A 57,671-nucleotide genomic window follows, 5' to 3' on the forward strand; every position below is an offset into this window, starting at 1 on the left:
GGGCGGGACCGAGGCAGAACGGGGGTGGTCTGCTCGGGCAGCGCTTCGTCCGGGGCCTGGTCGTCGCCGGAGTCCGCACCTGCGTCGCGTGTCTGGTGGCCCTCGATCTCTTCGCGAAGGACGTCGAGTTCCACCGTCATGCTCACTGGGCCGGAGGGGTTCAGGTAGATGAGGTGTCCCTCGGGCACCAGGTCGAGAAGATCGGGCACCTTGAGCAACTCGAACGCCAAGCGGCCCGCGGTGTGCACATATACGGGTGAGGTGAACACCGGGACGACCGGGGTGCCGTCAGGGGTGGTTGCGGGCAGCGGGCCGCCGCCCGGCTTGACGAACACGGCGACCTCGTGGTGCGCCAGAGTCTTGACGACGTCCTCGCCTGGCCCATACCCGGTCGCGGCGAGATGAACGGCGGCGTCCACCTCGTCGGCCGGCTCGGGCCAGCCGAGAGCCCTTGGAGATGGCCGGTAGTCCTCGTTGTCCTGCCACTCCTCGATCTCGCCGTCGAGGCCGGAGCGCCACCGGCCGACCATGGCCCACTCGGGAGGGGCACCCTCGCCGTTCCAGGTCGGGTCAACCATGCCCAGCCAGTGGTCCGGGGCCAGCCTTCCAGCCTCGCGGATTTCCTCGGGGATCGGCGGCATGTTCTCACCCGCCCCGATGACGGGCTCGTCGACGTCAGGGCTCGTGCCGTCCAGTTCCTCTCCTGCGGCGGTGTCGGCGGCGGGCGTGGTGCCGTCGGGCTCCTGGCCCACGGTGGCGTCTGTCTCCGGGTCCGAGACGGTGTCCTTTGCGGGCTCGATCTCGACGGGCGAGATGTCACCGGGCTCGTCGTCCCCGGACGCACCAGGCTTGGCAGGGCTGTTCTTGCTCATATTTTTTTTCCTCATTCGACGTGGCAGAGACTGCGCACCGGAATGTCTACGCTGCGATGACAGCGGCACTTGATCTTCACGGAATCCTGGCCGCCCGCGATTCATGCACAGCTCACGGCATTTCTACAATTCACGGAAGGCAGGGCGGGAAGACCGAGAAACAGGCTGACCGAAAACGTGGACGGAATTCCCTAGATCCGACGAATTCCACCACACGCAGGCGCAAAAATTCACACCGGTTCGACACGGCGCGAAACGCCAACGTGGACGCACCCCCTGCGTCCGAACTCTTGGCACACCCGCACACGAATGCGCCCTCAACGACAGCCGCCCCCACACAAAGGGAGGAGCAACCACAGCAGCACATCGAAGGTCCCGAGGGTTGGTGCGCATCGGCTCCGGAGTGCCGTCCGCAGCCGAAATCCGTCGAGCAGGGTCCAGCGACCTTGCCGACGGCGAACCGCTGGACGTTGTCTGCCGCACAGGGATCGGGCCCACTCCGATACCCACTGCTGAGCAGCAGCGTAGCGGCCCCAACCGCCAACTGGTAAGTGGGATCCGCAACTCGCGGTGATTTTTTGCCACCTTCGCGGTCACAGGCTGACACCGGTAACCAGCCCGACGCGCGTCGTGCACCGTTGTGGCGGGCGCTCTCGGGCCAGTTCTGGTAGTACGGGTCGTCGCATCGACATGTCGCTTTCCGTCGGCGCTCACATATCTGGCGGCCGCCGCCTCGGCCGGGGTCTTGTCAGGGGTGCAGCAGGCCGCGGAGGTGCCGTCGGCTCCCATGCCAAGGACGTCGACGTCGGCTCTGACCGGTGTAGATCTCCTAGGGCTCGCTGCCGGGGCCGTGGACCCACACCTTGTCCTGCAGGGGTAGCAGCAGAAAGTGTCGTTCTCCTCAAAGGTGGCAAGTCTCGCCTGCTTCAACCGCTCAGTGGCCGCGACGGCTTCCTCGGTGGTGGCGACCACGACGCCCAGGCCGGGCCGGGGCCACGTCGGCACCGCGACAGTCCCGCCTGACCGGCTGACGTGGGCCTGGGGCAGTCTCTTCGAAGCGCAGCGCTCACCCCCTGGGACGGGGAGGCAGCAGCAACGGTGCTCACGAGGTCGACGGCGAAGACGACGGTCTCGGCCTCCGATCTGCGCAAGGCCATGGTGGTCGGTGACGTCGCACTCGTCACCTGCGGATGAGCCGCCAGGCCAGGGGCTACACCAATCACAGCGAACTTCCGTGGGCCTCGGCAAGTTCGCGAGGGGCACGGTCGCCGAGGTTCGCGGCAACGAGGCGGCGCATCGCGTCGGTGGCCGCCGGCTCGTCGAAACGGCGCATGGCGATCGTGAGCAAGGCAAGTCGGAGGTCGAGGTCGAAGGGGATGCGGTCGTCTGCGGCAACTCGCCGGATACCGCGGTCAACAGTGGCGCGCATGTCGTCCTGGCACACGTCGATGACATCGGACTGCAACAGACGCCCGAGATGTCGGTCGAACTGGACCAGGTCAGCGATGGCGATGAGGGCGCGGGCGCCTTCGATGCGCTGTTGGGCAGTGCCCCGCTCGTCGACCATGTCATCGGCTGGCGCCGACCGCATCCGCGAGCTGCCCGAAGGTGTCGTCCTGGCCGAAGAAGCGGTCGTAGGACTGCCTCCGCCACACCACGTCGTCCGGAGCGGCGGCGGCCGTGATCACCGCCCCGTAACCGGCCGGGTCGGCCCAACTGGTCAGTGCGACGCAAGCCCGCAGGCGCTCAGCCGGGTCGGCGCTGTCGTCCTGGAGAATCGCGATCAGCGCGGGAGTTCGTTCGACGTATCCGCCGTCGAGCGCGTCCGCGAACACGTCGTCCGGCTCGGCGGGTTCGCCGTAGAAATCGGTGAACAGCAGCGCGCGCGTCTCAGGGCTCGACTGCCAGCGCTCCTCCGGGGGCTCGGCCACGGTCATATCGTTCTTCCTACGATCCCGACGTGGGGAACGGTCCGGTGACGTACTCCTTGGGTACGACCCCGCTGATCAGCGCGGTTTTGACTTCTTGCTCGACATGACTCCGGCTGGATGTCGCGCGCCGGTAGCCAAGGACCGGCGCGTAGTGGTCCATCGCAGCGTGCAATTGCTGCACGAGCGGCAACGGTGAGGCACGTGGCTGGATCTTGGCCTGAACTGTCTCCGGCGTGCCCGGATCGTCGTTCTTGACCGCCTCGCCCCCGGCAGCCGAGTCCAAGTCGATTCCGAAATCGCCGGCGATCTTCTGCACCATCAATCGTCGCCGATGCTCGTGCTCGGTCAGGGGGATGGCGACGGACCGGCCGTCGTGCTGCACCGGCAGGAGGTGCAGGCGTGCAGCGTCCGCGCGTACTTCGTATTTCGCGTCGTCAGGGAGCTTGGCACGCAGTCCGTTCCAGTTTGCAACGCGACCGATCCAGCCGTTGTCGCCGCGGAGGATGAAACCTCGTTCGTGGAGGAAGTCGTCGCCGCAGCGGAGCCAGTGTCCGGTGATGGCGGCGCCGTCGGGGAGGAGGGTGCCGGCGTTGCCGACGCGGTAGGTGTAGGAGTGAGAGGAGTGGGGGGAGCGGGTGAAGTGATGAAAGGTTTCGGGGTCCTTGCCCTTGCCGTGTTTGGTGTAAATGACGTCGGTTGTGGGTTCGGGCAGGCCGCGGCGTTCCGCCATGAGAGTGATCTCATGGCCGAGTTGTCATCCCTGGGCGCGGGAGTCGACCCCGTAGCCGCGTGAGCCGCCGCTGAGTCCTGGGTGTGTTGCGTCCTTGATATGCGTGAGAGTGTCGAGCACCTTCTTGACAAGGTCGTCGGGCGTCTGGCCGGCGAGCGCCGCGGTGATCTTCTCGTATGCTTCTGCCGCCCAGGCGCGGTATTCGACGTTCCTGCCGGGGAGCGTGGCACGGTCGCCGATCTTGAACTGGTAGTCGTCCAGGATCTTGATGCGACGGTCCTTCAGTTCGTTCAGTTCCTTGAACACCTCGCGCAGTGGGCTCTTGAAGGCGTCGGTGACCAGATTACCGAGGGCCTCGTAGCCACGGCGGACCTTGAAGCGCTCTTCCAGCAGTTCGCTGTGATCCTGGCCGATGAGGCGCTCGGTGGTGCGGCGCTGTCCGCGCAGCGTGGGCGGGGCGTCCGTGAGGCGGTAGTCGACCGGGGTCGTGGTGGGGTTACTGTCGATGAGTTCCTCGAACTCGTGGTACAGGGCCTGGGCGATACGGGCGTGGTTGGCCCAGGGAGTGACGTAGTCGCGGACGAACCTGTCGACGGCGGCCCGCTTCTCCTTCTGCCCGTCGATGTTCTGCTTCAGGTGCTCGGGCGCGTGCTTGTCGAAGAACCTCCACACGTCACCCTGTGAAAGTGACTTGTCGCCGCGTTCGAGGAGCCGCGGGTTCTTCGCGTGGGCCGCGACGACTTCGCGCAGGGTACGCGCCGTGCTCTCGTACTTCGATGGCGCCATGAAGCCGGCGTCCTTGGTGAACACGGGGAAACCGGCGAGTACTTTGTCGGGGACGCCGAGGCGTTCGCGTAGTTGTGCAAGGGGCCGGACATCGCCCCAGGTGTCGGGCCTGCCTTGGACATCGCCGTCGGTGTAGGTGCGCAGGGAGCCAGGGAGCGCGGTCTGGCGCAGGAGTTCGAGTGATTCGGGCTTGCGTACGCCGAACTGGTTGGAGCCGAAGTGCTTGTCGACGTTGAGGTCGACGAGGAACGTGCTGGAGTTGTGCTCGGTGACCGAGTCCCGTGAGACCTCGTTCACGGTGCGCAGTGGCACGAGGAAGGAGCGGACCATCGGTTCGGACGCGCGGCGGGCGTAGTTCTCGATCCACTTGAGCTGCCGGAGCGGCTGGCCGAAGCTCAGCCAGATGGTTCCTTCGCTGCCGCCTGGGGCTCCGGTGTGTATCTGAATCACGCCGAAGTCGTCCTGCCCGATGTCCTTGTAGGCCGGCTCGTCGGAGCCGAGCGCGTCGCCGAAGACGGCCAAATACACCGGTACGTAGGCCTCGCCCTCGATGACGATGCTTTCGGGGATGTCTCGGTTGATGTATCCCTGGCCGGGTCCGTCGGTGACGTGGCTGGCGGACACGTAGTCGGCGCCCGGTATGGCCATGGTCGGACGGTTGAAGTCGTGGGTGTTGAGTGCCTCGTGGGCGGCGTTGACGGAGGAGTCAGTGAACTCACCCTCGGGGAGGGTGTCGATCAACTGCCGCGTTTGGTGGACCCAGGCTTCCCGGTGCTGGGGCGCGACACCGTTGAGGAAGTCACCGATCGTGTGCCTCAGGCGCTGGACCTGCTGGACTTGGTGATCGGGCCGTACCAAGATCCGCTTGAGCCGGTCGCGGAAGTCGTCGAACCGCGCCTGTTCCTGCGGATCCACCGTGGCCAGGGGCGGGATTCTGTGCTGGCTCGGGCGTCTGAGGGTGTCCGGTTCCTGGGCCCTCATGGCCCGGCTGCCGCGCTTCCTTGTGAGGGGCGTGTCGGGCTGGTCGTCTCCCGCTGTTGGGGGTGCGGCGGGCTGGTCCGTGTCCCTGTGCTGGGGGGCTGCCGGTCCCGCAGGGTGCAGCACGGCGAGGGGTTCCTCGCTGGCGCTAATTGGGGCCGGGTTTCCTTCTTCTGGTGTTTGTGGTGCTCCGCCTCGTAGGCCGGCCTGCCGACCGGTGAGGAGGATCTGCGCGATCGCCTCGCCGCGCTGGCGGAGCGTCCCCCTGAGGTGGGAGGGCAATTCGTCGTGTTGCTGTTCCACTGTCTCGGTGTCCACGGGGCCGTGGTCCGGGACCAGCCTTTGCAGTTCTCGGTGCACCTCCGTGCGGAGCATGGCGAGTTCGTTCTGGGAGAGTGCCGACTCCCGCCGGGCCCTTGCGGACGGTGTCGGGCTCGACGCGCCGTGACGTCCCACACCGTTCTCCACTTCGGCGGACGGTGTACCGCTGTGCGTGGCGTGCTGTGTGGCGTTTGCGACGGGTTCCATAACGATCCGCAGGGCCGTGCTCTCCAGCGCCGACCTGGCCGTGCCCGGGGCCGGCCGAGTACCGACCGTGCCGACACCGGCTGCACCGGTGGTGGCCGTGGGGCTGGGCGGGGTGACGGTGGTTCTCGTGGCGTCGCTGGTCGTGAGTGTCCGGGTGCCGGGCCGGCTGTCCGGCGTGGCGGTGCGGGAGGCCGGAGCCGACGAGGATGCGGACGGTGTCGGTGTCGGTGTCGGTGTCGGTGTGGAGGTGGTGCTGGTCGGGTCACCGGACGTGCTGACTTCCCTGGTCCCGGTCCCGGCTGCGGCCGGAGCCGGGCTGGAAGGAGCGCCCTGCCTAGGAGCGGCCAACTCGGCCTGCGACGGGGCCGCGGAGGTGGACGTGCTCTGGCCCGCAGCGGTCGGCAGACCTGGACTGGGAACTGTCGAGGCACCAGGGCCGACCAAGGTGGCGGGGGTGCCCGGGATAGGTGTGGACCCGGGCTCGGCCGTGACGGCGTCTTCCTGCCCCTGGAGCATGCCTGTGTCCACGGCCGTGTCCACGCCCCGGGCGTCGTGCCAGCCGTTCTCCCTCTCGCCGGCCTCTTGCGGGGCAGTTGGTTGCCGGTCCGTCTCAAGGTCTGTCGCTGGTGCCGGGCTACCGGCACCAGACGGCTGAACGGAACCGGCCGCGTCTGAGTGATGAGCAGAAGGGCTATACCAGTCCGCTGTCTGCACCGTGGGCCGGTAGCCGCCCTCTGCCAGTACGAGCAGCACGGGCGTTGCCGTCGCGTCGCCGAATTCCCTCACCGTCCCGTCACCAGGTCCGGCGAGCACCAGGCGTACTCCGAGCTCTCGGGCCGCTACGGGGGCCACGATCTCCGCGAGGGCGGCCTCGGGCAGTCCGCCCCTGGCCACGAGCAGCCGGTATCGCTGGATCGGCCCGACTTCCGCACCGGCCCTCGCCGCGCCGAGTGTCAGCGTGCTTCCCCCTCCCATGAGCACGTCTTCGGTGCGCAGTACGCGGCTCACCTCGTATCCGGCGGCTGCCAGGTCGTCCAGCGAGAAGCGTTCTTCATCCGCCGGGGTTGGCAGGTCTGCGGGGATGTCGCCGTCCGTGAGGCGCTGGTCGAGCCAGGTGCGCAGGGTGCGTGCCGCCGTGGCGGGCGGCGCCGGGGAGTCGCCGGGTGCCTGGTTCTTTAGTCCCGGCACCGCCCGCAGAGCCTGCGGCGCGTCCAGGCTGAGTGCGTGGAGGAGGGTCGAAATGAAGCCGGGTTGGTCGCTCGTGGGCGACTGCAGGCGGAAGGTGCGTCCCTCGAACGACACCGTGTCCGGGCCCTCGTGCCGGAAGCGGGGAGCCTCGGGGGTCTGCGCAGCCTGTGGTGCGGCCTCCTCCGGCTCACGCGCGCCCGCGGGTTCCGTGGCACCGTCCGACCCGGTTGGCTGCGGCTCGTGGTGCCGTGCGGCCGGGTATTCCTGCGGCTCCTGATCTCCGGGGCGGAAGATCCGCCAGCGTGCTGGTCCGCCGTCCGGGGCCGGGGACAGCTCGATCCGCGCGGTTCCGTCGTCCGTTCCGGTCACCCGAAGCGCCCCGACGGGTTCGATGACGGTCAGCCCGGTTGCGGCTGCGATCCGACGGGCCACGGGGATGGCATGGCCAGCTCTTCTCTCGTCGTTCGTCGGCGAGTCCGCTTCCTCCACGCGTCCTGGGCCGTCCTTCAGCAGCACGATCACTGCGCCGAGTGGAACGGTCGCCAGGTCGCCGTACGCGCGAAGCAGGGCGGCGGTCTCGTGCTCGTCCACGTCCCGCGTCGCGCCGTCGGTCGTGGCGACTGTGACCCGGTGATCCGCACCGTGCATGGCCAGCCAGTACCGCTTCCGGCCAGCGAGCGGTAGGGGGCGGGTGACGCGCACGGGCTCGCCCTTCTCGCCGGGGCGCTGCTCGACGTACTCGGTCACCTCGTTCAGCCGCTGGTAGATGGCCTCGCGCCGCTGCCAGCCTGCCAGGGGGAATGACGCCGTGCCGATCCGCTTGCCCGCGTCGTCGAGGATGGGACGGACCAGAACGGTCGAGTGCCACGGGACCGCTGGGGCAGGCGCGAGGGCGAGCGCGTCCAGGTGGCCTCGAGGATCGCTCAGGGCCTCCGTCGTCACCAGCTTCAGCGCGGATTCCAGTGTCATCCGGACGACCACCCGCTTGGGCAGCCTGAGCTGTGTGTCCTCCGAGCCCTTGGAAACGCCGAGGGCTTGGCCGCTGCGCTTCAGCGTCGCGATGAGCCGCAGATCCACCTCGAATGACGCCAGGACGAACGGGCTCAGCCGGATCAGCCGTGGTTCGCTTCCGCCCGACGTCGAGGCGGACGAGCCCGTATCCCCGCTGCGGCTTATCCCGCCAGTGGCTGCGTGGTCGTGGACGTCGTCGTGGCGGTATCTGGACCAGCTGCCGCCTCCGGACCAGCCAACCCCCTCGGAGTCGCCTGAACCGCTGCTGTAGCCCACGGAGGCGAGGCGGGGCGTTCCAGACGCGAGCTCGTCGAAGTACTCCCAGTACAGGCGTTCGCCGGTGGTGAGGATCTCGCCCCCGGTGAGCTTGGCGTGCAGGGAGACCGTGAGCTCCTGCCCGCCGCGCGCGCCGAGCATGTACACGTCGGGCAGCCGGGCTCCCGTCTTCGTCAGCAGGGGCAGCGACGCCGTCAGCCACTCAGTATTCAGTGACTCGTCCCTGACGTAGGACTGGGCGGTACCGGTCGTCGTGAAACCCCGGTAAGCACCCATGTTCCGGGCCATGTCAGAGAGTGCGGCCCGGATCACCGGCGCGCCCTCCATGGGGAAGATCTGGGCCTCCGGCGGGAGGCTGACACCATGCCTCCGCCAGGTCTCCAGCGGCTCCCGCCGCTCCGCGAGCCGCCAACCCGGAGGGACGAGCGACCGCTCCCGAGCGAGAGCCGCCATAGCCCGAGCATCCGACTCCAGGACGCGGTAGAGGATATAGCGGTCGTCGTGGCCGGTCGTCGGTGCGTCAAGCGACACGGAAAGCAGGGGTTCGGCACCCGCGTCCACGTCGGCACCGGGCGCGTACAGGTCGAGCCTGGCGTCGGTCAGTGGGACACGGAACCGGAGGTAGTCGGCGTCCGCGGGCGTCACACTCACCGCGTATACCTGCCGGCTGCGGCTGTCACCATGTGTCGCCGTGTCGTGCGGGGCTAGGCCACCTGAGGCCTGCGGAGCCGTGGCCCCGGCCGTGTCGCCGAGCGGGGCCACCGGAAGGACGAATGCGTTGACACCCGAGCCCTTCATCGTGGATCGCGAAATGGCCTCGTCGAACGAAGCGCTGGTGACGAACGCCATTTCCTGGCCACCTGCCGGTCGGTCCTCGAACGTGCCCGTGCCCCGCCTGACGACGAACCGGGCGACATAGGCGTCCTGCGAGTTCGTGCGGAACAGCTCGACCGGGACGCCTCCGTCGAGGGCGCTGCCGAGCAGACCCGTGGCGCCGACCGGATCGAGTACGTCCGCGAGGCGCTGAGTGTTCCGCCAGGTGTCCCGCAATACCTGCTCGGGCAGCAGCTCCTTCGCCAGCTTCGTCCCGTGCACACGCTCCAGTTCCGCGCGGAGCCGGGGCAAGAGGACGCCGAAGTCAGGCAGCCTGTCGATACCTCCGGGGCCGAGCGGGGCGGTGCCAGGCAGTTTGAGGCCGGCTGCCCGATCGGCGGCGGGGGCGGCGTTCACGTCGACGGTCGGGGCGGCGACCGGGTCGGCGCCCCCCACGGCCTCCTGTGCCCCGTCGGCGGCTTCGGCGGTCGTCTGTGCCGGGTGGCCCTTCTCGATGCGGGCCTGCTCTGCCAGGCGCTGGTCGATATCCGGGCCGAGCCCGAGGGCGAGCGCCTGCTGTTCGGTGAGCCAGGCCGTGACGGACCTGTCGAATGCCATACCCTCCGATTCCACCTGAGGGTCACTCCCGCCGACGGACGCCTCGGCGACCATCAATACCTCGATGTCGCCCTGGACGAGCACGAGCCGGTCGCCGGCCGCACTGAACCCGACCCGCTCGATCGCGCCGGAATTGCCGATCCGCTGCGTGGCCGACCAGCTTGCGCTGTACGAGGCACCCGGCCCGCCAAGCAGCCAGACCGCGGGACTCTGTGCGCGAGCGTCTCCGGCCCCGAAGACGCTCGCGCCGGCGCCCGCAGCGACGGCACGCTTCTTGCCGCTGGCGGCGGAGTGCCCGCCACCTACGCCGGATTGGACCGAAGGAGCTCCGCCCACGTGGATCACGGTCGGGTTGACCACATTGGCACGGATGCCGACCGCGGCTGCGACTCCGTTCCACCGCCGGTCATAACGCAACCCATCCACTATCCACGCCCCCTTGAGGGCCCGCGGCAGCTCGGCCGCGATCGACTCCCGGCTCATCCGCCCCTCGAGCGTCAGCGCCGGGTCGAGGCCGGGGGTGGACAGAGCCGTGTCGCCTCTGGCGGCCCGCGCCAGCAATCTGCGGGCGAGATCCTGAATGTGCCCCGGATCTCCAGCCGCCTCCATCACCAGCCATTCGGTCAGCCGGCGCTGCCCGGCTTCCGGGGGTGCCCACTGCGGGTCGACGAGTGTGCCGATGCCCACCGCCGGCGGCACGGGCAGGGGACGCGGCGCGGCGGAGGCCTGCAGGTCCTTCCGCGGTGCGCGCGCCGTCATCGACGCGGGGGTGGTCAGGAGCACTGGTGTGGGCGGTATGACCAGCTGTCGGACTCCGTCGTTACCGCCTGGGTCGGTGCTGGCCAACGTGGTCACCTCGGGCACCTGCTGCCCAGGAAGCCCTGGTGTGGGCGGTATGACCAGCTGTCGGACTCCGTCGTTACCGCCTGGGTCGGTGCTGGCCAACGTGGTCACCTCGGGCACCTGCTGCCCGGGAAGCCCTGGTGTGGCCCAGCGCCGCCATGTGCGTGCCACTACCACGGAGGTGACGGTCACCTTGAAGCGAAGGCTGCCGTTGAACGCGCTGGCTGTCTGCGAGCCCTCGCTGAAGAAGCCTCGCGACGCGCTCGGACCCGCTTGAGCGTCGCGGGTGGTGTTCGTGGCGACCGTCAGGGCGCCGGCGAGGTACAGGTGCCCGGGGATCGGCTTGGCGGAGATCCCGAAGCGCGCCATCGCGCCTTGCCCGACCGCTCCCCCACTCTGGGCTCCCGTGCCGACCCCCAGTGCTGTCACCACCCCCCAGTCGTCGACGTCGCCCCGGTACGAGGTGGCGTCGTCGACGAGCGTGCCCTCGACACGGATGAGTACCGACTCGGTGACGTTCCAACGCTTTCGTCGCAGCCTGATGGGGATGCCGGTGGTGAGCAGCATGCCCTTGCGAGTGCGCAGGCCCCTTGGGGACAGCGCCTGAGTCAGCGCGCGGTGGTTGTTCCGCTGCCTGGCCAGGTCCTTCTCGGTCTCGAAGAAGCCGGGCGACACGGCGGCTTGCCCGTACCGTGGAAGGAACCCGTCCAGTCGTTCGTCAGTCGAGAAGAGCTCCTCGATCCGTTGGACCAGCGGATCGGTATCCACCCTGCCGAGGACGGTGCCCGCCCCCCGTGCACCGGCAGGCAGGTGCCGCTCGAAGCCCGGATTGCGGAACAGCGGGCTCGGCGTCAGGCCGGGCGGTAGCGGCAGGCCTAGCTCCGCGGCCTGGTCGAGTCGCAGACTCAGCCAGACGGTCAACTCGTGCTCGCCGGGCTGCGCGCCGGCCTTGGTGCGGGCGCTCAGAGGCACCGGGGCGGTGCCTTCTACGGTGATCCTCACGCGGGCCTCGTAGAGCACCTTCGCACCGCTGACCTCCGCGCCCTGAGCCACCTGCACCCCGGTGGACTGGGAGACCGCCCGGCTGCGCGCGGCCGTCAGACCGAGTTGGAGGAAGACCCGGGCTCTGGGGCCGCCAGCCATGAGGCCCACGCCGAACGCGGGACCGGCGGCGACCTCACCGCCGTAGGCCCTGCCGACCTGCACCCCGTCTTTCTGGCCGAACATCTGGTAGTTCTTCAACCTGGTATTGCCGACCGGGGACACCGGGGCGAGTGCGGTGATCCGCGCGCGCATCCGGTACCCGCCCCGGACGCTGTCGCCGCGGCCGGAGAGGTCGGGCGAGTCCGTCCAGCCCTCGAAGGCTGTCGCCAGGGTTCTCAGTACGCTGTCGGACGAGGTCTCCGCCATGGCCGTCGAGCGGCCGGATGACCCGGGTGCGGTGAGCGCGGGGTGCAGCACTGAGCTGACGGTGCGGTAGAGGCCGCTGGTCGGCTCGCTCGCGGGAGCGTGATCGTACGCGGCGATGAGCGACAGCGAATCTGCCAGCTCAATCCCGCGGGCCTTCTGGGCATCGATGGGTTCCGGCCGGCGCTCGGCAGGCCGCTCCCCGTCCTTGACCAGATGCTCGACGGGCACTCGAGCGATGGCCGAGCCGTCACCGTGGAACACCCGGCCCCGGGATACGCCGGCCTTCTGGGCCGTGACCACCCACTGCACCTGCCGGGGTACGTCCACGGTGCCCGAAAGGTGCACCGGCCTGCGGCTGTCGGTGAAGCCCTCGCTGCTCGTCGTCGTGACCGTTCGCTGGCCGAAGGCGACGTTCACGGCGGCGGTGGCTCCAGCGAGCAGGCCGGGCACGGGCGTGGGAGCAAGCGCGTAGGCCGCACCCCTGACGGCGAAGCCCTCCGAGACCGCGGCGGACCGCGAGCTTTCGACAGACGTGTTCTGAACGGGCATTTCCCCCGCCGAGATCTCTTCGGCGTTGGCGACGGAGGTGATGAGCGGCCGCCTCTCCTTGGGATGACGGACCATCGCGACCTTCACGTCGTACCAGCCGTCCCCGCCTCGCATATGGAAAGACTTGCCGGCACCCACGAAGCGTCCGGGCCACTGCTGTAGTTCCTCGGTGATCAGTTCGGGAGCGGCACGGCCAGTCATCGTGCGGATCGTCGCGTCGACCCAGTCCAGGCCCACCGGGCTGTGGAACTGGGCCGAGCCTGCGGCCCGCATCCGTTCCAGGTAGGCGGGCAGCCGCCAGCGCCCTTGCATCGTCGAGGGGTTCCGGCCGAGGCTGACGGGGAACGAAAGGTGTCCCGGCGTGACTGGGGCGTGGTCTTCACTGGTTCGATCCGCCGGCACGACTTCTTCGATGCGGGGGTCCGTGGCCCAGTCCGTGACCGTGATCTGTGGGAGCGGGGGGATGGTAGCGGTGTGCCGAGAGCGCTGTGCAGGCCCCTCGATCGCCAAGTGCCGCACGGGCTGCCAGACATCCCGGTCAGCTTCCGTGTCCCAGTCCGTGACCGTGATCTGTGGGAGCGGGGGGATGGTAGCGGTGTGCCGAGAGCGCTGTGCAGGCCCCTCGATCGCCAAGTGCCGCATGGGCTGCCAGACATCCCGGTCAGCGGTCTCTGAGTTCGCCGCGGTGGCGCTGGAGAACAGCTGCGGCATGCTCGTCTCCAGGTCGCCGGCGAGCTTCCCGTCCGCGTCGAGCGGAAGCATTGCGTAGAGTGCACGCTCCACCTTGACCCGTACAACTCCGCCCGCGCCCCTGACAACCAGGACCGAGTCGAAGCGGTAGTAGCGGAAGAAGCGGACGCCTTCCTTGTTGTGCTCATCGGTCTCGGCGACCTTGAAGGTGCGCTTCTCGCCCTCCTCGAGGCCGTAGAACTCGATGGGCGCCCGGTCTATGGCACGCCCCGCTTGCACGTCGCCGCCGCCTTCCGGCCCGAACGCGAGATACCAGCCGGAACCGCTGTGGTTCTCGGACGTGGGCGCGTAATCGCTCTGCTGGTAGCGGCGGGCCTTGTACCTCGCTTCCTCGCCGGGCAACAGTTGCTGTGCATGTGTCAGTTCCAGCCCCAAGGTGACCACGCCGTCACCGACAGGCACCGTGTAGTCATGCCGCAGCAACGCGCTGAGGTTCGGCCGCAGCATGCCTTCGCTGGTGTAATGGTCATAGAGAAGCCCCGCCATGGTGCTGGAATCCAAGCCCGGCACGCGCGCTACCGTCCGATTACCCAGGTCCGGGGCGGCGCCCTTCGGGAACCGCTTAGACGCGAGCGCGGACCAGTACTGAACGGCCGCCGCGGCAGGCATCGCCCATGGGTGAAGGTTGTCGATCAGCTCCTTCGGAGCGATGGAGTGGTGGCTGCTCTGGGGAGGCCTCCCGGCGTCGACGGCGTTCTCCCACCGCGCATAGGTTCCGATCGCGGCCGGCTGGCCCGGCGTCAGGGCGGCGACCGCGACCCCGGTCGTCAGATGCCGGGGTACGAGCAGGCGCACTTCACCGGCCAACTGGCTGCCCGAGTCTGCCGAGCTGTCCTCGTACCACGTCCAGCGGCGGTGGCTCTGCCAGAAATCGGCTACGGCGGCGGCGTCGAAGGGCAGGCTCATCGCGAGCAGCATCCTCTTGCCGAGCTTCGCAAGAGCATCGAGGAAGGCGGGCGGTTCGGTGCTCATCCCGATCTCGATCCGGAAGTCGAGCCCGTGTGTGAACTCGTGGGACGCCTCCTTGCTGGACACCCGGTAGATGTCCTTGACCTCACGAACGTCTTCCGATTCACGGCCCTTCCCGTACCCGTATCCGCCGCCGGCCTCCAGTCCGCCATGGCGGTGGCCGGAACCGGCGCGGACTCGGACGTCGAGGCCGCCGCGCAGTCTGTCGGAGACGGAGCGCGAGGCCGAGTCCTCGGTCACGCCCTCGTCCCGCAGCGTCAGCGAGACATCCGGACGCGGCCGGTCCGTGTGGGCGGTCCGGATGTCGGCGGTGACCCGCACCCACAGGTAACGGGTGGTCCCCAGCAGGCCCGGGATCGGCAGCCAGCGACGCACTCCGGACCCGCGCAGGGCCCGGAATTGGGACTCCAGACCGCTTGTCGCGTATGTCGCGGTGAGCGAGCGATGCAGCAGGTTGGGCCTGCGTTCGCCCTCCGGGCTCTCCCGAAGGACGCCGCGCTTCAGCAGCTGTCGCTCGATCTCGGGGAGCACCTGGTCGGCGCGCAGCCTTTCGGTGTGCGCGACGCCTTCCAATATCTCCGGGTGGACCAAGGCCCGGGAGGGCTCAGACTGGCTTGGCTGCTCATCAGGAAGGAGCCATGGAACCAGGTCTTCCATCCGGCGCTGCGGGATCAGCATCTCCAGGACATTCTCGAAGGTGAGGTATCGGGTCTCTTCGACCATCTCGTCGTCCCACCAGCGCAGGGCGGTGACCTGGAAGACGGCGTCGCTGCGCACGGTGTGGGCGTCCCACCGGTAAGTCGCCCTGCTGATCTGGATGTCGCCGTGTTTGCCGCTCTTGCCGGATTCCCAGTGGCGTTCACCACTCGCGAGGAGCAGGGCCGTCGCACGTCCCCCGATGCCGCCCTCGCTGCTGTCTCCGTGCGTGTTCGGCGCGCCGTGTGGCGCGCCGTCGTCTCCGTACTCGTCACTTGCGTTGGAGGCAGCCTCCGCGCCGAAACGAATCTGTGGGCCGCCTGCGGCCAGCGCACTGAGTACCTTGCGGGTGTTGTTGCCGGGCCGGTGGTGGCTGGTCGCCTGGAGGTAGTGCTCGATCTCCACGTCGCCGCCGACCGTGACCGACTTGACCGGATTGTGCGCGAACAGCCTTATTCGGACAGCCTGCTTGAATCCGTCGCGCACCGGCAGCTCGAACTCGTGGCCGTACGGCCCCACCAGGAGAGCGAACTGGTTCGCCAGTTCGGCGGGGGTGGTGGCGTGGCGGATCTCAGCGGGCCAGTTGAGTGGGTTGTCGGCCCACGCCTTCGCTTCTTGTGCGGGCACCCGATTGACCTGGGCGTGCAGCAGGGCGGCTAGGCGGCTCAGTTGGGACATGACGAGGAATACCGGGTAAACGCCGGACGATCCGCCGACGGCGAAGTCCACCGCGAGGCGCGCGGGCTCGGGCAGGCTCCTGGCCAGTCGCGAGAGGCGGCCCGCTGACCTGGCTTCGGGCGCAGTGACCGAGGTGGCGGGGACGTGCTCGTGCGGGACGGCGACGGCGGCGACGACCTCGTCCGGCTTGTCGATCCACCATGTGTCAGCCGGACCCTCTCGCTCAGGATCAGGGCGGATCGTCAGTTCGTACACGATGTTGTAAACGTGCTCGTCGACGCTTGTCGCTGTTTCGGTGCGCCGATACAGCTTTGCTCCGTTGGACAGTTCGTCCGCACGGGTCTTGCCATAGTCCCCGGATGCCTGGAAGGCGCCGGCTTGGAACTTGAACCACTTGCCGATCCCGAATCGTGCGGCGCCGCCGGCGCCGAGGCGTGCGTCCCAGCCTGTCTTTCGGTTCCCGGCCACGGTGGCTCCGGCGGCGGCACGGGCGTTGACGGTCATGTCATAGCTCTCTCCGGCGATCCGCTCCAGCAGGATGCCGCGCGCGTAAAGCTGGTAGGAGCGCCCGGCGAGCTTGACGGTGTGGGAGATCCCGGAAAGCAGGTGGGACAGGTCGGACTCCAGTGCGGGTCGGCCGAAGAACAGAGCCAGGTCGCGGTCGGTCGACGACCAGTCAGCCTTGGCCCCCGCGCTGCCGGCCTGCTCGGCGAGGGCGGCCCGCAACTGGTCGTGGACGAGCTCAGAGCCGGGGAGGTCGGTGAGCATGCCGAAGCCCTGGCCGCGGCGTGACGCGAGGGCCAGCGGCTCTCTCGGGTGCGGGACGGGCAGTTTGGCGTCCAGACGTGCGGGCCGAACAGTGTTCCGGACCAGGGCGGCTCCGGATTCGCGCAGCAGCGCCCGTACCCAGCGGCCCGACTCAACAGGGCCGGGCAGTTGCGGGCCGCGCGGCGGAACGGGCGCGACGCCGGGACCGGCCGCGGTCTCGGTCTCGATTACGGCGGTGTGGCGGGCGGCGGCGCCGAAGACGCGCTCCTCAAAGCCCGCAGCCTCCCGCACGGGCACGCCGATATCCGAATCCACGACGCTCTCCACAGCGGGGATGCGGTGTGTCGTGGACTCGGTGGCCACGGTCACCTTCAACCGAGCCCAGTATCTGGCTTGATCGGATCGCGCGTTGAGCACGGTGTGCACCAGGCCCTGCCGGTGCAGCGAGTGTCCGGAGGAGCGGCTGGTACCCACGGTCCCCCCCAGCAGCGGGTACATGGACATGACCGCACCGGGGTCCGCATGGGCGGCCAGGTTCAGCCCGAGGCCGAGGAACGCGCTGGTCCCGCCCGCCTTCTTCTCCTCATTGGACAGCCCCCCACCGAGATCGTCGCGGACTGCCACCTCCGGGGTGATGCCTACGTACTGGGCAGCCTCGATCTCCGCGCGGACCGAGAAGTGGCCCTGGAACCTCTTGGTGCGGATGAACCCCGAACGGATGGGGTTGGTGACGTCGCCGGACGTCAGCATCCACCGGCTGCGGGCGATCGCGGTCTTCTCGTTGACCGTGGCCTGCAATTCCTCGACGACCTCCAGGGCGGCGCGCGCGGGGAGGCCACCGGAGCGCAGCTCTCGCTGGACGCCGGCGACGACGGGGGTGATGTCCACGGCATTGAGCGTGAGCCTCGCCTTGGGTGTACGCATGGGCGAGCTGCTCTGCGGCGCGGCCGGAAGGCGCGGCTCCGGGTCGTGTGGGCGCGGCGCTCCGGGCGTGGTGTACACGGACGGCAGTTCGACGCCCAGCGCGCGGGGGGTGATCACGCCGTGTTCGCGCTCCACGCCGTCGATGAACACCCTGACCTTGACATCCGCTTCAAAAGCCGTGCTGTCGGCGATGAACAGCTTCCGTCCGGAGATGACGTTACGGTTCCATTTCCTGGCCCGCTTCTCGGAGGCGCTGCCGCCGAAGTGCGGTGCGCCGAGCAGGACCCACGACACGGCCCGCGAAGCCACCTCTATGGCAGTGAACAGGACAGACTGGAAAGCGCGAGAGACCTCGTGCCAGGTCTCGCCACCGGTGCTGGTCGCGGCGAAGGCCACGTTGTAGGAGCGTACGGCGTCGGGGGCCGTGTCCGTGGTGGGTCGGGGTCGGGTGCCGCGCAGCACGGGGCGCAGCCACACCAGCCGCCCCCCGGCGACCAACATTCGGCCCTTGGCGAGCAGCGTGTCCCAGGTCGCGGGGTCGGAGGTGAGCAGCAGGTCGCGCAGGGCGGCCTCGATGTCGGGGAACAGCGCGGCATCCGGGTCGTTTGGTCCGGAACGCAGCCCGTCGATGATCTGCCTGGCCCAGGCGGCGGCCGTCTCGGTGACGCCCGGGTGCGGCCCGTTCGCCGCGGACTGCGCGGCTGCGACCGCGCCGACGGGTTCGGGCATGTCCGCCCGGTCCACGCTTGCGTGGCCGAGTGCGTCACGGTCCAGATACCAGGGGGCCTGTGAGGCGCCGCCCGGCTCCTGTGCGGCGGGCCGGTCCTCTTCGGCAGGCTGGTTCTGTGCCGTGGGCTGATCGGGGTCGGTCTGCCGGCTGCCGGTCGGGGCGGGGTCGACGGAGGCGTTGCTTTCCGTCAGGGGCTCGGGGGCGGTGGTGTCGGGTCCGGTTCCGCCGATTCCTGGTCCCTGCGGCCCGGGGCCGCCTTCGCCTGAACCGTCGGTGCCGGGACCGGAGGCGTCGGGGCCCTTCGAACCGTGTCCCTCGTCTGGTGAACCGGTGTCTCCGGGACCGCCGTCGTCGGGGCCTTCACGTCCGGGACCGTCGGGGCCCGGGCTGCCCTTCTCGCGAACCCAGAGGTGTTTGTAGCGCAGTCCGGTCAACTCGTCCTGCCGCTCCTCGCTGCGAAGGACTTCCAACATCACGTCATCCGCGTAGCGCACCTGACCAGAATCAGCGAGGTCCGAGAAAGCAGAGATATCCCTGGCCGAGGAGTCGGCCACCTCCACCAGCACCAGGTGGTGGCCACCAGACCGGGGCCTGCCCGCGGCCATCGCGTCGAGCACTGCTCGCTGGCCGAGCGACACGGGCTGGAACTGGGGAACGCTGACCGTGTCCGGGGCGGCGGCACCGTCCAGCGAGCCGGGCACCCACATCCCCCACCACACTGGTGCGGCAACGGCCGGAAGCCCGCGCAGCGCTTGTGCGGCCATCGCAAGGTGCGCAGGGATCTGAGTCTGGAGCGTGTCGACGAGCTCATCGGCCCGCCGCAGCAGGGCCGTGACGGCGGGGTCCGTATCAGTGAGCGTGCCCTCAGCAGCCAGTGCCGCCCTGCTCTGCTCAGCCTGGCTCTGGAAGGCAGAGTCCCGCATCAGCAACGCGGGGAATGTCCCTCCGGCGCCAATCCCGCCCAGTATCGCGGAACGGATCTCCTCGGCCAGCAGTTCCCGGCCTCGCCCACCGCCGGTAAACCTCGCGTCGAGCAACTGGAAGTCCGAGCCGGCCAACAGAGGCAAGGCAACAGCCTCGTAGCTCGGCAGGCCCTGGCCGTCAGGGGTCGGGACGGCCAGAGGAGCCATGAGTTTCTCGTACGCCGCCAAGTGCGGCGGAACCAGCCGGTCAAGCAACTCGCCTGGGTTCAACGAACGTGGGGAATAGACCCGGTCCGCCCACTCGTACAGGTGCGCAGCGTCGCCAGACACGGCCGCCGAGGCCGCCACTGGCAGTTCACTGGAGAACGCCACGTCGGCGTACATCAACACGAAGTATAGCGATGCCGTGTTGTCGGGCAGCAGCCACGCAGCAACTGCGCGCACGAACGCCGCCCTGCCCTTGACGGGAGTGAACTCAAGGAGCCGACCGTAGGCTTTGAAGAGGTCGTAGGCCAGCCGCTGCTGGTCCTCGATGTTGTCGAAGCCGCGCTCGCCACGGTACAGCCCGACCGTCTCGGGGCTCAGCGGCGTCACGTTGCTGCGCTGCTCTGGGCTCTCGCCCAGAAGGCCAAGCGACACGGCCGTCATCAACTCGTCCAGCGTCACGCCCGAGTTCTCGTCCAGGAGGCGGTTGAACGCGGCCTGATAGTCGAACGTGCCCGGGCGGTCGGGGGCGAAGAACTTCCGGCTGGCCGCCTCCGGGCCGCCCAAGATGTTCCGGTGGGCGTTGAAGATCCAGATGATGACCTCCCTGACGTCCCTGAGTGTGCGCGGGTCGGCGGCGAGCACGCGACCGAGTGCGTCCTCATACCGCTTGGCCAAGTCCGGCCATTCCGGGGCGGAGTACACACTGGCCCACGCCGACTGGCGTGCCGGGATTGTGGGCGACTGGCCAGCAGACCCGGTCTGCTCTCCGGGGCGGCCTACCTGCCATGTCGGCTTGGGCCCGTAGGGACCCTGGTGCAGCAATAGGCGCAGTTGCCCATTCTTGTCATTGGAACCCACCCGCACAGGCGGTCCATAGGCGACGTGGCCGGCGCGGTCTGCTATCTGCTGGATGCCCGGCCCAGCGCCCAGGTCGCACGCCTCAAGCACGAGCTCCGTCTCAGGCGGTACCTGCTGATCGCGCAGTACGTTCCGAAGGTAGATGCCCACCTCGTGGGGGCTGGTCGTTCTCAGACCCGCAGGAGAGACGGTGTGTAGGGAAGCGGGTGCACCGTGCGCGGAGAAGTGGTAGGCATTCTGGCCCCACAGCACCAGTTCATCGGGCTCGGTACTGTAGTCAGTTCCGCCGCCGGGCACACGCCGATAGGTATTGTAATTCCGCACCTTGGAGACATTGCGGAGCGGCCGCCCTGCAACGAGCCATTCTCGCTCGTTGAAACTGGTCTCGCCGATCTGGCGGCCGTCGCTGACGATGGGCCGCGTAATGATCTCCCGCTGCCACAGCTGCTGGGCCAGCGGGGAGGCCACCTCACGGACCTTTATGTAGGCATACGGCTGCCCACTCGCATCCAGACGCTCCTCCCGCGCGACGACCTCGACGGTCACCGGCGCGGCATAGCGCACCGTGCCCTCACCCGGAACCCGGGAGAACGGGGAGATGTCACGGCCAGTGGCAGTCTCAACCTCCCACACCACCGGGTGGCCGCCTACCCCCGGCGCAAGCGCCTGGGCGCGCGCGGTCTCGAAACGGGTCGTCGCCCAGTGAAAGCGCGGCAGGGTGACACGCGTGCCCACATCCGAGGTACCCGCCTCCTGGCTACTCCAGTACACGGCAGAAGCGACGGGCGGCATCATGGCCAGAGCCTCGGCCGCCATCTCCCGATGCTCCCCCAGCTCTCCCAAGAGCCCTTCGGCCAACAGTTGCTCGGCACGTTCCGTCAGCGCTCGTCGAAGCTCGGACAAGTGCGGAGCCAGCGTCCGACCGGCCCCCCACATGGCAGCAGACCACTGGCCCAAGGCGAGGAATTCCTCAACCTGACCGGTCAGCTCCCGGAACTGCTCGTCGTGTAGAAACAGCAGCGGCAGCAAGGCCCGGAAGTCCCTTTCCGGTGCGTGCTGAGCCGCCGCGAAAGCGTCCTCGACCACCATGCGTGCCCGCACCCTGAGCAGCCGCATGCCCTCCTCACTGCGACCGAACCGTTCGTCGAGAAGCTGGGCATCGGGACCACTCACCAAATACAGCGCGGGAGCATAAGCCGCTTTGGCATTGTAGAGAAGCCGGATATCTCCATAGCCCAACAACCAGTCGTGCCGGGCCTGGCGCCGATCGCGCCAGACACGATAGAACGGCGGCGGCACCGGCCCGCGGGAACCTTCGACACCCGGCAGGCGGTGCATCTGTGCGATCGCTCCCGCATCAACGCCTTCGCCGGTGACGTCCGAGGTCAACCACGCCGTCCTGTCCAAGTACATCCGCTGGTGCGGCGGTGTGAGCGGCTCCTGGAGCGCCTTTCGTTCGTCAGCGGTGATCCGCTGCTGGACGCCTTCCTCCCGCAGCAGCCCGCGTGGGTCGAGGTTGCCGTCCGCCCAGCCGTGCAGGCCCGCGGCGTCGATCCGGGAGAGGTCCGGTACGGTCGCGTCCAGCATTCCGGCCTGGTGTGACGCCTCGAGGATGTCGAACAGGGAGTGCTCGCCCGACGGCAGCAGCCAGCCCATCAACGCCTGACGGAACAGCAGCTGATCACTGTCTGGCACGTTCAGCCACTGATGGGCTGCGAGCAGCCACTCGACCTTGGTCGCCGGGCGCTGCCCGACGAGGAAGCCGCGCCGGTCGCGCATCTCCGCCAGCCAAGCCGCGTCACGCTGCCTCGCCGGCTCGGGGCCGGACGAAATGAGGGATCCGGTGCGGATGCGGCTCCCTCGGCGCCGCGAGGACCACCAACGGCGCACGGTGGCGGGTAGAGCGGTGATGTACCTAGTCACCCGCCGCCATTGCACCCATGGCCGCTTCTCGCGTTCGCTGAGCAGACTGCTCAACGTGTACTGCCCGGACGGGTTGGCGTACGCGGCGCTGGCGAATGCCGTCATCAGCTCAGACAAGCTCGCGTCCGAGTCCTGATCCAGCAGCCTGCTCATCGCCCTCCGTGCGGCGGCCTCCTGGTGCTCGGGGAAGAACGCGCGGCGGGCCTTGACCTTCCCGTGATGGGACGCCAGGTACGTGTACAAGCGGTCGACGGCGGCACGCGCATGCTGGATGACCACCGGGTCGGCGGCCAGGACCCGGCCGATCGCCTTCTCATGCTCCTCGCTGTACTGCTGCCATTGCGGGCTGCCGTAGTACGCGCCGAAGCGCGGGGCGAACGTCTCCTCCGGGAGGCTCGTGGGCTGCGACTGAGCGGATTCGGCGTCCGAGGACGAGACGGCGGAGCCGGGAGAGCCCACGGATGCCTTGGGGCCATGCGTCGTCCCGAGGAGCACCTCTGCAGCCTCGTCTCCGAGCGTGCGCGGCGCGGGCGGGGCGGGCGGGTTGTGGACCTCGAGGTCGGCGTTACGGGCCTCGATGCCGGTGCTGTCGTTGCTGTCCAGTGCACTTATGCCGGCGGCGGCCTCCGGTTCAGCGGGCCGGTCGAGCTGGAGTTCCTCGGCGGGTGGCGCGACAGCCTTGTCCTGAGCGGACGCGTCCTGGTTGGGAGTGGAATTCCAGCTGTGCGTGGGGAACATAGCCGAGGGCACGGCGTCCTGGCCCGAACGGTCGAAGCCGGGGGCGGCGCTGTCGGTGCCGGAGCCGTCGCTGTCGGGACCGGAGGCGTCAGGGCCCTCGTATGGTGAACCGCCGTCGCCGGGACCCTCGTCTCCCGAACCGTCGGGGCCAGGGCGGCCCTTCTCGCGAACCCAGAGGTGTTCGTAAGTCAGGCCGGTCAGCGTGTCCTGCCGCAGCTCGCGGCGGAGGACGTCCAGCACCGCGTCGTCCGCGTAACGCGCTTGACCCGGACCGGTGAGGTTCGAGAAGTCGGGAATGACCCTAGCTGAGGAGTCGGCCACCTCCACCAGCACGAAGTGGTGGTCACCAGTCCGGGGCCCGCCCGCGGCCATGGTCTCGAGCGCTGTTCGCTGGTCGAGCGACACTGGCCGGAACCGGGGAACGCTGATCGCGTCCGGGGCGGCGGCGTCACCGTCCAGCGCGCCGGGTACCCAGGTACCCCACCACACCGGCGCGGCCACGGCCGGAAGCGCGCGCAGCGCCCGCGCCGCCATCGCGAGGTGCGCGGGGATCTGAGCCTGGACGGTGTCGACGAGCTCAGCGGCGCGCCGCAGCAGCGCCGTGACGGCGGGGCCCGTATTAGTGAGCGTTCCCTCAGCAGCCAGTGCAGCCCTGATCTGATCGGCCTGGCTCTGGAAGGCGGAGTCCCTCATCAGCAGCGCGGGCCATGTCCCGCCGTTGGCCGTCCCGCTCAGCACGGCGGAACGGATCGCGTCGGCCAGCCGCTCCCGGCCTCGCGCACCGCCGGTAAACCTCGCGTCCAGCAGTTGGGAGTCCGAGCCGGCCAACAGACGCAGGGCCGCCGCCTCGTGGCCCGGAAGGACCTGGCCGTCGGTGGCCGGGAGAGCAGCCGGAGCCATCAGCTTCTCGTATGCCGCCAGGTGCGGCGGCGTCAACCGGTCAAGCAGCTCACCCGGGTTCAACAAGCGGGGGGCGTAGACCTGGTCCGCCCACTCATACAGGTGCGCCGCGTCGGCGACCACGGCTGCCGAGGCCGCCGCCGCCTGCTTCTCTCGGAACGCCTTGTCGGCGGCGTCCATCACGGCGTACAGCGATGCGGTGTTGTCGGGCAGCAGCCATGCCGTGACCGCGCGCACGAACGCCGCCCTGCCCCTGACGGGGGCGTACTCAAGGAGCCGCCCGTAGGCGGTGAAGAGGGAGCGAGAGAGCCAGTCCTTTTCCCAAATGAGCGTGAAGCCACGCTCGTCCCGGTGTTCCTCGAGGACGTCGTCGCTCAGCGGTCCGGTCTCGCTGCGCAAGTCCGGGCTCCTCCCCAGAAGCCCGTGGCTCACCGCCGTCATCAGCTCGTGCAGCGTCACGCCCGAGTTCTCGTCCAGCAGGCGGTCAAAGGCGGCCGGATAGTCGAACGTGTCCGGGACATCGGGGGCGAAGAACTTCTTTTTGGCCTCGTCCGGGCCCCCGAACGTGCTCGAGTGGGCGTCGAAGAGCCAGCGGATGACGTTCCTGGCATCCCCGAGCGTGCGCGGGTCGGCGGCGAGCACGCGACCGAGCGCGTCCTCGTACCGCCGAGCCACGTCCGGCCAATCCGAGGTGATGTACACCCCTGCCCACGCCGACTGGGCTACAGAGCCTGTGGGCACCTGACGGGCAGTCGCGGCCTGCTGTCCAGGGCGGCGGACCTGCCATGTCGGCTTGGGCTCGTACGGGCTGTGGTGCAACGCCAAGCGGGGGAGCCCATTCCCGCTGGTCAGTTCCAGCAGATCGGGTGATCCATAGGTGACGCGGCCAGCGCGGTCGGCTATCCGCTGGATACCCCGCCCGCTGCCCACATCGCACGTCTGAAGCACCAGCTCGGTCTCAGGCGGCACCTGCTGATCGCGCAGCACATTGCCGATGTAGGAGCCCACCTCGTGGGCACTGACGTGTCGCAGACCCGCGGGCGAGACGGTGACGAGGTGCGCGGGATAGCCGTGGGCGGAGAAGTGGTGGACGTTCTTGCCCCAGGGAAGCGCCTCGGCGGGGTCGCCGCTGTAGTCAGACTCGCCGTCGGGCCGGAGCGAGAAGGTGGTGTACGTCCGGGTACTGGGGAGATTCTGGAGCCGCTGCCCGAAAGAAGCCCATTCCCGCTCGGTGAGGCTGGCCTCACCGATCCGGCGGCCGTCGCTGACGATGGGCCGGCTGATGATCTCCCGCTGCCACAGCTGCCGGGGCAGCGATGCGGCGACCTCACGGACCCTTACGTGGGCATACGGCTGCCCGCTCGCGTCGAGACGTGTCTCGCGCTCGACGACCTCGTAGGTCACCGGCTCGGCATAGCGGACCGTGCCCTCGCCAGGAACGCGGGAGAACGGAGAGATGTCACGGCCCGTGGCACGCTCCACCTCCCACACCACCGGGTGGCCGTCCACGCCGCGCCCAAGCGCCTGGGCGCGCGCGGTCTCGAAACGGGTCGTCGCCCAGTGAAAGCGCGGCAGGGCCAGATGTGCACCCTTGGCCGGGATGTCCGCGTCCTGGCTGGTCCAGTAGACGGTGGACGCAACGGGCGGCATCATGCCCAGCGCCTCGGCCGCCATCTCCCGATGCTCCCCCAGCTCTCCCAAAAGCGTCTCGGTCAGCTCTTCGGCGCGCTTCGTCAGGTCCGACCGGAGCTCCGACAGCGCAGTCCCCGGTCCCCCGGACGTCGTCCGGTCGACAAATTCCTCGACCTGACGGGCCAGTTCCCGGAACCGCTCGTCGCGCAGGAACAGCAGTGGCAGCAAGGACCGGAAGTCTGTCTCTGATGGCCGGTCAGCCGCCGCGAAGGCGGCCTCGACCACCTCGCGTGCCCGCTCCTTCAGCAGCCATGCGCCTTCCTCGCCGTCGCCGAGCCGCTCATCGAGCAGCCGTGCGTCGGAGCCGCTGACCAGGTACAGCGCGGGGACATGGGCCGTTTTGGCGTTCTGGAGAAGCTGGATGGCGTCGTGGTGGAGCAACCAGTCGTGCAGGGCCTCGCGCCTCTTGCGCCAGACAGGGTGGAACGGCGGTGGCACCGGCCCGCGGAAACCTTCGACACCGGGCTGGCCGATCATCCGGACAAGGGCGTCTGACCCCGCGCCTTCCCCGGTGACCTGCGGAGTCAACCACGTCGTTCTGTCCAAGTACATCCGCTGGTGCGGCAGGGTGAGCGACTTCTCGAGCGCTTTCCTTCCATCGGTGTTGATCCACCGCCGGACGCCTGGCTCAGACAGCAGCCCGCGTGGGTCGAGGTTGCCGTCCGCCCAGCCGTGCAGGCCCGCGGCGTCGATCCGGGAGAGGTCCGGTTCGGTCGCGTCCAGCATTCCGGCCTGGTGTGACGCCTCGAGGATGTCGAACAGAGAGTGTTCGCCCGAGGGCAGCAGCCAGCCCATCAACGCCTGGCGGAACAGCAGCCGATCGCTGTCTGTCATGTTCAGCCAGTGTTGGGCTGCGAGCAGCCACTCGACGTTGGTCGCCGGGCGCTGCCCGACGAGGAAGCCGCGCTGGTCGCGCATCTTCGCCAGCCAAGCGGCGTCACGCTGCCCGGCCGGCTCGGGGCCGGACGGAATGAGGGATCCGGTGCGGATGCGGCTCCCTCGGCGCCGCGAGGACCACCAGTTGTGCATGGTGGACGGCAGGGCGGTGACGAGCCTGATCGCCCGCCGCCATCGTGCCCGCGGCCGACTCTCGCGTGCGCTCAGCAGACTGTTCAGCGTGTACTGCCCGGACGGGTTGGCGTACGCGGCGCTGGCGAGTGCCGTCATCAGTTCAGACAAGCTCGCGTCCGAGTCCTGATCCAGCAGCCTGAGCATCGCCTTCCGTGCGGCGGCCTCCTGGTGCGTGGGGAAGAACGCGCGGCGGGCCTTGACCTTCCCGTGGTGGGAGGTCAGGTACGTGTACAAGCGGTCGACGGCGGCACGCGCATGCTGGATGACCACCGGGTCGGCGGCCAGGACCCGGCCGATCGCCTTCTCATGCTCCTCGCTGTACTGCTGCCATTGCGGGCTGCCGTAGTACGCGCCGAAGCGCGGGGCGAACGTCTCCTCCGGGAGGCTCGTGGGCCGCGACTGGGTTGAGTCGGTGTCCGAGGAGGACACGGCGGAGCTTCCGCGAAGGTTCGCGGATCCGACGGGTGCTTCCACGAGCTGGAGGATCGGCGGGAGGTCTGCCCACGCGGCGGGGGCCGGGAGCGGGTTGAACTCGTCGTTGTCGTACAGCACGCCGCCGCGTAGATCGGTGGCGATGGCGCGGAAACCCGTACCGCTGTAGGTCCTTTCCCGCAGCACGCTCCCGTCGCCGTCGGTGAAGGACAGTGCTACGGCGTCGGATTCGGGCTGGTGGACCACCGTGATGATCAGCGGGATCGCGGTCTCCGGCCTGGTCACCACGAAACGCCTGGTCAAGCCGGACTCGTCTGCAGTCTCTTGGACATGGGCGTTCCCCAGGTCAGGCCCGCGTCGCAGCGAGTCCTGCCGGAACGCCGTACTGAAGTCCTCGAACGCTATCTGCGACGGGAGACCGGACCACTCCTCGCGGATCAGTTCCTCGAAACGGTCGGGGTGGATGGCCTCGGCCCGGACCGGGATGATCCTGATGCCGTTCTCCATGCGCGGTTCTCCGGCACGGACGAGCACGGTCGGGGAGAGTGTGGCTTCCCATTGGCTCTGGTTGAATGCCGGCGCGTCCGTCTCGGTCGGCTCGTACTGCCCGGGGTAGGCCATGGCGAGCTTGCCGTGGTCCGCGGGGACGTCGATCTCGAAGATCACACGGTTGTCTGCGATCGCGCCCCGCGCCCACTCAGCCTGGAAGTCGTAGTTGTTGGAGGTGGAGATGGGCAGCCGCTCGACGAACCGGTCAGCCTGCTGGCTCTCCGGGTCCATGGACAGGCCCCGGTAGACGGTGACGTTCTGATTGCGCCCTTCGAAGAGCAGATCCCGCGTCACCTCGTGGAAGTGACGCACTTTGTCCACCAGCGTGCCGTCAGCCAGAGCGGTCGGGTTCACGAAGCCGCCGTAGCCCTTCTTCGACGTAAAGGCCCCACCGATGACATCGCGCATGAGGTCGGCCACCCGCTTGTCGTTCACCGCCGCGAGCAGATGCGTTCTGGACAGCTCGACCGAGGCTGCCCAGCGCTCGATCGCCTCTTCGCCCAACCTGGCGGGCAGCGCCGGACGTTCCGTCACGCGCGCTGGCGCCGCCGCCTCAGAGCGTGGTTGGAACACGCCTGCTCGGTCGTAGACCTGACGCCCCTCCGGGGAGGCAACGACGTACTCCTCGCCCACCTTCACAGGCCAGTGGTGTTCTTCGGCGTCACGCAGCGGATGGGCCTGGACGTCGCCGAGCCGGTGCTGGACGGTGAGGGTTTCGCCATCGAACGGCCCGCTAGAGAGAACAACCGTCTCCCCCGCCAGGGACGATCGCCCGCCGAAGCCCACGGAGAACGTCCACGTGTGCACGGGGGCGTCCCCGGCCGAGCCGAGCTTGGACACGCGGATGAGACGCGTACGGCCCTCGGCCACGGACTCCACCCGGTACCTGTCCGGATCCATGCCCGCGCCCAGGACCTCCGGCTGCCCGTTGCGAGGCGCGTGCAGCCGCACGCCGTCCTCGCCCGGCAAATCCGCCAGGTAACGGGCGTCAGGACTTTTCCGGCCCCCGGCCTGAGACTCCTTGGGGTCGGGCACCGCCCCGAGAAGCGCGGCAGCGACCGAGTCCGCGGTGCCACGCGGCTTCGACCCGGCGGACGACTCAGACGGAGCGGGCACCTCAGACGGGGCGGCCGGCTTCGGAGCGTCGGGGTGGGCGTTCCCGGCGACGTCGACGGCAGGGGTAGCGGGGGTAGCGGGGGTAGCGGGGGTAGCGGGGGTAGCGGGGGTAGCGGGAGGAGTGAATCCGAGGTAGGCGCCTATGGCCGTGAGATCCACAGGGTCGAAGCCGCGCTGCTCGGGTGTGATGTTGAACTCCGCCAGTGCCTCGTCTTTCGTGTCCGGCTTGCCGCCCACTTGGTCGCCGTGGACCTCCCGCCAGGGGATGGCGCTCTCGTTGCCGGTCCTGGTCGCCATGGCGACCACCCACTGGCCGGTCAGAGTCGGTACCTTGTTGAGCGTGATCCGGCTGTAGCCGATGGGCTTGTGCCAGGGCTCCAGGCGACCGGCCTGGCGGTTGCCCACCTCTTCGAGGTAACGCACCTGGTGGCCGATCAGGGCGTATGCCTCCAGGTTGCCGCTTCGAAACCCAAGGTGCTTGAGGTCGCCGTCGGCGGCTTGGGAGAGGTGGTCGAAGAGCTGGAACTGGTCCTGGCGGCTGCCGCCGGGGAAGCGCGTTTGCCAGTCGCCGTCGCTCCAGAACTCCGAAAGGTCGTGCACGTTCGGATAGCGGAGGGCCAGCAACGCCACCGCGTCGTCGGGTACCCGGTCGCCCGTGATGATCACGGAAGTTTCGTGTGGCAGGCGGTCGATGATCTGCCGCAGCCCCGCCACGCTGGTGTCGTGCTGCGGGTGCGCTCCCCCTTGCTTGCCGCTCCGCCGCGACCACAACACGACGTGCGGCCCGGTCTCCCGGATTCCGTGCGCCGCAAGGAACTCGCGCACCCGTTCGGTGCGGGGCTGGTCCAGTCCCCATGCGGTCCGCACCTTCGCGCGTTCGTGGCCCTGGTTGCCCCACCGGTCCACGACCTGGCTGGAGGCGTACGACACTGGCTTCTGGAAGCGGACGCTGCGCAGCCCCACCGGCAGGGTCGGGGTCATGGTGTCGTACGGCAGCGCCTGGGAGCCGTAGGCGGTCGCAGTGTACAGGGTGTGCGGCTTGTCGACGTGGAGGCTGTGGACACGCTCTTCTTGCGCACGCAGCTCGTTGTCCCGCTGGGCGGTGATCTCGCTCAGAGCGGCCTTGCGCACCTCGGGGGAGAGATCGGTGTTCGCCTTCAGCTTCTCCTGGAGCTTGGCGTACCGGCTGTGCACCGGTGCGGTCAGGGTCGTGCGGAGGAAGGAGCCGACCTGGTCGTGGTGGTGGGGGCCGGTCAGGACGCCGACGTGGAGCCTGGGGTTGAGTAGGAGGGCTGCGGCGAGGCCGAACATGTCGCCGGTGAAGTTGCCCGCCGTCAGCACCAGGGCGCGGAACGGACCGGGGCCGACGCGGAAGGTGTCGGCGAGATCGGTGAGCGTCTCGCGCAGCCGCTCGACGTCCTGCACGGTCGCACCGAAGTCGCGCCACCCGTTCTCCAGTGCCTGGCGAACCTTCTTATTCTTCGTCAGCTCGCCCAGTGCGTTGGCGAAGTGGGCTGTGAGCGTGTCCGCGGTGCCCGGCGCTCGCCCACGGTGGTGGGCGTCGCCGCGCCGGGGTTCCAGCTCGTCGGCGAGGAGCACATCACCGGCGGGCTGCCTGGCCATCGCCCAGAGCAGGTCGAAAAGGTCCTTGCGCCGCTTCGGTCCCGTTCGATCCGCCAGCGAGTGCGCCTTGTCGACAAGGGAGTCGGCCACGGTCGGCACGGTGATCCCGGCGACGTCCGTCGCATCGTCGTACGCGATGCTGCTCGGGCCGACGGTGACCTCGACCCCGTTGATCGTGCCGGTGAGTGCGCGGCCGTCCTTCGGGTCCTTGGACAGTGCGTTCGGGGGGCTGTCCGGGGGCGTGGGAAAGCGTTCGGCGATGGCCTGGTTGATGGTGACTGCGAACCCCGCTACATGGGGGGTGTGGAGGCGGAAGTCCAGGTCGGCCATCGGGCGCGGACTGTCGAACAGCACGTTGATCTGGGCGCCGCCGCCGAGCACGATGCGGTGGCCGAGGTCCCGCATGAGCGCGGTGAATTCCCGGCCCACCGTCAGCTTCGCCTGGTTGGCCGCGGCCGTGGCCTGCGGGTCGTACCCGAAGGGGGCCGGACCCGGCTGCGGTTGGGACGACGCCGGGGCGGCGGCCTGCGGAGGCGACTCCAGCCGCACTTCGCGGCTGAGGGTCCCCCGGTTGCCGTCGGCGTTGTAGGAGAACAGGAGCTTGTGCACGGCCCCTGCCTTGGCCTTGTCCTTCGGTTTGGCCTGGGCGATGAGCGCGGCGGTCTGCTCGATCACGCCGATCCGCTCTAGAACGAGGGACACTAGGTCACGGGTGCTTACGGTGTCGCCCTCGACCGTGATGATGAGCTTGTTGCCGTCGCCTTGGTCCTTGACCGTCTGATCCCAGCGCTTCTCGATGTCCTTGACCACCTCGGGCGAGGCGGTGATGGCGACCCTGCCCTGGGCCGGCGGATGGATCGGATCCAGATCCGTGGGGGGCAGAAGGCTCGCGTCGTCGGCCGGGGCGGCGGTGTCGGACCGGGCCGACAGGGGGTGGTCGTGGACGGCGGGACCGGAATCGGCGGTGTTCTCCACGGTCTTCAGGAGGTCCAGCGGCAGGATCGGGGCGGTCGCGCCGGTGTGGTCGGCCATGATCCCGGTGTGGTCGGTGCTCTCGGCAAGGCGTCGGAAGAGGGAATCGGGATCGTGGTAGGCGTCGATCGCACCTGTGTAGTGCAGCAGCTCGTGGAGGACGGTGGCCTCGTCGCGCTGCCGGGCTTCCGATGACGGGTCGGCGGTGGTGTGCAGACGCAGGTGGAGCTGGTCGGAGTCGGCGGGATCGGGTGTCCTGCTCAGCTCGATGGCTTCAGGGTGATCGGGGGCATGGGTGAGGGTGAGATCGATGTGGAGCTGGTCGCCGGAGCGAGGCAGCCACAGGCCGTTGTTGGCGTGCGTGTCCAGCAGCTCCCGTATCCGGTCCTGGAACGCCGGGAGGTCGTCCGGGGTGAAGCCCTCGCCGAAGCGCATGGGCAGGTGGAGGGAGAGGTTGCGCACCCAGCGGCCGTCGTCGGCCTGGATCCGGCGGATCCACATGCGGATCCGGGTGTCGCGCCCTGCCAGGACCCCGGGGGCCGTGCCCGGCTGCAGGGGGTCACGGGTCGGGTCGTAATGCTCCGTCCACAGCGCAGACGCTGGAGCAGCCGGCCTCCGGTCGTGCCACTGCTCCGGGCGGACCGGGCGGGGGCGGGCCGCTAGGTATTCGTCGCCGCGCTGATAGATGGTCGCCGCGCTGTGGAGGGGGGCGTTGCGGTCTCCGTGGCGGGTGAACTTGCCGTTCTCGTGGACGAGAACCACGTTGATCCCCTGCACGCGGGCGGCCGACTCGGCTGCCAGCGATGCCGTGTCGGAATTCCAGCGGCGGGCCGTGCGCAACTGGCTCTGGATCAGGGTCGCTTCCTGACGGCGGGTCGGCCGGAACGTGGCGGGCAGCCGTCCGCCGTTGCTCTTGAACTGGCGGCGCTGGTCGCGGTCGAGTACCACGTCTGCCGCGGTCAGCTCCTCCACGCTGAATGTGGCGCGCGGGTCCAGCCGGGCCGTCTCCGGCAGCGCCTGGGCCGCGACCAGTTCGCGAAGCCGGTCCGGGTCCAGGTAGCCGGGCGCGGCGGCGGCCAAAGCCGCGTAGAAGCGGTTGTCGTCTCCGGAGGGCGTGATCAGGTCGTAGACGGAACCGTCGGGGTCCGTCAGCCGTCGGGGGGCCTCGCCCGGCAAATCCGCCAGGTAACGGGCGTCAGGACTTTTCCGGCCCCCGGCCTGAGACTCCTTGAGGTCGGGCGCCGCCCCGAGGAGCGCGGCAGCGACCGAGTCCGCGACGGTGCTCGGGGTCGACCCGGCGGGCGGGTTCGGAGCGTCAGGGTCGGGGTAGCGCGGGGCGGACACGGTGCTTGAGGCCACCGCCGGCACGCTCTGGCCAGTGTCCACCTTCCGCCTCATCGGCGCTGGCTGGTTGGGGTCCGAGCCCATGTCTCGTTCTTGGTCCAACGCCTCCTTGCGGTTCTCGTACAGCACTTCCAGGGCGTGTTCGTCGGGGAACTTGCCGTCGCGTGCGACCTTCTCTCGCAGCTGGTCCTCGGTCAGGGGGTGGATGTTCCGGTACCGGTACAGGTCGTTGACATAGTCGAGTGCCGGATCGTGGTCGGGCAGTTCGTCCAGGGCGCGCTGCGCGCCCGTCATCATCTCGTGGAAGGTGTGATCCCCGCCTCGGGCCACTTCCGTCCCGTGCTGGAAGGGGGCGGGCAGCATGCTGCTGAGCGTGCCAAGCCTGACCAGCCCGAGATCCAGGTTCAGCCCCCAATGCTGGTTCATCAGCATCGCGATGCGCATAAACCGGTAAGTGGTGCCCGATATCCCCGTCTTGACCAAACCACCGGTGTCCTCGGACGCCGGGTGCAGATCCGCCCAGAGCGGCATGGTCATTCTGCTGGTCGCGTAGACCCACGGCAGATTCTCCTGGTCGCCGATGTGGTCCCGCTCCGCCTCGCTCAGCGGGGGCAGCACGTCGTCCACCGGAATCCCGGTGCCCAACTGCTCGGCGGCCTGCAAGTACGCCGCTTCCAGCTCCGGCAGCACCGGGATCTGATCCGACTGACCACTTTCCACGGCACGCGTTGCCGCCCTGTACCGCGCTTCGGCCTCCAAAAAGCGCACCCAGACGTCAGGCTTCCTGGTTCTGGGGTCCTGCCGGATCAGATACTGGTCCTTGATCCACTGCGGATCGCTCAGCCGGCCAACCCCGAGAAGGCGGGTGATCAGGTCGGTCATCACACCGTGGTAAAGGAAGGAAGTCCGCTCGCGCAGACTGCCGGACTCGGCCACACCCCGAAGCTTGTCCGGGTCGGTGCCGACCGCACCGGGGCCTGTCTCGGCACTGCCGAACAACCTCACGTCCAAGCCTGCGCTCACCGCGTGCTGCCACAAGGCGCGCGTCATCTTCCCGATCTCCTCGCGGACCTCCTCGAGCTCGATCAGATGAACGGCCAGGTTGTCCTCGAAGAACTCCGCCTCCTCCAGATAACGGATCCGGGAAAGAAGCCAGCCCGGTGCGTCGGGAGCCATGGCCAACGGCGACGTCCCGGCTGGATGCGGGTCGCTGAGGCCAGCGGCGTCGTCGTCCGCCGTATCCGCTGACGCCTCCGCGTCCTCAGCGGGGGTGGAGTTCCAGCCATGCTCCGGGAACATGGCTGCGGGCACGGTGTCCTGACCGTGACCGCCCGTCGCCCCGGTCTCGGCAACACGGATGTGCTCGTACTCCTGATTGGTATCAGGGTCGTAGCCCACCTGGCGGTCCAGGACCTGAAACTCCATGGCCTTCGGGTACATCACCGTTCCCGCGCCCGGGTCCGGCTGGAAGAGGGAGACATCCCGAGCGGAGGAGTCCACTACCTCGACCAGCACCGGGTGACCGTCGTCACGGCCCAGCATCAGCTCGGACCACATGGCCGCCCGCGCGGCCTCGGGGTTCAGAGTGGCTCGGTGGAATTCGGGAACGGTGATCCCGTCGAACCCGCCGTCCGGTGCGCTTGCGGCCGACCACGGCAACCCGCCCGGCGCCCACGTGTGCCAGGACACCGTGGTCCGCACAGGCGGCAGGGAGCGCAGCGCGGTGGCAGCCATGCTGCGGTGTGCGGCGAGCTGGCCGTGCAGCATGTCGGCCAGTTCCGTGCCCCGGCTGATCAGCAGCCTGCGGATGCCGTCCAGGACGGAGTCGTTCTCGTAGCCGCCCACGCGCGTGACCCTGGCCTGCTGCACCAGGCCGCCAAAGGTCGGATCGGCCAGCAGGGCCAGCGGGAAGGCGCTGTTGAGCTCCCCGGACCAGAACGCGCCCCTGATCAGCGAGCTGACCACATGGCGCAATCGCTGCGCGGAGGCGCCGGCGGTCTTCGCACGGCTGTCGAGCAGCGGGGCGTCGGGGCCACCGAACAGGTACAGGGTGGTGATCTGCTCGGCCGAGACCAGAGCGAGCGGGGAGCCGCCGTGCCGGACCATCCAGCTGCGCAGGGCGTGCTGCCTGGCCGTCCAGGACAGCGGGCCCCGGGGTGCGTCCGAGCGCTGGGGGGCGGGCGGCAAACCCTTTTCGGCATTGATCCAGTCCACTCCGGTGGCGAGTGCCTCGACGACGCTCGCCGGGATCGCGCCGTCGCCGGTCAGCTCCGTCGTCAGCCAGCGGGTGCTCTCGGCGTACATGGCCTGGTGCGGGGCGACCAGCCGGTCGCGCAATTCGGCGGGGGCGTAGTCGAGCGGCCTGAAGCGCCGGTCGGCCCACTCGTAAAGCTGGGCCGCGTCGCCCCACTGCAGGGCCTCTTCGACGGCAGAGCCGATCCCAGTCTGGACCAGCACCTCGACCATTTCGAACAAGGTGGTGCGGTTGCGGGGCAGGAACCAGGCGAGAACCGGCGGAACGATCTCGCGTACGTCCTCGTCTGTCACGCCCGGCAGTTCCTTGTAGAAGGCCAGGACCTCGGCGGCGTGCGCCGCCCTGTCATTGACGAGCAGCAAGCCCCGCTCGCGCATCTCCTGGTACCGCTCGCTGCCCTTGTCCACCGGTCCCGATGTGATGGGCGGGCCGCCGTGGAAGACGGCCGTGCCGAAGGCCGCCATCAGGAGCGGCAGTCCGGCGCCGGAGCGGTCGTCGAGCAGCGTATCCATGGCCGCTTTGGCTCTGCCGGCGCCCATGCCGGGCCGGACGAACCGCTGGTCGACGGTGTCCGTGAACTCGATGGAAAGCAAGTCACGCAGTTTTCGGACGCCTCGGCGGGCCGCGGCCACCACCTCGGCGTTCGCGGCGAGCGCCTGCCCGAGGGCGTCCTCGTAGCTCCTGGTGAGCTCCTCCCACCGCTCGGTGCCGTAGAACCCGCCGAACCCGCCGGTGTACGCGAAGAAGTCCCGAACGGCCTCGCGGGACGCCGCTCCGTCGTCGGCACGACGGGGCTCGAACCGCACCCACGTGGCGGCTGGGTCTCCACCGGCGACCGCCGCGACGGCCTGGCCTTCAGGCCCGAGCAACGGCCCGATGCCAGTTGTGCTCTTAGGGGCGTACACCACCATCGTGGACCGGTCCGCGACCCGCTGGGCCAGCGGCGCGGTGCCGCCGAGGCTCCTGCCCGTGGAGCAGGACGCCAGCACGATCTGGGTGCCGTGCGGAATGTGCGGGCCTGCGAGCAGCCGCGGCAGGTATAGGCCGAGATGCTCGCCGCTGACGGTCTTGCGGCCAAAGCGGGACGACACGTAGACCATGGCGCCGTCACTGTGGGCAGAGAAGAAGAAGACGCTTTGTCCTTGCCAGGGTACGGAGTACGGACCGCCGACGTAGCTCCTCGTCGCGCCGTCCATGGCGTAGAAGCGCTCCTCGTCGGAGAGGAGGGAGAACAGCGCTGTCGCCGTCTTGACGTCGCGGGCGTCGCTGAGCGTGGCGCCGATTTGCTGTCCTGTGGTCCGGTGGGCGATCGGGCGCGTGATGAACTCGCGGTCCCACACCTGCGAGGAGAGCTGTGCGACCTCCTCGGCCGTGATGTGTGTAAAGCGCTGCCCCGTTGCGTTGTCGAGCAGGATCCTGCGGTGCGTGACCCGCAGTTGGACATCGCTCGGATAGCGCGCGGGGCGCTGGTCGGGACGCCTGGCGAACACAGAGACGTCGCGTGCGGTGGAGTTGGTGATCTCCCAGAGCACGGGGGCCTCGGCGCCTTCGCGCGGCAGCAACTCCAGTGCCCTGTCCCGGTCCAGTGTCATCGGGTGGTAGGGCGGCAGGTCGATGATCTGGCCCGGCTCCGCGGCCGCCGCCCCGTCCCCTGGCGTGGCCCGGGCGTGCGTGGCGAACCAGACGTTTCGGAGAGCCGGAGGCAGTACGTCGAGGGCCTCGGTGGCGACACCGCGGTGTTCGCGCAGCTCGTCCGCGAGGCCGTCGGCGAGCAACGCGGCTCGGTCCATGAGCAGTTGCCGTGTCTCGGCGAGCCAGTCCGCCGGTTCCCGGACGTCGGCAGGAATGTCCCGGGGCAGGTCCGCGAGTTGGGCGAAGGTCGCGTCCCGGAGCAGCAGCAGAGGCAGTCCGAACCGCAGGTCGCCGGAGTCGAACGCATCCCGTGCCAGTGAGCTGGCCACCTGCGGCAGATGCTGCGGATTGGTGGCAGCGGTGCCGAGCAGCACGGCGTCCGCTCCGCTCACGAGGTACAGCGCGCGCGACTGACCTGTGCCGACCTCCCGCAGCAAATTGGGCCAGCGGTGGCGCAGCAGCCAGTCCTGAAGGGCCCGGGCGCGCTCGGTAAAGGTGGTCGCCTCGGGAACGGGACGGGCGTTCTCGGTCAGCTCGGTCGTGAGCAGTTCGATGTCCGTTCCGGTCATCCGCGCGATGGACGCCGACACCGAAGCGTCCTGGGAGAGGTGCGGGGTGAGCCACCGTGTCCGGGCCGCGTAGGCCCGGCGGTGTGGCAGTTCACGTAGGACGGCATCCGGCTGGGCGGACGGGCGGAGCCTGGCTGCCCGGCGCCGCGGATCGAACGCGCCGTCGGCCCACCCGTACAAGCGGTGCGCCTCGACGGCTTGCAGCTCCGGCTCGGTCTCGTCCCGCAGTCCGACGCGATGGGATGCCTCGATGACCTCGACCATCGAGTGCTGGCCGGCAAGCAGCAGCCAGCCGAGCAGAGCCTCCCTGAACAGCAGCGCCTCCGCGCCTGCCGTCTCTCTGTGGCCTCCTGCCAACGCACGCCAGGAGAGGAGCAGCCGCTCGACGATGGCGGCCGGGCGGCTGGTCAGCCGATATCCGCGCTGGTGGCGCATGTCGCGGTACCAGTCGCCGACGCGATCGTGCTCGGCTGCCTTCCACGGCCCGGCGGCTGCGGCGTTGAGGCCGGGGAGCTCGGGCCATGCGGCGGCGTTCCTGACGGCTGCCGTGAAGGCGTACATGAGCTGAGCCAGTGCCACCTTGTCGTCGCCCTCGTCGAGCAGGCGGGCAAGGAATCCTTGCGGGTCGTTGGTGGGGACACCCGTGGTGAACGCGGTGACCGCAGCGTCGTGGCCCCGCGTGCGCAGCAACACGTTGTAGAGCGCGGTGACAGCATTGCGGGCCGCGCGTATCACCTTGAGGTTCTCGGCCAGGACCTGGCCGATCGCCTTCTCGTAATCGGCGCTCAAGACCTCCCAGGACGGGTCCTGGTAAATGCGGGTCAGCAGCGGGCGGTCGTCCTCGCCGTCCGCGCCCCGATCCGGGGAGTTCCAGCCGTGGGTCGGGAACTCAGCGGCGGGAACGCCGGTCTCCACCGGCGCCGGTGTCCGGGAGACGGTCGCTGCCTCCTGCGGCGGCGCGTTCCAGTACGCCGAAGCAGGCCGCGACGGCATCTCCGTGAGGGTGTAAAAGCCGTACGGGCGGTTCATCCGGTTGGTTCGGATCTCGCGCTCGACGATCTGGAACGCCGTCCCCGGAGGGTAGAGGGCCTCCTTCTCCTGCGGATTATGCGAGAAGGGAGCGATCTCCTTGGCGGTGGAGTTCAGCACACGCACCAGCGCTTGGTGGCCGTTGCCGCTTTTTGCGTTCATGAAGCCGTCTGCTATTCGCTGGTAGAGCGAGGTACTGCGGAACGATGTGGCAAACCAGGTGCTGGAGGTCAGCAACGGACTGTCCGTGGGAAGTTCACCGATCTGGCCAGGCGGGTGACTGCCGAACCACACTGTCGAATTGACCGGCGGCAGCAGATCAAGTGCTTCGGCGGCCATCGCGACATGTACCGGCAACTGCTCGCCCAGGCGTTCGGTGATCTCACGCAAGATACGGCTAATGACGGGAGAGTCCTCCGAGCTGGCCAAGGCGTCCGTCAACTGCGTGAACCCCGGGTCGTTTTGCAGCAGGAGCGGCATCAGTCCGCCTCCATCACGCGCATGGGTCAGGGCCAGTTTCCGGAGCTTGCGCCGAAGCATCCACCGTCCTGCCGCCTCTCCAAGCCGGCCGCCATTGATGTGCGCCTTGAACAGCAGGAAGTCGGCGTCGGTAAAGAGGAAAAGCGCCGTCAGATGCGCGGGTTGCAACGCACGCAGTGCCTTCCGCCCCACATCCCCGTAGGTGTCCAGCCACTCGATGGCTGCCTTCAGCCAAGCCGATGGCGAGGCGGGGAGTGGCTGCCCCGACGCCGCCAATTCCAGCTCACGGGCTATGGTCTGCGGCACCATCACGACGCCGTCATCCACAATGAACTGGTACCTGCTGTGGTAGAGCTGGTGATGAGGAATCCCCAGATCAGCACCGGTTGGCGTGAGGTGTGCGGCAGCCCACAGATGCAGACGCGCCCCGTCACGGGACAGCGCGTCTCGCTCCGCACCGTCCCCCATGCCAAGAGAGTGCGAGGCGCGAAGCACCTCGTGCAGTGACTGGGCGTCAGACACTACGGCCCAGGCCACGACGGCCTTCCGGAAGTCCGTCAGCTCCCTCTGGTCCGCACCCGTCACCTGATATGCCTGAAGCATCCCCAACGCAGGGCCACCGGCACCGCCGACATGACGGAACCCGCGCGAATCGTGAGCGAGCTGATACGCCCCGCCGCGGTAGCCCTGACCACGCTCCGGGCCGGCCGGAGCGATCGTCCCCGGCCCCATCCGGCTGAGCGAGGTGGGCGATGCGCCATGTACCGCACGGAAGAACGCATCCACCAGCCCCCTGAGCCCGCGCAGCGAGGCGACGAAGCCCAGAACCGACTGTCCAGACCCGGCTCCCGGGTGGTCCGGCGGGAAGAACGCCAGACCAGCACCGCGCACACCGTACCGCTGCACCAGGAAGTAATAGAGCCGCTTGACCGCCTTCTTGGCGGCGGCGACAGCTACCTCGTCTTCCATCAACGCCCGGGCAAGCTCCGCCTCGAACTCCACGCTCCGCTGCTGCCACTCACGGTCTGCATAGAGCGGCCAGAACCGCACACTCTCCAACGAACCGGCCGGCCGCCACCCCGTCACCGACCACGGTTGAGCAGCACTCCGGTCGCCCCCGACAGGGAGCGACGCCGGGCCCACCGCGAACGTTCCATTAGGGCTGGCGACAGCCCAGGTCGTCGGGCGCCCCTCGGAGTCCGGCAGCAGGTGAACCAGCGGGGCCTTATCACCATCCTGCGGAGTGACGGCCACCGGTCCGGTGTTCTGATAGACCCACAGTCCCGTGCCGTCCGCCAGGGCTCTCAGCCGGCCTTCCAGCAGCCGCGCACCGTCCTCGGTCAAAGGCGTTGCGGGCTGGCAGGACAGGATCACCAGATCACGGAACCCAGCCTCGAACAGAGTGCCGGACCCTCCCAACAGGCTCACGACCCATGGAACGTCCACCGAACTCGTTCCACCACCGACAAGGGCGGCGGAGAACCCACCACTGGGGTGACCATGCGCGGCAAAGAAGAACGTCCCGCTTCCCGATACAGGCATCGTCGCCCGCGCCGCAACGTCCTCACCGCCCGGACCCCGGCTCCACTGCCAGTACTCACCCACCTCCTGAAGACGTGCATACGCCTGCGCACGCAACGACCAGTCATACCCCGAGAACGAAGCCACACCGATCGTGCGCGCGCCCGCGCCGATGCTGTGCACCACCCGCCCCGAACCAGCCCCTCCCCCACCCGGCCACACCGAACCGGTACGCCGTGCAGAACCAGAGTCTCCACTCCCAAGGGCAGACCGGTCAGACCACTTCTCACGCCACCACGTACGGATTTTGTGTGGTCCCTGACTTGTCGGGAACAGCGCTTCCTTATCCGCCGGCTCCAGCCGCCTCCCGTCCTCCCCTGAGCGTGCGTCAGCGGTCGCTGGCGCGCTGCTGCCGGGACTGGAGGAGGGCGAGGCTGTCCCCAGCGTCTGGGAGACGGTCTCCACCGGCGCCGGTGCGTCTGGGTGGCTGCCGGTCGTGTTGGCTGTGGTGTTGTCCTGGGTGTCGAGGCGGTGGTCGCGGAGGACGGGTCCTGAGGTGGTGGCGGTTTCGATTTGCCGGAGGTAGTCCTCGGACAGGGCGGTCACGCTGCCGGCGGGTCCGCCGGCCATGATCCCGGTCTCATCCGCCTTGCTGCGATGGTTGCGGAACAGTGCCGTGGGGTCGAAGTACCGGTCGGTGACCCCGGTGTAGTGCAGGACCTCGTGGAGCAGGGTGTTGTCGTCCTCGGCCCGGTTCTCAGCCCGGTCCTCGGCGGTGGCGTCGTCGAGGTGGAGGTGGAAGTGCAGCTGGTCGGAGTCTCCCGGCTGCTTGGTCAGGGTCACTTCGACGGCCTGCCTGTGCTCCGGAGCCAGGACGACCTCAGCGGTGACGTGGAGCTGATCGCCTGAGACCGGGAGCAGGAAGCCGATGTTGACGCGCTGGTCCAGCAGCTCGTTAATGCGCCGACCAAGCCACTCCACGGTTCCGGGACCGGTACCCTCGCCCAGTTTGAGGGGCAAGATGACCGACGCCTCCCGCACCCATCGGCCGCCCTTTGCCTGGATCCGCCGGATCTCGGCGCGTACCAGTGTGGACCGGCCGGCCAGCAGACCAGACCGCCCGTCCTCGCGCGCCGACGGATCGGGAGTGGAACCGGGGTCGAAGATCTCAGTATTCAGCAGGGCAGGTACGGCCCCCCCACGCCGGTCCCACCACTCCTCAGGAAGGATGGGCTTGTCCGAGACAACAGCCGACACCAGCTTCTTGCTGCCTGAGGAGCCAGATACCGGCGCGCCCGACGCCAGGCGGTCAGGCTCGTGCGTCTGGGTGGATACGGTGCGCAGGCGGACGGGTGTCTGCCACTCGCCCAGCCAGTCGATTTCTCGACGGCCTTCACGCGCGGGGGTGTCGAAGTCGAGAAGGCGACGGGCCGCATCCGGCAGTTCGACTCGGTGCTCTCCGTCCCCGTCCAGCCTCCTGAGTGTGATCGTGGAGACCTGCGAGGCCAACTCCGGCCGCTGGGCGAGCAACATGAGCGCTGCTTCCCAGATCAGGTCCCGTTGCGGGTGTCCCTTCAGCGCAGCTTCCACCTGAGTGACATGCAGGTCACCGTCACGGTTGAACAGGTCACGCACGAGTGCCTGTATCGCCATCTGGGCAGTCCGAAGCGTTTCCGCCCGAGGAACGAGCGATTCACGTTCCCGGGGCGCCAAAGGCCCCACCCAACTCGCGGCGTGTTCATTAGATGCGCCCAGCATGCCGGGCAATTCGCTGTGCCGGAGTCGCAGGCGTCCGGCGATAGACCTGAGGAGGTACGGCCCCGTTCGATGCATAACGGAATTCCGGCGCACCCTACCGTCGGGCGTCAGGAAGACGCGAGGCTGCACCCAGGTAAGGTCGTCCATCAAGCTGGTCTGCGGCTGGCTATAACGTTGCCGAATCTCATCCAGATAGATGCGGGCAATAGGGTGACCCTTAGGCACCACCCACATATCGTTTCCAACGCCGACAAATGTACCTGTGTCCCATTCGCTGTTCAGGGCGAATCCGGGAATCGAGTTGGCCGACTGGATTGCCGCATCCAGGTTTTCGAGTTTGACGTCGCCGTCGAAGTATACGCCACCGAACCGGTGGAGGATTTCCATGCGGAGGATGTCGCTCGCCGCCGCGTAACCGGGGCCTGTCTGCTTGAAGGTTTCGTTCAGGTAGAACTGGAAGGTCGCGCTGTCCCCCATGGGTGATTCTTCGTCGAGCACCTCGTTGTTCAATACCTCCATGGGGTGCACGAGGGCGATGTTGTTTTCCTGTGCCCATGCGAGCATGTCCCGGATCTCGGACAGCTCGGCGGAGTCCGCGCTGGACGAGGTTGCCTTGACCTGCTCGAACTTGGCGCGTGACACATCGGTCCACAGAACCGACCGGGCCCCTGTCCCGTGGCCTCTGGACCGCTCCGCCAGATTCTCGCGGAAAGCTTGCTGGCTTCCGGTGTTCCGCAGGGGGCCGCCGAGCCAGATCGAGTGGATCACTCGTGGCATCTGGGCGATGGCGGGGAGCTGCGGCAGATGCGGTCTGTCGGCCCACCACGCCTGCGTAGCCTGCGGCCACTCAGACCTTGTTTCGAGGTGTTTGGCCTTTGGCAGGGCGTCCGGCGCCATCTCACTGTGCGAGGGAGCCGGACCTGACCGTGCCATGTCGAGGAGGTTGAAGAAGGAAACCGACCGGCCATCGGTGAGAGCGGTGTGGTCATGCCCGGCCAGGAAAGGCGGAGGCGGCGTCGGCCGGCGCAGGCCGAACAGGTCCGGCCCCAGCAACTCCGTCCCGGACAACGGCTGCCCTGTGGCCCCGGACGCGACAGCGGAAGCCCGGAGATCCTCCAGCAGCTCCGCCGCCCGGGTGTACGCCGGGCCCTGACTCTGGTGCGGAAGGCCGCCCACAGGGCCAGAAGCTCCACTCTCAGGGCCAGACCGGTCAGACCGGATCGCACGCCACCACGTACGGAATTTGTGTGGCGCCTGACTCGTCGGGAACAGCCCCCCGACCACCCCTGACCCTGCGCCAGCGGTCACGGGCTCACCACTGCCGGCGCTGGAGAAGGGCGAGGCTGTCCCCAGCGTCCAGAAGACGTTCTCCACCGGCGCCGGTGTCCGGGAGACGGTCGCTGCCTCCTGCGGCGGCGCGTTCCAGTACGCCGGAGCAGGCCACGACGGCATCTCCCTGAGGAGGTAATGACCGTACGGGCGGGTCTCGCGCCTGACGATCTGGAACGCCGTCCCTGGAGGATAGAGGGCCTCCTTCTGGTCCGGATCAAGCGCGAAGGGAGCGATCTCCTTCGCGGTGGAGTTCAGCACACGCACCAGCGCTGGGTGGCCGTCGCCCCCAAGCAGGATTTTTACACGCATGAATTGGAGTGCTACGTCCTGGTCGAGCGAGGTACTGCGGAACGATGTGGCAAACCAGGTGCTGGAGGTCAGCAACGGACTGTCTGGGGGAACCTGGCCGATCTGGCCAGGCGGGTGACTGCCAAACCACACCGTCGAATTGACCGGCGGCAGCAGATCAAGTGCCTCGGCGGCCATCGCGACATGTACCGGCAACTGCTCGCTGAGGCGTTCGGTTATCTCACGCAAGATACGGCTAATGACGGGAGAGTCCTCCGAGCTGGCCAAGCCGTCTGCCAACTGCGTGAATCCCGGATCGTTTTCCAGCAGGAGCGGCATCGATTCGTATTTGTGATGCGCATGGATCAGGGCCAGTTGCCGGATCTTGCGCCGAAGCATCCACCGTCCTGCCGCCTCTCCAAGCCGGCCGCCATTGATGTGCGCCTTGAACAGCTGGAAGTCGAGGTCGGAATAGAGGAAAAGCGCCGTCAGATGCGCGGGTTGCAACGCACGCAGTGCCTTCCGCCCCACATCCCCGTAGGTGTCCAGCCACTCGATGGCTGACTTCCGCCGACCCTTTAGTGGGTCTGGCTGCCCGGACGCCGCCAGTTCCAGCTCACGGGCTATGGTCTCCGGCACGTCTATGGTCGCTGACCGTGAATATTTCGCGTCGCTGTCTCGCGCCTTGAACTGGTACCGGCTGTGGTAGAGCTGGTGATGAGGAATCCCCAGATCAGCACCGGTTGGCATGAGGTGTGCGGCAGCCCACAGATGCAGACGCGCCCCGTCACGGGACAACGCGTCTCGCTCCGCACCGTCCCCCATGCCAAGCGAGTGCGAGGCGCGAAGCACCTCGTGCAGTGACTGGGCGTCAGACACCATGGCCCAGGCCACGACGGCCTTCCGGAAGTCCGTCAGCTCCCTCTGGTCCGCACCCGTCACCTGATATGCCTGAAGCATCCCCAACGCAGGGCCACCGGCACCGCCGACATGACGGAACCCGCGCGAATCGTGAGCGAGCTGATACGCCCCGCCGCGGTAGCCCTGACCACGCTCCGGCCCGGCCGGAGCGATCGTCCCCGGCACCATCCGGCTGAGCGAGGTGGGCGATGCGCCATGAACCGCACGGAAGAACGCATCCACCAGCCCCCTGAGCCCGGGCAGCGAGGCGGCGAAGCCCAGAACCGACTGTCCAGACCCGGCTCCCGGGTGGTCCGGCGGGAAGAACGCCAGATCAGCACCGCGCACACCGTACCGCTGCACCAGGAAGTAATAGAGCTGCTCGACCGCCTTCTTGGCGGCGGCGACGGCTACCTCGTCTTCCATCAACGCCCGGGCAAGCTCCGCCTCGAACTCCACGCTCCGCTGCTGCCACTCACGGTCTGCATAGAGCGGCCAGAACCGCACACTCTCCAACGAACCGGCCGGCCGCCACCCCGTCACCGACCACGGTTGAGCAGCACTCCGGTCGCCCCCGACAGGGAGCGGAGGCACCAGCGACGCCGGGGCCAACGCGAACGTTCCATCAGGGCTGGCGACAGCCCAGGTCGTCGGGCGCCCCTCGGAGTCCGGCAGCAGGTGAACCAGCGGGGCCTTATCACCATCCTGCGGAGTGACGGCCACCGGTCCGGTGTTCTGATAGACGTGCAGTCCCGTGCCGTCCGCCAGGGCTCTCAGCCGGCCTTCCAGCAGCCGCGCACCGTCCTCGGTCAAAGGCGTTGCGGGCTGGCAGGACAGGATCACCAGATCACGGAACCCAGCCTCGAACAGAGTGCCGGACCCTCCCAACACGCTCACGACCCATGGAACGTCCACCGAACTCGTTCCACCATCGGCAAGGGCGGCGGAGAACCCACCACTGGGGTGACCATGCGCGGCGAAGAAGAACGTCCCGCTTCCCGATACAGGCATCGTCGCCCGCGCCGCAACGTCCTCACCGCCCGGACCCCGGCTCCACTGCGCGTACTCACCCACCTCCTGAAGACGTGCATACGCCTGCGCACGCAACGACCAGTCATACCCCGAGAACGAAGCCACACCGATCGTGCGCGCGCCCGCGCCGAAGCTGTGCACCACCCGCCCCGAACCAGCCCCTCCCCCACCCGGCCACACCGAACCGGTACGCCGTGCAGAACCAGAGTCTCCACTCCCAAGGGCAGACCGGAAGGACGAGGCTGTCTGCGTCCGGTCGATGTTCCAGTGCTCCGCTCCCGGATAGACCGGCTGTGAGGCCATGCCCGAGGGGTGGAGCACCCGCCACGACGTGGGCCGCCCGCCACTGTCCTCCAGCAGCGGGCCACGGTCCTCGCGGTCCCCTGCCGAACCTGGCGAGTTCCAGCCGCCTTCCGGGAACTCGGCAGCGGGGACGCCGGTCGACCCCGAGGGTCTATCAGCGGTCGTGGGCTCACCGCTGCCGGGGCTGGAGGAGGGCGAGGCTGTCTCCAGCAAGCGCAGCCGGACGGGTGTCCACCACTCGCCCAGCCAGTCGATTTCTCGACGGCCTTCACGCGCGGGGGTGTCGAAGTCGAGAAGGCGACGGGCCGCATCCGGCAGTTCGACTCGGTGCTCTCCGTCCCCGTCCAGCCTCCTGAGTGTGATCGTGGAGACCTGCGAGGCCAACTCCGGCCGCTGGGCGAGAAACGTGAGCGCTGCTTCCCAGATCAGGTCCCGTTGCGGGTGCTCTTTCAGCGCAGCTTCCACCTGAGTGACGTGCAGGTCGCCGTCACGGTTGAACAGGTCACGCACGAGTGCCTGCGTCGCCATCTGGGCAGTCCGAAGCGTTTCCGCCCGCGGGACGAACATCTTCCGTTCCCGAGGCGCCGACGGCTCAAGCCAGGACAGGCCGGAGCCTTTAAGCCAGTCCATGTCGTCGATGGACGGCAGATCTCGAGCTTCGATGCGCAATTTTTCGATGATGCGTTCGAAATTATCCGGGCCCGTCCGCCCTATTACGGAATTCCGATGCACCATACCTTCAGGAGTGGCGAAGTAAGCTATAGGCGCTACTACGAAATAGCCCATCAGGTCGAATTGACGCCTGGCATATGCTTTCTTGATTTCATCCAAGTAGATACGGGCAATCGGATGACCCTTCGGCGCCACCCACGCATCATTGTTGTATCCGACATTCTCATCGTCTTGCACTATATCTGTAGCGAATCCCTGTAGCGAGTTGGCGGACTCTATCACCTGATCCAAGGAGTCAGTCAGTCTGACATCGCCGTCGAGGTATACGCCACCGAACCGGTGGAGAATTTCCATGCGGAGGATGTCGCTCGCCGCCGCGTACCCGAGTCCTATCTGCTTGATCATTTCGGCCCGGTAGAACTCGTGCAGATACATCGGTGATCCGGCATGGAACACCTCGTCGACATTCACCAGGGCGATGTAGTTTTTTTGTGCCCATGTGAGCATGTCCTGGACTTCGGCCAGCTCAGCGGTGTCGACATGGGACGGGTCATCCTTGACCTGCTCGAACATGGCGCGAGGCACATCGGTCCACAGAACCGATCGCGCCGTCTTCCCATGAAGACGCACCCTATCCGTCAAACTTTGCCGGAACGCCCCCTGTTTACCGGCATTCCGCAGAGGACCGCCGAGCCAGATCGAGTGGATCACTCGTGGCATCTGGGCGATGGCGGGGAGCTGCGGCTCATCCGGCCTGTCGGCCCACCACGCCTGCGTAGCCTGCGGCCACTCAGCCTCTGTTTCGAGGCGTTCAGCCCGTGGCAGGGCGTCCGCCGCCATCTCCCCGTGCAAGGGAGCGGGACCTGACCGCGCCATGTCGAGGAGGCTGAAGAAGGAAACCGACCGGCCATCGGTGAGAGCGGTGTGGTCATGCCCTGCCAGGAAGGGCGGATGCGGCACTGGGCGGCGCAGGCCGAACAGGTCCGGCCCCAGCAGCTCCGTCCCGGACAACGGCTGCCCTGCGGCCCCGGACGCGACAGCGGAAGCCCGGAGATCCTCCAGCAGTTCCACTGCCCGGGTGTACGCCAGGCCCTGACTCTCGTGCGGAAGGCCGCCCACAGGGCCAGAAACTCCACTCCCAAGGCGAGGCGGGTCAGACCGCTTCTCATGTCCTGAGCGTGCGTCAGCGGTCGCTGGCGCGCTGCTGCCGGGACTGGAGGAGGGCGAGGCTGTCCCCAGCGTCTGGGAGACGGTCTCCACCGGCGCCGGTGCGTCTGGGTGGCTGCCGGTCGTGTTGGCTGTGGTGTTGTCCTGGGTGTCGAGGCGGTGGTCGCGGAGGACGGGTCCTGAGGTGGTGGCGGTTTCGATTTGCCGGAGGTAGTCCTCGGACAGGGCGGTCACGCTGCCGGCGGGTCCGCCGGCCATGATCCCGGTCTCATCCGCCTTGCTGCGATGGTTGCGGAACAGTGCCGTGGGGTCGAAGTACCGGTCGGTGACCCCGGTGTAGTGCAGGACCTCGTGGAGCAGGGTGTTGTCGTCCTCGGCCCGGTTCTCAGCCCGGTCCTCGGCGGTGGCGTCGTCGAGGTGGAGGTGGAAGTGCAGCTGGTCGGAGTCTCCCGGCTGCTTGGTCAGGGTCACTTCGACGGCCTGCCTGTGCTCCGGAGCCAGGACGACCTCGGCGGTGACGTGGAGCTGATCGCCTGAGACCGGGAGCAGGAAGCCGATGTTGACGCGCTGGTCCAGCAGCTCGTTAATGCGCCGACCAAGCCACTCCACGGTTCCGGGACCGGTACCCTCGCCCAGTTTGAGGGGCAAGATGACCGACGCCTCCCGCACCCATCGGCCGCCCTTTGCCTGGATCCGCCGGATCTCGGCGCGTACCAGTGTGGACCGGCCGGCCAGCAGACCAGACCGCCCGTCCTCGCGCGCCGACGGATCGGGAGTGGAACCGGGGTCGAAGATCTCAGTATTCAGCAGGGCCGGTACGGCCCCCCCACGCCGGTCCCACCACTCCTCACGGAGGACGGGCTTGTCCGAGGGAACAGCCAACACCGACGTCTTGCTGCCTGAGGAGCCAGACTTCGGCGCACCCGACGCCTGGCGGTCGGGCTCCTCCGATTCGACGGTTAGCGAGGGCAGACGGACAGGTTCCCGCCACTCCCCCAACCAGAAGCCTGCACCTTCATCTTCTTCACCGGCGGGGGTGCCGAAGTCGAGAAGGGGAAGGGCCGCATCCGGGAGTTTGACCAGGTGCTCTCCCTCGTGATCCATCCTCTTGAGTGTGATCGTGGAGACCCGTTCGGCCAGTTCCGGCCGCTGGGCGAGGAAGGTGAGCGCCGCTTCCCAGATCAGGTCCCGCTGCGCGTGTTCTTTCAGCGCAGCTTCCACCTGAGTGACATGCAAGTCGCCCCCACGATTGAACAGATCACGCACGAGTGCCTGCGTCGCCATCTGGGCAGTCCGAAGCGTTTCAGCCCGCGAAACGAGCGATTCTCGTTCCCGGGGCGCCGAAGGTCGCAACCAACTCGCGGCGTATTGCGTGATTGCGCCATCCACGGGGGGAAAATCGAATTGACCGATTCCCAGTTTATCGGCGATAGATTCCAGGGCGCCCGGCCCCGTTCGACGCATAACGGAGTTCCGGTGCACCCGACCGAAGGCGTTGCGGAAAAAGCCCTCCCGCATCCCACTGAAATCGTCCATCAAGCTAGACTGCGGCTGGCTATAACGTTGCCGAATCTCATCCAGATAGATACGGGCAATAGGGTGCCCCTTGGGCGCCACCCACATATCATTTCCAACTGTCTGGCGGTGATATGAACTGTCCATGGCGAATCCGGGCAGCGAGTCGGCTGACCGGATTACCCTGTCCAGTGCCGTGTCCCGATCTCGGAGTTTGACGTCGCCGTCGAGGTAGATCCCGCCGAACCGGTGGATGATTTCCATGCGGAGGATGTCGCTTGCCGCGGCGTAGCCGGGGCCTGCCTGTTTGAAGATTTCGTTCCGGTAGAACTCGTGCAGGAGCATGGGTGATTCGGCGTGGAACACCTCGTCGACGTTCACGAGGGCGATCTTGTTTTTCTGTGCCCATGCGAGCATGTCCCGGATCTCGGCGAGGTCGGCGGAGTCCGCGCTGGACGAGGTTGCCTTGACCTGCTCGAACTTGGCGCGTGACACATCGGTCCACAGAACCGACCGGGCCCCTGTGCCGTGGACTTCGGACCGTACCGCCAGGTTCACGCGGAAAGCTTGCTGGGTGTCTGTGTCCCGCAGGGGGCCGCCCAGCCAGATCGAGTGGAACACTCGTGGCATCTGGGCCATCGCGGGAAGCTGCGGCAAATCCTTCCTGCCGGCCTCGGCCCACCACTCCCGCGTGGCCTGCGGCCACTCAGACCTTGTTTCGAGGTGTTTGGCCTTTGGCAGGGCGTCCGGCGCCATCTGACGGTGCGAGGGAGCGGGCTCTGACCGTGCCATGTCGAGGAGGTTGAAGAAGGAAACCGACCGGCCATCGGTGAGAGCGGTGTGGTCATGCCCGGCCAGGAAGGGCGGAGGCGGCGTCGGCCGGCGCAGGCCGAACAGGTCCGGCCCCAGCAACTCCGTCCCGGACAACGGCTGCCCTGTGGCCCCGGACGGGACAGCGGAAGCCCGGAGATCCTCCAGCAGCTCCGCTGCCCGGGTGTACGCCGGGCCCTGGCTCTGGTGCGGAAGGCCGCCCACAGGGCCAGAAGCTCCACTCTCGGGGCGAGACCGGTCAGACCGGATCGCACGCCACCACGTACGGAGTTTGTGTGGTCCCTGACTCGTCGGGAACAGCACCTCCTCATCCGCCGACTCCAACAGCCCCCCAACCACCCCTGACCATGCGCCAGCGGTCACGGGCTCACCACTGCCGGGACTGGAGGAGGGCGAGGCTGTCCCCAGCGTCTGGGAGACGGTCTCCACCGGCGCCGGTGCGTCTGGGTGGCTGCCGGTCGTGTTGGCTGTGGTGTTGTCCTGGGTGTCGAGGCGGTGGTCGCGGAGGACGGGTCCTGAGGTGGTGGCGGTTTCGATTTGCCGGAGGTAGTCCTCGGACAGGGCGGTCACGCTGCCGGCGGGTCCGCCGGCCATGATCCCGGTCTCATCCGCCTTGCTGCGATGGTTGCGGAACAGTGCCGTGGGGTCGAAGTACCGGTCGGTGACCCCGGTGTAGTGCAGGACCTCGTGGAGCAGGGTGTTGTCGTCCTCGGCCCGGTTCTCAGCCCGGTCCTCGGCGGTGGCGTCGTCGAGGTGGAGGTGGAAGTGCAGCTGGTCGGAGTCTCCCGGCTGCTTGGTCAGGGTCACTTCGACGGCCTGCCTGTGCTCCGGAGCCAGGACGACCTCGGCGGTGACGTGGAGCTGATCGCCTGAGACCGGGAGCAGGAAGCCGATGTTGACGCGCTGGTCCAGCAGCTCGTTAATGCGCCGACCAAGCCACTCCACGGTTCCGGGACCGGTACCCTCGCCCAGTTTGAGGGGCAAGATGACCGACGCCTCCCGCACCCATCGGCCGCCCTTTGCCTGGATCCGCCGGATCTCGGCGCGTACCAGTGTGGACCGGCCGGCCAGCAGACCAGACCGCCCGTCCTCGCGCGCCGACGGATCGGGAGTGGAACCGGGGTCGAAGATCTCAGTATTCAGCAGGGCCGGTACGGCCCCCCCACGCCGGTCCCACCACTCCTCACGGAGGACGGGCTTGTCCGAGGGAACAGCCAACACCGACGTCTTGCTGCCTGAGGAGCCAGACTTCGGCGCACCCGACGCCTGGCGGTCGGGCTCCTCCGATTCGACGGTTAGCGAGGGCAGACGGACAGGTTCCCGCCACTCCCCCAACCAGAAGCCTGCACCTTCATCTTCTTCACCGGCGGGGGTGCCGAAGTCGAGAAGGGGAAGGGCCGCATCCGGGAGTTTGACCAGGTGCTCTCCCTCGTGATCCATCCTCTTGAGTGTGATCGTGGAGACCCGTTCGGCCAGTTCCGGCCGCTGGGCGAGGAAGGTGAGCGCCGCTTCCCAGATCAGGTCCCGCTGCGCGTGTTCTTTCAGCGCAGCTTCCACCTGAGTGACATGCAAGTCGCCCCCACGATTGAACAGATCACGCACGAGTGCCTGCGTCGCCATCTGGGCAGTCCGAAGCGTTTCAGCCCGCGAAACGAGCGATTCTCGTTCCCGGGGCGCCGAAGGTCGCAACCAACTCGCGGCGTATTGCGTGATTGCGCCATCCACGGGGGGAAAATCGAATTGACCGATTCCCAGTTTATCGGCGATAGATTCCAGGGCGCCCGGCCCCGTTCGACGCATAACGGAGTTCCGGTGCACCCGACCGAAGGCGTTGCGGAAAAAGCCCTCCCGCATCCCACTGAAATCGTCCATCAAGCTAGACTGCGGCTGGCTATAACGTTGCCGAATCTCATCCAGATAGATACGGGCAATAGGGTGCCCCTTGGGCGCCACCCACATATCATTTCCAACTGTCTGGCGGTGATATGAACTGTCCATGGCGAATCCGGGCAGCGAGTCGGCTGACCGGATTACCCTGTCCAGTGCCGTGTCCCGATCTCGGAGTTTGACGTCGCCGTCGAGGTAGATCCCGCCGAACCGGTGGATGATTTCCATGCGGAGGATGTCGCTTGCCGCGGCGTAGCCGGGGCCTGCCTGTTTGAAGATTTCGTTCCGGTAGAACTCGTGCAGGAGCATGGGTGATTCGGCGTGGAACACCTCGTCGACGTTCACGAGGGCGATCTTGTTTTTCTGTGCCCATGCGAGCATGTCCCGGATCTCGGCGAGGTCGGCGGAGTCCGCGCTGGACGAGGTTGCCTTGACCTGCTCGAACTTGGCGCGTGACACATCGGTCCACAGAACCGACCGGGCCCCTGTGCCGTGGACTTCGGACCGTACCGCCAGGTTCACGCGGAAAGCTTGCTGGGTGTCTGTGTCCCGCAGGGGGCCGCCCAGCCAGATCGAGTGGAACACTCGTGGCATCTGGGCCATCGCGGGAAGCTGCGGCAAATCCTTCCTGCCGGCCTCGGCCCACCACTCCCGCGTGGCCTGCGGCCACTCAGACCTTGTTTCGAGGTGTTTGGCCTTTGGCAGGGCGTCCGGCGCCATCTGACGGTGCGAGGGAGCGGGCTCTGACCGTGCCATGTCGAGGAGGTTGAAGAAGGAAACCGACCGGCCATCGGTGAGAGCGGTGTGGTCATGCCCGGCCAGGAAGGGCGGAGGCGGCGTCGGCCGGCGCAGGCCGAACAGGTCCGGCCCCAGCAACTCCGTCCCGGACAACGGCTGCCCTGTGGCCCCGGACGGGACAGCGGAAGCCCGGAGATCCTCCAGCAGCTCCGCTGCCCGGGTGTACGCCGGGCCCTGGCTCTGGTGCGGAAGGCCGCCCACAGGGCCAGAAGCTCCACTCTCGGGGCGAGACCGGTCAGACCGGATCGCACGCCACCACGTACGGAGTTTGTGTGGCGCCTGACTCGTCGGGAACAGCACCTCCTCATCCGCCGACTCCAGCAGCCCCCCGACCACCCTTGAGCGTGCGCCAGCGGTCATGGTCTCACCACTGCCGGCGCTGGGGGAGGAAGAGGGCGTCTCCGGTGTCCGGGAGATGGTCGCTGTCTCGTGCGACGGCGCGTTCCAGTACGCCGGAGCAGGCCGCGACGGCATCTCAGTGAGGGTGTAAAGGCCGTACGGGCGGTACAGATCGGTTCGGATCTCGCGCTTGACGATCTGGAACGCCGCCCCCGGAGGGTAGAGGGCCTCCTTCTCCTGCGGGCTATACGCGAAGGGAGCGATCTCCTTGGCGGTGGAGTTCAGCACACGCACCAGCGCTTGGTGGCCGTTGCCGCTTTTTGCGATCATGAAGCCGTCTGCTATTCGCTGGTCGAGCGAGGTACTGCGGAACGATGTGGCAAGCCAGGTGTTGGAGATCAGCGATGGACTGTCTGGGGGAACCTGGCCGATCTGGCCAGGCGGGTGACTGCCGAACCACACTGTCGAATTGACCGGCGGCAGCAGATCAAGTGCCTCGGCGGCCATCGCGACATGTACCGGCAACTGCTCGCCCAGGCGTTCGGCGATCTCACGCACGATACGGCTCAGGTCCAGGGCGAGTTCGGGCGTAGAACCCCACGCCAAGTTGGCCAAGGCCTCTGTCAACTGCGTGAATCCCGGATCGTTTTCCAGGAGGAGCGGCATCGCTCCGCCTCCGTCACGCGCATGGGTCAGGGCCAGTTGCCGGAGCTTGCGCCGAAGCATCCACCGTCCTGCCGCCTCTCCAAGCCGGCCGCCATTGATGTGCGCCTTGAACAGCTGGAAGTCGGCGTTGGAATAGAGGAAAAGCGCCGTCAGATGCGCGGGTTGCAACGCACGCAGTGCCTTCCGCCCCACATCCCCGTAGGTGTCAAGCCACTCGCGGGCCGCCTTCAGCCGAATCGATGGCGAGGCGGGGAGTGGCTGCCCGGACGCCGCCAGTTCCAGCTCACGGGCTATGGTCTCCGGCACGTCTATGGTCGCTGACCGTGAATATTTCGCGTCGCCGTCATCCACAGTGAACTGGTACCGGCTGTGGTAGAGCTGGTGATGAGGAATCCCCAGATCAGCACCGGTTGGCATGAGGTGTGCGGCAGCCCACAGATGCAGACGCGCCCCGTCACGGGACAACGCGTCTCGCTCCGCACCGTCCCCCATGCCAAGCGAGTGCGAGGCGCGAAGCACCTCGTGCAGTGACTGGGCGTCAGACACCATGGCCCAGGCCACGACGGCCTTCCGGAAGTCCGTCAGCTCCCTCTGGTCCGCACCCGTCACCTGATATGCCTGAAGCATCCCCAACGCAGGGCCACCGGCACCGCCGACATGACGGAACCCGCGCGAATCGTGAGCGAGCTGATACGCCCCGCCGCGGTAGCCCTGACCACGCTCCGGGCCGGCCGGAGCGATCGTCCCCGGCACCATCCGGCTGAGCGAGGTGGGCGATGCGCCATGTACCGCACGGAAGAACGCATCCACCAGCCCCCTGAGCCCGGGCAGCGAGGCGGCGAAGCCCAGAACCGACTGTCCAGACCCGGCTCCCGGGTGGTCCGGCGGGAAGAACGCCAGATCAGCACCGCGCACACCGTACCGCTGCACCAGGAAGTAATAGAGCTGCTCGACCGCCTTCTTGGCGGCGGCGACGGCTACCTCGTCTTCCATCAACGCCCGGGCAAGCTCCGCCTCGAACTCCACGCTCCGCTGCTGCCACTCACGGTCTGCATAGAGCGGCCAGAACCGCACACTCTCCAACGAACCGGCCGGCCGCCACCCCGTCACCGACCACGGTTGAGCAGCACTCCGGTCGCCCCCGACAGGGAGCGGAGGCACCAGCGACGCCGGGGCCAACGCGAACGTTCCATCAGGGCTGGCGACAGCCCAGGTCGTCGGGCGCCCCTCGGAGTCCGGCAGCAGGTGAACCAGCGGGTCCTTATCACCATCCTGCGGAGTGACGGCCACCGGTCCGGTGTTCTGATAGACGTGCAGTCCCGTGCCGTCCGCCAGGGCTCTCAGCCGGCCTTCCAGCAGCCGCGCACCGTCCTCGGTCAAAGGCGTTGCGGGCTGGCAGGACAGGATCACCAGATCACGGAACCCAGCCTCGAACAGAGTGCCGGACCCTCCCAACACGCTCACGACCCATGGAACGTCCACCGAACTCGTTCCACCATCGGCAAGGGCGGCGGAGAACCCACCACTGGGGTGACCATGCGCGGCGAAGAAGAACGTCCCGCTTCCCGATACAGGCATCGTCGCCCGCGCCGCAACGTCCTCACCGCCCGGACCCCGGCTCCACTGCGCGTACTCACCCACCTCCTGAAGACGTGCATACGCCTGCGCACGCAACGACCAGTCATACCCAGAGAACGAAGCCACACCGATCGTGCGCGCGCCCGCGCCGATGCTGTGCACCACCCGCCCCGAACCAGCCCCTCCCCCACCCGGCCACACCGAACCGGTACGCCGTGCAGAACCAGAGTCTCCACTCCCAAGGGCAGACCGGAAGGACGAGGCTGTCTGCGTCCGGTCGATGTTCCAGTGCTCCGCTCCCGGATAGACCGGCTGTGAGGCCATGCCCGAGGGGTGGAGCACCCGCCACGACGTGGGCCGCCCGCCACTGTCTTCCAGCAGCGGGCCACGGTCCTCGCGGTCCGCCGCCGAACCTGACGAGTTCCAGCCGCCTTCCGGGAACTCGGCAGCAGGGACGCCAGTCGGCCCGGAGGGCTCGGCCCCGCTCCGGGCCCCGGTTCCGGTGCCAGTCTCATGCGGCTCCGTGTTCCAGTCCTCTGCACCCGGATAGATCGGCTGCGAGGCCGTGCCTGAGGGGCGTACCACCCGCCAGGACGTGGGCCGACCGTCGCTGTCCTCCAGCAGGTGCACGACGGCGGGTTCCGGCGCGGGGGCGGTGACCGCGACGCGGCCCGTCGTTTCGTACACCGGCAGGCGTGAAGCACCGGCGATCCGGTGTAGCCGGACACCTGAGGCAAAGGGCACCCCGCTGCCCGATGCAGGCGCCTCGTTGCAGGCGAGCACCATGATGCTGGTGAAACCAAACTCGGCGGCGTTGCCGATGAGTTCGCTGACGAACGTGCCGTCGTCTACCTTCGTGCCGCCCCTGCCCATCGCCAGCTCAAAGCCCTGCGGGGCACCGTGCGAGGCGAAGTAGAAGGTCCGCCCCGGGTCGGTGGGCAGCGGCAGTTCGATCGCGGACTGCCTGCCGCTTATCGGATCCCTGCTCCACTGCTGGTAGTGGGTCACGGCGGGCAGCTTCTGGTAGGTGGCCTCGCGTCGGACCCAGTCCCGGGTGTTGAACGACGCCTTGCCCACGACCCTGCCGCCCCAGAGGATGTCGTGGAGCTGGACGTCGGCGTGCCAGGCGGGCCTGGTGGACCGACGCGAGGCCTTGCGCCGTGGGGGCAGCGGCCCGGTGTCCGGTGCCTGCGGGACGGGTTCAACTTCCTGGACCGTGATGTGCTCGTACCGCTGTCGCGTCTCCGCATCGTGCCGCACCTGCCGGTCCAGGACGCGGAAGACAGCCTCGTCGGGGTAGCGGGCCTCCCGGCGAGCGGGGTTACGGGAGAACACCGAGACGTCGCGGGCCGAGGATTCGACCACCTCGACCAGCACCGGATGGCTTCCGTCCGGGGCTTGGGCCATCTCCACGCGCATGGCCGCGAGGGCGTGGGGCTCGGTGAACCTCGCCAAGTGGAACTGGGGCACCGTGATCTCGTGGAGTCCGACGGAAGGCTGGTCATCCAGCGGTCCCGACGCCGTCATGTGCCACCACATGGGGGCCCCCACCGGCGGCAGCAGCCCCAGTGCCTCGGCGGCCATGCCGCGGTGCTCCGGGGTCTGCTGGTATAGCCGGTTCGCCAGCTTGTCGGTGCGGGCCAGCAGCGCCCGTCGGGTTTCTTCCGTTTGCGCCACCCGGTCGCGGACCCTCGCGGGGAGGGTCTGCAGCCTGTCCACCAGCGCGCGAGTGGTGTCATCGCCCAGCAGAAGCAGCGGGAACTGGACCTCGCCGTCTACAGCGGCATTGACGACGGCGCGGACCTCCTGCCGGAGCTCAGCGGTGACCTGCGCGGGGGACCGGTTGGCCATGAATCGCTGGCCAAGCAGGCGGGCGTCCTGGTCGCCGAACAGGTAGAGCGCGAGGACGTGTGGGGGACTCAGTCGGTCCAGCGGAGAGCCCTTGTGGCGCCGTTTCCAGTCGTCCAGGGCCTTCTGACGCGCGTCCCACGTGGCGTGGGCCACGCGCGGATCGGCGGTCCGGGGGGTGGGGAGCACGTTGCCGGTCTCGGACAGGTGCTCATCGCCTCTGTGGAGCGCGGTCCAGATGCCGTAGGGCACCGAGCCGTCCCCGCTGACCTCAGGGGTGAGCCAGCGCCTGTGGTTGAAGTAGTGCGAGTGGTGGGGCAGAAGCAGCAGCCTCCGCAAGGACGCGGGGGCGTCCTCACGCGGGGCCAACTTGGTATCGGCCCACTCGTACAGGTGGGTGGCGTCGCCGAACATGACGGTGTGCTCGACGACGTCGCCCATCCCGGCCTCGTGTGAGGCTTCCAGGACTTCGAAGAGGGTGTTGAAATTGTCGGGGAGCAGCCAGGCGAGGACCGCCTGGCGGAACGCGGGCATGTCCGCGGCCTGGACGCCCGGGACGGCGCGGTACCGCAGCAACATCTCCTTGGCAAGGTGCGCCTGGTCGTTGACGACGAGGATGCCCGCGGAGCGCACCTCGTGGAAGTCCGGGCTCGACTTGTCTACGGGCCGGGACCGCGGAACGGGATCCCGCATGAGGGCGTAGTCGAGCGCCGACATCAACTCCACCAGGTTGGCGGCAGAGTTCGCGTCCAGCAGCCGCTCCATCGCCGTCCGATAGTCGGACGCCGCAGGATGGGTGGGCGGGAAGAACCGCCTGGCGCTGCCGTGGTGGCCGTGCTGGGTCACCTCGTGGTCGTAGACGCGGGTCACGGCCTG

5 protein-coding genes and 1 pseudogene (2 of these 6 cut by a window edge) are annotated in these 57,671 nt (G+C 68.2%); all 6 read right to left on the reverse strand.

Annotated features, from left to right (window positions below; translation table 11 throughout):
• Positions 1–872 carry the 5' portion of a type VII secretion system-associated protein gene (locus OHB49_RS43090; protein ID WP_329167030.1) on the reverse strand. It extends 151 nt beyond the left edge of the window, so only the first 872 of its 1,023 coding nucleotides appear in the window; it begins with the start codon at positions 870–872; the stop codon falls past the left edge of the window.
• 735 nt (positions 873–1,607) lie between these two features.
• Positions 1,608–1,853, reverse strand: a pseudogene (locus tag OHB49_RS46050) (glyoxalase/bleomycin resistance/dioxygenase family protein); the annotation flags it as partial.
• A gap of 238 nt (positions 1,854–2,091) precedes the next feature.
• Entirely contained in the window at positions 2,092–2,439 is a 348-nt protein-coding gene (locus OHB49_RS43100) for a hypothetical protein (protein ID WP_329167032.1), read from the reverse strand.
• A gap of 1 nt (position 2,440) precedes the next feature.
• Entirely contained in the window at positions 2,441–2,803 is a 363-nt protein-coding gene (locus OHB49_RS43105; protein ID WP_329167033.1) for a hypothetical protein, read from the reverse strand.
• A gap of 16 nt (positions 2,804–2,819) precedes the next feature.
• Positions 2,820–3,533 (reverse strand): hypothetical protein, encoded by a 714-nt coding sequence (locus tag OHB49_RS43110; protein ID WP_329167034.1) that lies wholly within the window; start codon positions 3,531–3,533, stop codon positions 2,820–2,822.
• Positions 3,534–3,557: 24 nt separating this feature from the next.
• Positions 3,558–57,671 carry the 3' portion of a glycosyltransferase gene (locus OHB49_RS43115; RefSeq protein WP_329167035.1) on the reverse strand. The gene runs 35,946 nt beyond the window's last position, so only the last 54,114 of its 90,060 coding nucleotides appear in the window; the start codon falls outside the window, past its right edge; it ends in the stop codon at positions 3,558–3,560.

The organism is Streptomyces sp. NBC_01717 (assembly GCF_036248255.1).
Classification (GTDB): Bacteria; Actinomycetota; Actinomycetes; order Streptomycetales; family Streptomycetaceae; genus Streptomyces.

Coding starts and splice junctions, on each gene's coding strand:
- OHB49_RS43100 (WP_329167032.1), bottom strand. CDS start 2,439: ATGGTCGACGAGCGGGGCACTGCCCAACAGCGCATCGAAGGCGCCCGC.
- OHB49_RS43110 (WP_329167034.1), bottom strand. CDS start 3,533: ATGGCGGAACGCCGCGGCCTGCCCGAACCCACAACCGACGTCATTTAC.